The organism is Paraburkholderia sp. 22099 (genome assembly GCF_052045835.1).
In the GTDB taxonomy this organism is placed as follows: domain Bacteria; phylum Pseudomonadota; class Gammaproteobacteria; order Burkholderiales; family Burkholderiaceae; genus Paraburkholderia; species Paraburkholderia terricola.
Genome location: NZ_JBQEPU010000006.1, coordinates 1 through 57671 on the forward strand (window position 1 = coordinate 1; position 57671 = coordinate 57671).

A 57671-nucleotide genomic window follows, 5' to 3' on the forward strand; every position below is an offset into this window, starting at 1 on the left:
GCCTCTCGCAAACACCGGCGACGACTACGAGGCGCTATTGCCTTGGCGCCTCATCCCCTCCGCAGACTGACGCACAGCCGGTCGCTGAGAGCAAGCCACGTGGTTTATTGCGCGCTTACCATGATCGAGGTGCTGCGATTACGCCAACGAGGCCACACTGAAGATACTTATCGGTTCGCTAAGGACGGTCCATTGGTTTGTCCGCGTGCTCTATCGCGCAAGGAGACAGTAGCGGACAGGACAATCTCGCGGAGAATCAATAAGCCACGCCACAGGTTCCGATTTCTATGGCGGATCACATCACGGCTCGATCGCCAGTTGATCGGTTTTGATCCATCGAAGCAGATGTTTGCCCGAACTATTGACGTAGTCCACATAGGCCCAACCGGCCGGCGACTGCTTCAATATCGTCACTGCATCGTTCCGCACCAGATAGGCTTGGCTCGCGTGGGCGTCATCGGGCGCCGTGTAAAGCGACGCCTTTGGCACCGATACGATCGCACGATGCCCGCTTTCCACAGCCGTCGGCGCTGGCGTATCGGCGGTGCCTCCGTCCTCGTTTGCCAGCGCGGCCTCAATCAGGCCTGCATCGCTCTGCGCACCAGCCGCACGAAAACTGGCTGCTATCTTCCGATAGATCTCACGATTGGCTGACGACGGCGGATCGCAACGCAAGAGATTGTCGGCACCGGAATCGCCGTCGATGAGTGCGCGTGGCGGCTGTCCAGCGCTGATAAAATGCAACAACCGGCTTGCCGACGGACGGTCGCTCTTAAGCATCAACCTCGTCTGATCGTCAGTCCCCCATCGCGCGCGCTGCCCGACCTGCCAGCCCGCTCCACATATCTCACCGGTTTGATCGGCGGTGATGCATCCCGTGCGAATCTCAATGGCGGAACAGTACTCCCGGCTCGAGTCGGACTCCGCCTGCCCCGGCCCCGACGATACCGACCCTGACTCAATTCGCCCGATAACAACGTAGTCACCGGATGGCGAGATATTGCTGTCGCTCGGTGGTTCCATTTGTGTTCCGCCCGTTTGCCGCTCGCCAGCACGTGGCAGTAAGCTGAACGTCGCTCCGGTCGGGAAATGGAATACGGCCTGTTTCCATGCACGCTGGGGCAATGGCGCTTGAGGGTTCGCGGCGTTGCCATAAAGAATCGCCGCCCCCCCCGGCAAAGTGAACCGGAACGTGGAGGACGGCGCGGCGGCAAGTGCCGGGGCAACCGCACCGCCGGTCAGTAAAAATGCCGTCGCGATCACCGTGCAGATACCAACAGCTTGCGTGCGAGGCGAGCCGATCCTAACCGACGAAACACTTGCCTTTGTAAATTTAAAGGTCGCGTTTTTCAAGATGGCATTCCCAGAATTTGAGCCAGATGAGAGTATCGCTGCGGCGCGACCGACACGCCGTTCACTTGCGCCATATAGCGCGACGGGCCGTAGTCTTGCAGAATGCTGGTTTCGTACGCCGCTCGGTTTGCCCCCCACTCTGCGGGATTGCGAGGCACATGCGGATTGTGTTGAAAAAAATGATCTAGCGACGATTTCATACTGTTTGCCGTCGCACCGGGTGCATTGACGTCCTGATCCAGGACGGTCGCGCGGCCCAGTGGCGACTGCAAATAGTCCTTGATCTGGTAATCATAGCCACTTGGCCTCTTGCCAATAGCGTGATTGAGACGATCGACAAAATCCTTAACTTGGAGCTCCTGATATAACGGCGACGATACGGCGTGAGCCATCGATGCGACCGGCGGACATTTGACCGGCTTGCCAAAGGTGTCGATCGAACAGTCGCGCCGCAGCGCAGTGTAAAGCTCATCGCCGGTGATCCGAACGCCATTCGTAAACGTCGAATCCGCATACCCCAGCGACGCATCGCCGCCCGAACCGGTCACGGTCCAGCCGCAATTGGAAAAATACCGTTGGTAATCGGCCGGATGCGCGTCTCGAAAAGAGGCGATCTGAGTGGCCAACTCGCCCCGGCTCTCCGCGCCTCGGATGGTCTTCTGCATTGCTCCGGCGCTGATAATCGCCTTGTCGATCGCTTGGACCGTATCCACCTTGCCTTCATTCTGAGACATTGCGCGCAAAATCCTTTCCTCAATCTCGCTTAATGTCCCGTTGGCCCGCATTGTTGCCAAAGCCGGACAGGCACCCAACTGAATCGAACCCGAATGCTGCGGCCCGTACCAATACGTATTTGCATCCACCTTAAACCGTGTTCCGGTGACGTCCACGCAGCAGCCACAAGCACAAGCGTCGGGATCAAAAAAATTCCCTACGACACCGGCAGGATGCATATGGTAGACGTTCGCACTCGTTGGCCATCCCGCCACTCCGCTAATAGATGCCCAATATCGAAGCGCCCCTATCCGCGTCTTCTCCGCCTGCCATACAGGTAATCCCGCATGCATATGCGAATCCAGCGCGTCCCACTTACCCATCTCTCCTCCCCATTCGCTCTCGTATCGCACGATCAGGTGATCGATGCGATCCGCGAGCCACGGTTTGCCGAGCGCCATCTGCAATTCGTGCGCAGTGATTTTGCCGTCGCGCTGCTCCAGAGCGTCTATGGCATCTTCGAGTTTGCGAATGGTTTCATCGGAGCGCGCACTGTTGAACGAGTCTTCGAAAAGTGCGATCTCATCCGGCGTGCCGCTATCGGCAATGAAGAGTGCGCGTTCGAACATGTCGGAAACCGATGTTTGCAGGTTCGTAACCTCGAATCCCGGCCAATCCCAAGGACTCTTTAGCTCAACGAGAGGGTGACCGTGATCGCACACCCAGCCATCGATTTGCGCATTGTTCTCATCGGCGATGCTGACCGCGTACCACGTCTTGCCGTCTGCGTCGGCACAACATTGCGCCGATGCAGTGCTAACCACACGTGTCCAGGCGGCCGCTGCGCCGCCCGCCGATTGCAAGCTCAGCGGAAACTCCCTCCACGCCGGCCGAGCATCATTGCCATGCGGACTCTCGCGAGCGACCCAGAGCGCTTCGTTGCTAATCGGAGTGCCGCTTGCGTTAGCCTGCAAAACCTTCCGCCAGGCACCGCTATCCGGCGAACCGGGGGCGTCCTTGATGGATGTTCCATGTGGGATCGACGAATTGGGAGAAGATGGCTGCACCAGCTTTGCGCCCTTCGAAATCAGCAATAGGCTGCGGGATTTCGGATCGAGTTGCGACGCTCTCACGCGGCTGCGCGAGATGAACGCGTTGATATCGTCTCCCGTAAAGACCTCGACATGGAGCAGTGGACGTGCACCTAGCTTGGGCGGCAACCCATGATGTGCCCGCGCTTCCACGAGCCGCTGATATTCGCCTATATAGGCGACCGTTTCGCCCGCCGCAACCTTATGAGGCTTTGGCAAAACATAGACCTGATCCACAGCCGAAGGCTGGCTTTGCTTATCCAACTCTCCCAGGAAAACCCATCCCGTCGCTGCATGTGCAGGCAATGCAGCGCCTTCCTGATAAGACTGCACTGCACCTGACACAAAACTTGCGATCTTGCCCCACGAACCGTGTTTCTGGCCAACTTCAATCTGCGTACCACGCGAAAGCCAACCTAGCACGGCGCTGCCAGCCGCATGCGAAGCGCGTACCCTCAGGCCGGGCTGGCTGTGATCCTCTTGGCCGGCCGCATTCTTGCGAAAATCGTTTGCCTTGGTGCCTACTGTGTAAATGTCCGTCGCGCCATAGTAAGAGGGCAGCGCCTTCGACGCACCGTAACCATCGAGCGGCAACGTGTGCATATAGAGACTGAAGAACGTCAAGACGTCTTCGGCAGGCGTGCTTGTGTTCTGCGCCGGCGCGCCGTTCGCGGTATTCGCAGGCTGCGTGGATGGCGCGGCTGGCTTTGGCAAGACAAGCCGATGCCGTACGAGTGTGAACCCACTTGAGTAACCGGCCTTGATCCCCTCCGGATACGCAAGCTCCTGCAGCTTCGCATTGAGGCGATACGCCACAACCTCGCCGTCGGCAATACACCTGACGCCGTGGTCCTGCTCGAACTTGCCAGCCGTCGCCATCCCGAAATGGATTCCGCCGTGCCAGAGCCCGTTCGCACCGATCGGATAAAAACCGTCTTCCGACGTGCTGAGCGCGCTGAGATAGTCCTCCGGCGCAGGACGTGCACCGGGATTCTTCAAAGGAAACGGATACGCCCATCTCTCGACTTTCGACGGCTGTTCTTGTTGTTGTGCCACTGGCTATCCTTTGTTCAGTTCGTTTTTTGAGAGGACGTCATCGCCGTCACCCCGAAAAGTCCACCGACCGCTTCGGCTTGCTGTCAACCCATGAGGGAAACTTCTCGTCAAGGCGAACGGGGCCATTGAAGCTGTGCTGCGCGCCCTTCACATCGACGTTGCCCGGAGCGTGAATCTCGATGTTGCCGTCCTTGAGGCGGATATAGGCGCCTCCCGAGGTCAACAGAATTTCGCCCTTGGCGATAGCCTGAATCTGCTCGGTCGCTGAAACAAGCTTGACGCTTTTTTGTGCGGTGAGCTCGATGTTGTCGTTGTGCGCCTGGATCTCCACCTTTCCTTTGGCTGCGAACAGTTTCATTCCGGCGTTCTGGACGAAGAAGCTCAGTTTCTGTGCGACGCTCGCGATCAACGATTTGCCAGTTGCGATGTGCGTGCTCTGTCCGCTCACGAGGTTGGTCTGTGCATCGCTGGCGATGTTCACGGACTGCTGCGTGGACAGGGCGATACCGGAAGGGCTGCCGAGCAGCATGAGCGGTTCTCTGAACGCATTTGCGCTTCCTGTTCCACCGCCTGCGGTATTTCCACCTGACGATGAACCCGACACGTTGTTCTGTGTCGCGTCGGTGAATGCCTTCAGCGAGTCGCAACCATCCTTGAGACTTTCCGCCTGGTGCGTGGTGCTGGCGTCAGACATCGCATCAAGCACGCTTTCCGAATTTGCCAGTTGCGAAGTACTCTGACGGACATCCAGCGGTTGATTGCTCGCCGGGTGGGTGGTGACATACAGACCTTGACCCGCGCGCACAGCGCCGAAGGCGTCAGACTTCAGATCGAAGCCACTGCCCAAGTATGATCCCCGCGTGTTGCCGCTCTGGACGATGAGATAACCCAGGTGCAAATGCGCATTCGTGCTCGTGGAATACAAATGAACGCGGTTCTGGCCCGTCGAGTCATCCATCACCATCTGGTTGTAGCCGCTGCCCTGATATTCCTTGGACTTGTAGCCAGAGAGCAACCCGTTGGAATGCCAGTGCGGTTGTGTCGCGCCGTTATAGAAGCGGCCCGTTACGAGCGGCCTGTCACAATCGCCGTCAACCCAGTTAATCAGGACCTCTTCGCCGACTCTTGGGACATGCACACCGCCGTATCCGCCACCGGTATCGGACATGGCAACCCGCACCCAGCATGATGCTTTTTCGTCGCCGTCATTGAGTCGGTCCCAATGAAAGCGGATCTTGATGCGATTGAGTTGGTCGGTATAGACCTCTTCGTTAGCCGGTCCGACAACAATCGCTGACTGAGCGTGCATTACCGGCTTGTGATGTTCCAACGGGCTACGATACGGCACAACCTTGCGCTGCGCTTCTACTTCAACGAGGAAAAAGCCCTCACTTCCATCGACGTGTCTGACCTTCAACCCCTCTTCAGAGGCGTGACTCGATCTAACCGCCGCCAGTTCGCCTTTCAGGCTGTGCGGGAAATCAGCAGCCTGACTGGACACAGGCAGGTTGTTTTCAACGAACCATGCCGCCTCGATAACAGCGAATTGCCTGTTCTCCCCACTATCCGTGGCGTGATCAGGGTGGTCATCCAGTTCAAACCAGCGACCGGCGTCTATCCGCCGCACACCGCCGGAACCGTAAAAACGCTTCGCCCGCGATTCCCATTCTTCCATGCGGATTTTTGAGAGGGCATCACCCCGGTCCTGGCTGCCGTAGGTGTAAGCACCCGTATATTCATATACCTCGGCTTGCTGGGGCAAATTTCCCTGCGTGGGAAGCGTCGGGATATTTGTGCCTTTCGGACTTGCGGACGAAGCCGGTGCCTTGTAATCGAAGGTGCGGGTCGTGAGTGTTGTGCTTTGAAGTGTTCTCGTGCCCGACCACTGCACCAGAGCATCAGTTTCGCTATTCGTGCCCGCGCGATAGAACCCGACGGTCTGGGGCGAAAGCGGCTGGAATGTATCCAGATTATCTGTGACGACAAGGGTATGCGATTTGCCGTCGCTGGCTTGTTCGAAGTAGCCGAACAGCCCTTCGCTTTCCATCAGCCGGTGGACAAAATTCCAGTCGTCCTCGTATTGCATGCAGAATGAACGTGACGGGAGGGGCTTGCTCAACGCGAAGCGAAATGCTCCCCGGGCCTGCGGGTGCATGTTGAAGACGTCGGTCAAGATTTCGTCAACCGGTCTGTCTTGCCAGATTCGCGCATCCTTGCGAAAGCGCAGAAAGTGAATCCACGATGCAAAGCCGATCTGATAGCTCGTGAGGCCGGTATCTGATCCTAGACGTCGCGCCGTGTGTACGTAGCCATGGTAAGGCAGATAGGACCTGTCGGTCTGCAGCATCCACAGCGTGACAGGCTGTGCGATCAGGGTTTTGAGTTCTATCGTCGCAGATTTGGAAACGACATCAGCGGTGAAATCGTAATGGCGGCCAATCCGTGAATAACCGACAAGCCGCTGCGGAAGCAGAATATTATTACCCAGCGAACTATCCAGTTTCATCAGGCGGTCACTCTGGACGAGTCCGCCAGTTATTGCCCCGATTATGTCCTGCGCTCCCATACTGCCTCTTCTTGTTGGCTGATCGAGCGACCGCGCTCTGCGCGATTCTACAAAAGTTCAGATCAATCGGCCAGCTAGCCAATATCAACAAATGTAAAACGGCATTTATTTGCACAGTCCGATATGCGTTCGGCATATCGGTAAATTTTGTCAAGCGGGCATTCTGATAGTCGCCCAGCTTTCCCCATAGATTACGATTTCGGTATTAAACGATACCAATCAGAAAGCATAATTCATGTCACAAAATCGTAAGAGGCGGTCCGCAGGGGGGCGGTCGAGCAGAAAGCCGCTTGGCAAGACCATGCTCTTGCCACACACGGCCACTTTTGTGCGCGAACAGTCGCTGCACTGGCACCTCGCCCTGGCAGCATTTCGGGCCGGCAAGGGTAACGGCGATCTGCTGGCAGAACTGGTAAAGAGGCTCTATCTCGCCTGGTATCTTCAGGAGGCTGGGTTCGGTGCAGCGAAGCGTGAACTCTATCTTGATGCAGAACGCATCCTGGATGCTGCGGCCAGAAACGCAAGGAAAAACATCTGGCTCATCGAAGCAGCCGACTGCTTGCTGATTACCGGGATTCTCGATTTGCACGAACAGCAGTTGCAGCGTGCCCCGGTTTATGCAATTGGCGAAGCCCAGCAGCGTGTGCTGCATTTCGGAAAAAGCGACAAGCGGTCACCATGGTGACTTCGCAGCTCTTCTTGGGATGCGGGCCTCATCGGGCGCCGAGTGCCAAAGAGGCAGCCGGTACACTGGTTCGGTTCGAGACCGGCACCGCCCCTTCAACTATGGCGCGGTGCAGCGGTTCGGTCGGGCGCCAGTGCCGGGACAGCACGCGGGCATGCACGCGACTATCGGCACCGAGCGACGATCTGTGCATCTGCCAGTGCACTCCGCCGCCGAAACTGGTTGCCGCTCAGTGCTCGACTTCTATCGAAGTCTGATCTTGTAGGCCGGCAGATCGTCTTCCACCTTCACGCTCCACCGCGCGTGGCACAAACCCTCAGTCCCGACAGATGGTGGCGCATCACTTGCATAAAATGCCCCATTCCCCTAATCGGCCACCAACACAGGCTTGCGATGTTCCTGCTCCAGCTTTCTAGGTAATCGGATCATCACGAGATAGATGCGGACGAGCAGGCCAACAAACCAAAGCGACACTGGCATACCCAACACCGCCAAGGCGAACAACACACCGTTCGTCCCAAAGCTCGACGACAATAATCGACCCAATATCAGATAGAAGGGCGCAATACCGAAGGCAATGTAGGAATAGATTTTTGGAAACGGCGAACGCTCTTTATTGAGCCGCTCGAACAGCGCCATTCCGGCTTGCGTTCGATAGCGAAAGGCAGATGCATTTTCGTCGAAGGCCTCCTTGACGAAAGAGGTTGTCGTGATCGTATGCTTCACTGTTCGCCGCGACATGACGATCCAGTACAGCGTCAATGCAATCCCGCCCAATAGTCCTGGCCAACGCAGAACGGGGGACATTGGTGCAAACACAAAATAGTAAAAATAAGCGAATACACCAAAGAAAAAATAGACGGCAAATATTCCGGTCGACAGTACCAATCCGCACACCCACAACAGGTTCGTGCGGCGGTACATCATCGAGACAGCGAACGGTACGAAAAGGCAAAACAGCGTAACGAGCAGGCCGATTTTCCATGGCCATCCAGATACCGCAAGATCGTCTGCATATGCCGCGTACGAAATACCCGTGCCCAGCAAGGGAAGCAACAGGCTCATCGGCGCGGCTTTCTTCGTCATCTCCCAAACCGAGTCTTTCGGTTCCGCCCGGGGCTTCGTCATCGATTGTGCTCGTGGCATCTAGGTTCGCTTTCCGGTGGATGTCCTATCACGGCATGTACATCATTGGGGTACGTATCGTAATCTTTTGGCATGGACTTTTCCAAGTATTCGGCCGCGTGCTTCATCGACTCGCCGATAGAGCGAAACCACGAAGTGACATGCTCCGTCGCGTGCGTTTTCTTGTCGACCCAGTCGAGCCCGTAACCCACCGCGATCGCCACGACAATGGTTCCCACCACGATTGCGGCAACCGGCAGGGCCACAGTGCCCGCCAGTCCGGCCACGATGGCCCCAACCACGACGGAAGCAATGGCGGCACTTAAGCCCGCCTTGGCAAGATCGATGCCTATCTTGCCGAGCAGATCCGCAAAGTCCTTTTTTCGCTTTCCGTCCGGGCCGATCTCTTCGTAATCGTGAAGCCATTCAGCCGTATCGAGCGTGACGGTAAAAATCAACGCAATCAAACCGGCCTTCTTAAATGCGCCCTTGGATCCTTCCCAGGCTGCCGCCGCGCCCGACTCTGCCGTGCCAGCGCCGCCAGCAATCGTCAGCACCTTTTCGTTCTTCACGCCGTACCGCGCGGCCGTCACCAGCTTGCGCAATCTCGGGTTTCCGGTGAAAACGACATACAGTCTTTCTCCGACGTTTTTGTGAACAACCTTCGTCAATCTGAACTTCTCTCCCCAGAGCTCCTGAATCCACTGCTTGTTATCGTTTAGAAACGCCGTTGCACCGGCCAGTTGCCCAATTAGCCAGTTACGTGTCGCAATCTTGTTAGTGTCGATCGCCGTTTCGTCAGAGCCGCCCGCGGCCAGCGCATCTACAACTTCCTTGGGAACCGAGCTCTTGTCGACTTCGAAGACATGCGCTTCCTGCGTCGGCTCGACCGTGGTGCCAGGCGCCAACTTGATCGGCAACGGGCACGACCACTGCTGATCTGCGCGCAGCGGATCAAACGGCGGCGCAAGGCGCAGATACTCGGGGGTGGGCGCTTGCGGGTACGTGATCAGTGGCGATACGTTCGTCGACTTCGATGACGTTGGAGCGGTAGGCGGATGCGAGGCGTGATTCGTACCGATCGCGATGATGATCGGCTCAGGTTTGGCTTTCGGCGAAGCGGCGGTGTTCGTCAAGCCGAACATCTGCATAGAATAGTTCTGATACACCTTGCCATTCTGCTTGAGTATCAGATGTCCCTTGAAATCCCTGCTAATCCAGATGTGATAACGCTGGCCGTCCTGGAACTGCCCCTGCTTGACGCGCTTTTTCTTGACCACGTCGTAAATCCAGTCCTCGGTTGCTTCGACGGTATAGGTTGCTCCCTTCTTCACCTGAATATCGAATATCACGTCGCGGTGCTTGCGTAGCAGAACGGTGATATCAGTCTCGGCCCAGCATTCGACCGGTTCACCCGGTAAATCGATGCACACGGTATGTTGGATCAGGGGACGGTCGGCCATTGTTATTCTCCGCTTCGCTTGACTTGGTCTGCCACGAACTTGCCGAAATCAATGCCCTTAAGTTCGCCTTTGCCCTCACCATCGAGAACGACGTTATGCAGCGCGCCATCCTCCGACGCGAGCTTGATCGGTTCACCTTCGGGCACTTTGCCCTCCGCATCCATGTAGCGGATGCGCATGTCGGCTTTCTTGCCTTCTGCGTTGTAAGTTCGATCGAGACTCGTCGGGCCGCTGAAAGCGTGCTGGGCTCCTTTGATGTCAATCTTTCCCGGCGCATGAATCTCGATGTTGCCGCCGGAAATGCGCACGTACGCGCCACCCGACGTGAGAAGAATTTCCTGCTTGGCAGCCGCATCGATTTTCTCGGTCGCGGAGAGCAACTTCAGCGTCTTCTGGGCGGTGATTTCAAGGTTATCGCCTTGCGCCTGGATTTCGACTTTTCCCTTCGCCGCGAAAAGCTTCATACCCGCGTTCTGTGCGAACAGGCTGATCTTTTCGGCAACGCTCACGAGCAGCGACTTGCCGGTTGCGATGTGGGTACTCTGGCCGCTGACGAGGTTGACATGCTCGGTCGCGGCGACGTGTGCTGACCGTTGTGTCGACATCCCGATGCCCGATGGCGTCGCGAACAGCATGATCGGCTCCTTGAAGCCGTTGGCATTGCCAATGCCACCGCCTGCGGTATTGCCACCGCTACCTGTTGCGCCCGCTACGCTGCTCTGTGTCGCATCGGTAAAAGTTTTGAGCGAGTCGTGACCGTCTTTCAGGCTTTCTGCCTGATGGGTTTCGCTTGCCTGGCTTAGCGCTTCGATCACGCTTTCCGAATTGACCAACTGATTACTCGCGTCACGGACGTCGAGAGGCTGGCTTGATGTCCCGGTCGTTGGATGCGTCGACACATACAAGCCTTGCCCCGCCCGGACCGCACCATACGCATCGGACTTCAAATCGAAGCCGCTGCCGAGATAGGCGCCGCGCGAGTTGCCTGTTTGCGCGATCAGATATCCAAGATGCAGTTGGGAGTCTGCGCTCGTGCTGTAGAGCTGCACCCGGTTCTGGCCGGTGGCATCGTCCATCACCATCTGGTTGTAGCCGCTGCCCTGGTATTCCTTCGACTTATATCCCGACAGGATCCCATTCGAATGCCAGTCGGGAGTCTTCGCTCCGTTATAGACGCGGCCGGTGACGAGCGGCTTGTCGCAGTCGCCGTCGAGGAACGACACAATGACTTCTTCGCCGATGCGCGGTACATGTACGCCGCCATGCCCGCCACCAGCATGCGATTGCGCAACGCGCATCCAGCACGACGCGTTCTCATCGCCGGGGTTCAGGCGATCCCAGTGCATCTGCACCTTGATGCGGTTCAGCGAATCCGTGAAGACTTCCTCGTTCGCCGGACCCACCACGCTCGCCGTCTGCATGTGCATCTCGGGCTTCTGATGGTCAAGTGGACTCCGGAACGGGATGGCCTTGCGCTGCGCTTCGACTGTCGCCATGAAGAAGCCTTCACTGCCGTCGCTACCTTTAACGACAAGCGTCTGATCGGCTCCATGCTGAGCCCGCGCCGTGGTAATCGTCTGCTTGAGGCTATGCGGGAAATCTGTCGTGCCGCCCGAGACCGGCAGGTTGTTCTCGACGACCCATTCGACGTCGATCACAGCAAACTGCCGGTCCTGCTGACTGTCAGTGTCGTGCTCCGGGTGGTTTTGCAGCTCGAACCAGCGGCCTGCGTCAATGCGACGGACCGCGCCTACGCCGTGGAAACGCTTCGCCCGCGACTCCCACTCTTCCATCCTCACCTTCGAGAGATGGTCGCCGCGGTCCTGCTGTCCGTACGTATACGCGCCCGTGTACTCATACACTTCGGCCTGCTGCGGCAGGTCGCCCTGCGTGGTCATTGTCGGGATCGTCGTACCCTTGGGATTGGCAGACGACGCCGGCGACTTATAGTCGAATGTCCGCGTGGTGAGCGTGGTGCTTTGCAGCGTGCGCGTGCCGCTCCACTGCACGAAGGCATCGGTTTCGCTGTTCGTGCCAGAACGGTAGAAATCTACCACCTGCGGCGAAAGCGGTCGCAAGCTGCCGATATCGTCGGTGATAACCAGCGTGTGCGATTTACCATCGGCAGCCTGTTCGAAATAGCCGAAGAGCCCTTCCGTTTCCATCAGCCGGTGACAGAAATTCCAGTCGTCCTCGTACTGCACGCAGAACGAACGCTGAGGCAAAGGATTGCGCAATAAGAACCGGAATGCACCTTGCGCCTGCGGATGCATATTGAATACATCGGTGAGAATATCATCGACGGCTTTATCCTGCCAGATTCGTGCATCTTTTCTGAAACGCAGAAAATGCATCCAGGAAACAAAGCCAATCTGGTAGCTGGTAATGGCGCTGTCAGACCCCAAACGACGGGCCGTGTTGACATAACCGTGATGCGGGACGTACGACTGGTCGGTTTGCTGAACCCAAAGCGTGACGGGCTGGGCAATCAGGGTCTTCAACTCGATATTGTCGTTGGTTGAAACGCCATCCAGAGTAAATTCGTAATCACGACCTAGCCGCGAATGGCCCAACAGCCTTTGCGGCAAAAGGACGTTAGTACCCAGTGGCGTGTCGAGTTTCAGCAGCCGGTCCCTTTGCAGCAATCCGCCATTTATCGCCGCGATAATGTCCTGCGCACCCATACCGCCTCTCTTTTATGCAAATTGCGCCCCCGCGCTATCGCGCGATAATACAAAAGATCAGACGTTTACAGCAATCAATTCAGTGGAAACAAGTGTTAAATCGGAATTTGTTTCGCCTTTCATCGATGCATTTCGGGAATCGGTAAAAACAGCATTTCGGCACATAAGTGCTGCCGCAAGAAAACGCTTCGGTATTTCAGGGGGATCCATTAAACATCTCGGGCTTGAAGGAGTCATCCAGACTTCGACACCATTATGGAACAGAAAGTCGCGCAAACATCGAGGGCAAACCCGTGCGGCTCCTTCCAGCAATGCTTCCCCTTGTTCCCCCTGCTTCAACCGACAGGTCGACGATGTCAAATCTATTCCTGGTCCAAACCTCTTACGCAAATAGTCAGCTTCAAACCAGAAGACATTTTCATGCTTGTCAGATGCGAGGATGGTTTTAATTAATGCACTGCATGGAAGCAGGCCACCAGAATCATTTGCGTTAGCAATCTGCGGCGAAGTTCTCTTCAGACGTGCAAGGCCGTGTACTGGGCAGGAAGGAACGCCCTCCGACACATTGGCGTCTTCAGCAACGAGCGACGTGTCGAAAGCGCTTTCCCGCGAGGTGACCTGCACGGGTTGTTCCTCGGAGCGCACCAACAATTCGTCGAGACAGCGTGGGCAGACCGGAACCAAAGAACTTTCGATTGCGGCTATTGCCGGAACGTCTTTCAGATGAGCGGTCTCTCCTGCGTAAGCGATGAGGTGTGCATACTCGGTCAGTTCAGCCCGGTGCATCCGGACCTCCCTGCTGCGCTTCGGCCTGTCGAACGACACCTTGACTAGCTGACCTGCAGCAAACCGCCCCCTTGATCCGATGCAGGCATCGACATCCTTTGACGATTCGATGTTCCCCATGCAAACCATGGCGGGAGCAAAGTCTGGGGGAATTCATCTTTGACGTGATCCCGCATGTCGCACTGATTCATCCCGCTGCACTATGCTTCTACGGACATCATCTGCTGCGAGGACACGAGCCGCGGCGGCGGATGGCAGCCGCATATACATAGATCGTCACTTAACGCAGCGTGCCTTCCGTCCGGCGCGGTCATAACCTGGCGCGGTCCATCGCACTGGATTTTTCCCGTTGTATTGCAAGCGGGGCATGCGACCGGATCCCCTTCATGGGCGACGTCTTTATCGCTCAATTGAATAGAGGTGGAGACTGCCTGAACGACGCCGTTGGCTGTCGTCTTGTCGCCGTTCAAAATCAGATATCGTTTCATGATGCTTCCGAGGCTTAAAATTTCGCGCATTCAACCCTGTTTGGTGGGCCGTCATGTCGGCCGCCTACGCTTTTTCCTCTGTATACGCGACGCTTATCGTGACAATCATTGAGCGCAGGTCGGCGTGCACAGTAAGCGTTCCCCAATTGAAGACGAATGTGTCCGCGCCGATCGTGGAAGACACACAAGGCGATTGCGCTTCGGATGCGATCAACTTTGACAGCGTCTTCTTTTCCTTCACGAGATCATCCTCAGTCGCCGACCAGTCGATCTTTTTTGCAACTCCATCGACCCACACGAAGTCGATCATTGCGAGTTTTCTATTGCAAAAGCGAGCCGCTACGCCAAAAGTCTTGCCCCATACTTTCACGTTCTTGATGCCATAGTTTTCCCACTCGCCGTACTTCGCCAGTTCCGTTCCGCCGGACAAAGGCGATTCGTCAGGCGACGGTCTGCCGTGAAACAGGCTCGTTGACGCGTCGATAGTCAGCGTGCCAGTGGCAAAATCAAACGTAGCCATTCAGTTAACTCCCAAACTTCAAAATGTTGCCGCCAACGAGGCTGCCCTTGTCGGCGCTCGCTACGAAATACTGAGTGCCTCCGCCCTTGCCCAGATTGGGATTGGCGAGCGACTGCCCCTTCGCTACACAAATGTCCTTCGTGACGACGAATGCCCTCAGTTGGCTTCTCATCGGCCGGGCGTTGGGGGTATTGCTCGCGTGCGAAATCTGCGTCATGTCGTTGTACTCGCGCGCTGATCCACCGGTGCTGAGAATCGTGCGAGCGTCGGAGAAATAATTGCCGGGCAAAGCAGTCGCGATCTTGTCAGGCGGCGCATACGGATACAACGTGTACAACACTGTACCGCGCTTCAGGACCGTGTTCGTATAAGAGTCGACTCCCGGATAAGGGTCTTTGCCTTGCCAGCTTCTAGCCTGCGCAGCGGGATCTTTCCCGGCACAGGGATCTTTCTGGCAGCAATCCTTGTTCGGCGTTTGCGCTTTCTTCTTGAGCCCCAGCGGGTCGATCCAGCCAGTCGGATTCGGCGCGTATTGGTAAACGTTTCCGCCGCCCAGCAGCCCAATCGGGTCTTTGGCAGTAAACCGTCCCGTGCTCGGATCATAGTAGCGATGCCGGTTATACGCGAGCCCAGTCTCTTCGTCGAGTTGCTGCCCCTGGAAACGGATCGGGTTGCGCGGAGCGCTGAGCGTCACCTTCGACACCCGCGCTATCACGTCCCGAGTTTCACCCCACGCCTTGTATTTGGCTTCCCACACAACCTCACCGAGCTCATCGGTAAGCAACTGCGGGGTGCCAAGCTGATCGCAGTGGTAATAAAAAGCGTGCGCAGGGGAGAGGGAACTTACAGGCTTCAGTAGCGGATCATCTTCCGGCGCGTAGCGATCGGTCTGCTTCCAATCGGGTGTAGCAATACCTGTAACCGGGCCGGAGACGAACTGCACCAGCGGCACGAACGACCCCGCTTCATACACATAATGGGTGCTACCTTTGTCGACGCTTTCGTAAGCCAGCGTGTCGCCGTCCCAGCCAAACGTCGTACGCGCGCCGTCGACTTCTTTGCCGATGCGGCGTCCGAACGCATCGTAGAAGTAGCGCGCCTCGTGACGGCGTGCTGGCTCAGCGACACTTGCGGCTGTCATCCGGTTGAACTCGTCCCACTCGTAGCGCTGTTCGGCGCCGGGTGAGCGCTTCGCGATCAGGTTCCCGCGGGCATCGTACGTAAAGTGTGTGCCGGCATAGTCCGTCAACAGATTGCCCAAGACTTTTGGCGTACGCGCAGGCAGGCTACTTAGTTGTTGCCCTCCGCCAGTGCGCGCCTGTGCAGCGCTACCCGGATCGACGATGTTACTTGCGGGGTCGAATGCGAAACGCTCGGTCGCAAAAGGGCTGACAGCTTCGATCAGCCGGCCGACGGGATCGTACTGGTAGCGAGTCACCCCGTGCCGGCTGTCGTCAATCTCCTTTAGCTGTCCCACGGCATCGTACTGATACCGGCGTGCCACGATCGGAGCGGGTGCGCCGGCACGCCTAAGTGCCTGGGATTCCATTCGCCCGACCGGATCGTAGCGCGTGTTCTGTGCAATCCGGTTCGATAGCGTGCGCTGTGTTTCGCGATGCAGGTCGTCACGTTCGAACTGAATCAGTTCCTGGCCGTCGATCTGCATGCCATGCACATGGCCCGTGCCATAAACCAGCCAGTCGATCGCATGACCATCCGGGCGCACGGTTTTGATGCGCGTGCCGATCTCGTCGTACTCGTGTCGCCATACATAGCTGCGGCGCTCGCCGAATAACTCTTGCGCGTGATGTTCGCGCACCAGATTGCCGACTGGGTCGAAGAAATGCTGCACCCGGCTGATTGCGTTTTGTGCATCGATCAGGCGGCCATTTCCGTCGTACATGAAGCGCTCGTCGCTTGCACCGGCGATGCGCCGTGCAAGGCGTCCACCGCTGTCGTATTCGAGCTGGGTCGTTTGACCCGCTTCATCGACGGTTTGCAACTGGCCATTCGCCGCGTCATAGGCGTAGCGGGTCGTCATCCCGTCGAAGGCAATTTCCTCGAGGAGTCGGCCGACCGGATCGTAATGGAACTGGTAAGTCGCGTGATTTGAATCGGTGAGCGCGCTCAGGCGTCCGACCCGGTCATAGCGATAGGTCAGCAGTTCGCCCGATGCATCGCGTCGATTCGCGATCCGCCCGGCGGCGTCGTATCCATAGCGCGTGACGCGGTTCAGCGGATCCGTATGCACCAGGAGCCGGCCCTCGGCGTCGTATTCCAGCTTCTCGATTCCCGCAGCAGATTGGACTTTGGCCAGTTGTCCGTTGCCACCGTAACGATAGATGACACTCCGCCCACCCGCGTCCTTGCTCTCGAGCAGGCGGCCTTCTCCATCATAGGTCCACTGCGTTGTCTTTCCCGAGCAATCTGTATAGCTGACAAGGCGCCCCGCAGCATCATATGCGAGTGCCTTTGCCCCGCCCTTTGCGTCAACGATTTCGGTTGGTTGCCCTTGATCGTTGTAGCTGTATTGGGTTTTGTGACCCAGCGGATCAATCTGCGTCGTGACATTACCCGCGTCATCGTACTCGCGGGTCCAGCGATATGTTTGCGGATCGATGATCACAATCATCTGATCCTTTGCGTCGTACTCCATGCGTACCACGCTGCCATCCGGACGGGCCTGCTCAATCAGGTTGCCGCGCTCGTCGTAGGTGAAACGCTCGACGCTGCCGTCCGGATAAATATGCTGCGTCAGATTATGTTGGGCGTCGCGGTAGAACCATTCATTGAGGCCGTCCGCATGAATGATTCGATACGTGTAACCGTCGATATCGAAGTAATAGCGAGTGACGTTGCCGAGGGCGTCACTCACGTCGACGAGACGGATGTCTGGGTGCCACGCGAGGCGTGTGTCGTAGCTCCCGTCGTCCGCGTATTCGCGCACGCACTTCGCCTTGGGTCCAGAGCCATCCCATTCCAGATTCATGCCACGGCCGGTGCGATCCGTGTACCGGGTCACAAGGTGATGCGTGTAGGCGTACTCGCGACGATTGCCGTGGCGGTCGGTTGCCGCAATGAGGTCGCCATGCTGGTCGTACGCGTAACGCACCAGCGTGCCGATCCGTTCACCTTCCTGGTCGATCTCCACAGCTTCGACGAGGCGGCCGCCTGCATCGTGTGAAAACACGACGATACTTTGCGCGGTGATCAGCCGCGTGAGCCGATGTGCGTCGTCGTAGTCCAGTGTGACCTGACTGCCGTTGCGATCCTTCAGGAAAGCGAGACGGAAGGCGCCGCCGCGTTTTTCATACGCTTCGAGCAGTTCATGCCCGCGCGTGAGCGTGAGCCACTGGTCATCGAGTCGCGCGAGCGTGAGGTCCTCAGCGAGATCGTCGTGCGTCTCGCCCGCCTTGAGCAGTGGGTACTCAAGACTGCGTCCACTCGGATCGTGATACACAAGCTTCGCCGCGTGGATATCGAAGCGCGTGGTGTAGGGAGTGATCCAGCGCGCACCCAGATTGCTTTCGTCATATTCAGAGAGAAATGACCGGTAAGTACGTCGCCACACTACCGGCATCGCGCCGGGCAAGACAAAGTCTTGGTGATCGAAGCGCTCGTCGCCGAGTGCATAGCCGATCGAGCCGCCGCTGCGTCCCAGACCACAGCTCTTGCAGTCGCTCGCCCCTGGGTGCTTCGCCTTCCCCTGCGTGGCGATTGTCTCCAGTTCGCCTTCGGTTTTCTTCAACTCGGCTTCGACCTTGCCGGCTGCCTTGATGCCGACAGTCTGTTTGTGTTTCTGCTTTTCCTTCCACTTAGCCACGGCCTTCATCAGCGCGTCGAGCATCCAGATCAGGCCGCCGACGTCCGCACTATTCAAACCCTTGATCTTTTCCGTCACCATCGGAATCGCGTGGCGCGCTTCCGCAGCCATTTGCTTGAGCTGCTGGTTCGTCGATGGCGAGATTTCATTCGCTGCGCGGGAGGCGAGATTTGCCGCGTCCTTGACCAGTACCTTGGTGCCGTCCTTCAGATACGACCACAGGTTCTCGGCAACCTTGCTCGCATCATGGGCGGCAAAGCCGTCGCTGACTTGCTCCAGATGCTTGTCAGCCGCGCGATAGTTGCCCGATGTGTCGAAAAGCTTGCCCGACGCCGCACCTTCAAAAATCTGCGCAAGACCTTCGAGCAGCTTCTTCGCATGATCCGCGCAGTCATTGAGCATCTGCGCGAGCTTGGCCTGCACTTCCTGAATGAATTTTTCGATGTCGCCAGCAAACTTCGCGCTGATGTGCGCCACCAGCACCGAGATCACCGTATCGGCGATCATCTGTGCTCCGCCTTCCGCAACGGCCTTTGCGCTTCTCGCGAGTTCCTCCCGGGCCAGCTTCATCAGCGGCCGGGCACCCATGCGGAATTCACCCATCACCGGTGGCAGCGGAATGACACCGATCAGGTCGATGCCCAGGTTCAGATAGTCGAAGAAGTCTTTAGACTCCGCTTCGATCAGCCGCTTGATATCCATCACGACGTCGATCGCAGACAGAATGTTCGAAACGACGGGAATGTAGTTCGCCAGTTGCTCGACGCGATCGAGGGTGATATAGCCATCGCTGACGCTCTTGAGCCATGCATCGAATTGCTCGAGTGCGGAACCGACGTCCTCCTTCGCTATGGTGACGAGCGGCGCGATTGCGACTTCGGTTCGGACAACGGCGGTGGTCTGGGCAGCGGCTGCGCTCATGCTGGGTCAGGTCGGTTTAGTTGCTGTTGGTAAAGAGTTTGTCGTATCCGCATCCGAGCAGAATCCATCCCGGGCTTTCCTGCTGATCGACAAGCAATCTGATTTCCTTCTTGCCGACCGTCTTGCGATAGTCGACGCCCCGCCATTGAGCGTTTTCGCGCAGAGAAATGGTGCCGGCTCCTTCGCTCATGCCGCCGATACGCGCGACCCATTGCTTGGCAACATTGATTTCTTCGCCTTCAGGTGCGGGAATGGCGAGCAGCATCTGCCGTGGCGACACGATCGACACAAGGTTCGACGATGTGCCCCATGCCTGAATCGGTTTCTGCGTTTTCCATGCCAGGTCGACCGCTTTTTCTTGCGGCGGCTGACTCGTGAAACCTGGCACGGCCCCGCTGTCGATGCGGTCAATGAAAGTGTCGATCTGGCGCGCGTCGAGCTTGCACTCAACGAAGCGGCCGATCGTCTGCAGATCGGTTGCCGACTGGGCATGCGCGCTTACGATAAGCGCAACGCCGCACACCATACCTATCAAAGTCTGAGCAAATTTCATCGCGGACTTACTTGACCTTGCAGTCAGTCGCCGACGGGTAGGGGGTCGAGAACGCGCCCACACAATGGAGCGTCACCTTTTTCCCGACGCGCAACCGGATCTTGTCGACACTCGCTTTGTCGGCGAAGGTCACACGCACGGCGGTGTCCGATTCGTCGCCGAGCTTGCCAATGATGTTGTCGGTCAAGCCGGATTCGAGGGACAGCAGCGTGCCGGTTAGCGCGAGCGGCTTGTCGGTGTATTTCGATACCGCGTCGTCGTCGCTCGCGTATTGCGAGACCATCGCGGCTGCGGATAGCTTCAGTTCGGTCGCGCCGAATGCCGTCGAGGTGATGATTAACGCAACTGCGAGAAGGGCCGTTTTCTTCATGACTGGACTGTATTTACTTGAAGTCGAATGATCGGCATCTAGTCAGACGATGCCCTTGAGTGCCGGCAGCGCAGTGCGCGCCGATTGCGCGATCGTGCTGATTTCCTTGGCGGCGCTGGCGGCCTGGCTTGCCTGCGAAAGCGCGGCGCTTGCTTCCGACGGCAACGCTTTGGTGAGTGCGCTTTGAGCGAACCCTGTAGCCTGACCTTTTGCCATTGATGTAAGTCCGCTGGTTCCCTGCGAGTCCATACTCGCGAGACTTGAGAGTTGCGATGCGCCACCTGCGGCCGCGCCCATTGCGCCTTTTGCCGCGCTGGCAAGCGAGCTCGCCGTACTCGTTGCGCCAGCAGTTCCGAGCGTTCCGGCGGCGCTCGATGCGCCACCGGCGGCCGGCAGGAACGAAGCCATTTGCGAAGCAGCTGCGGCGTCGCCTGAAGCGCTCAGTGGCTCGACCGGCCACTTGATGCTCTTAAAGTAGTTGGCCGGCTGGGATGGGTCGCGAGGATCGTTGCCGAATTGCACTTGTGCGACGCCTGGGGGCAAACCGCTGACAGTCATGCGGCCGTTCGCATCGAGCGCTCCTTGTCGCAGGAGTCCGCCGTTGGCGTCCAGCACCGAGAACTGCCCCCCTTTGACCGGCTCGCCATTCGCGTATTGATGGAGCAACTCAAGCTGCCCCGGTTGATCGGGACGCGCCGCTGGCAGCGGATAGCCCTGACTCGCTGGGCCGTTGAAGCTATGCTGCGCACCTTTGACATCGACCATGCCCGGCGCGTGGATGTCGATGTTGCCGCCTGAAATGCGAATGTATGCGCCGCCGCTCGTCAACAGAATTTCCTGATCAGCGGCCGCTTCGATTTTCTCGGTTGCGGAAAGCAACCTGAATGTCTTCTGTGCGGTGAATTCGACGTTGTCCGACTGCGCTTTGATCTCAACTTTGCCTTTGGCAGCGAACAGTTTCATGCCCGCGTTCTGAACAAACAGACTGATTTTCTCGCCGACGCTTGCAAGTAGTGATTTGCCAGCTGCGATGTGCGTACTCTGGCCGCTGACCAGGTTTATGTGCTCGGTCGCTGCGACGTTGGCCGACTTCTGCGTCGACATCGCGATGCCTGCCGGCGTGGCGAACAGGATGATTGGTTCCTTGAAAGCGTTCGCACTGCCGGTACCGCCGCCCGCTGTGTTACCTCCGCTGCCTGTCGCGCCAGACACACTGTTCTGCGTCGCGTCTGTGAAGGACTTCAGCGAGTTGTAGCCGTCTTTCAGGCTTTCGGCCTGATGCGTTTCGCTCGCCTGGCTGAGCGACTCAATCACGCTTTCGGAATTGACTAGCTGATTGTTCGCCTCACGGACGACGAGGGGCTGGCTGGACGTCCCGGTCGCTGGATGCGTCGACACGTACATGCCTTGTGCCGCCCGGATCGCCCCGTATGCGTCCGACTTCAGATCGAAGCCACTGCCGAGGTACGCGCCGCGCGAGTTGCCCGTTTGCGCGATCAGATAGCCTAGATGCAGCTGCGAGTTCGCGCTGCTGCTGTACATCTGCACCCGGTTCTGGCCGGTCGCATCGTCCATCACCATCTGGTTGTAGCCGCTGCCCTGGTATTCCTTGGACTTGTAGCCGGACAGGATGCCGTTCGAATGCCAGTCGGGTGTCTTTGCGCCGTTATAGACGCGGCCGGTGACGAGCGGTTTGTCGCAGTCACCGTCAAGGAACGAAACGATGACCTCTTCACCGATGCGCGGCACGTGGACTGCACCGTAGCTGCCGCCCGTGTCTGACTGAACCACCCGCATCCAGCAGGACGCATTCTCATCGCCGGGGTTCAGGCGATCCCAGTGCATCTGCACCTTGATGCGGTTCAGCGAGTCCGTAAAGACTTCCTCGTTCGCAGGGCCAACCACGGTTGCGGTCTGCATGTGCATCCTGGGCTTCTGATGCTCAAGCGGACTGCGGAACGGGATGGCCTTGCGCTGTGCTTCGACCATCGCCATGAAGAAACCTTCGCTGCCGTCTGCCGCTTTGATGACCAGCGTTGGATCGTTCGCGTGCTGCGCACGGGTTGCGGCTATCGTTTGCTTCAGGCAATGCGGGAAGTCCGTCGTCCCGGCAGAGACCGGCAGGTTGTTCTCGATGACCCAGTCCACGGCGATCGCCGCGAACTTTCGGTCCTGCTGACTACCGGTGTCGTGCTCCGGGTGGTTTTGCAGTTCGAACCAGCGGCCTGCGTCGATGCGACGGACTGCGCCTACGCCGTGGAAACGCTTCGCTTGCGATTCCCATTCCTCCATCCTCACATTCGAGAGGTGATCACCGCGGTCCTGCTGTCCGTACGTATACGCGCCCGTGTACTCGTACACCTCGGCCTGCTGCGGCAGGTTGCCCTGGGTGCTCAGCGTCGGGACCGTAGTCCCCTTTGGATTGGCGGGTGCGGACGGAGCCTTGTAGTCGAATGTGCGGGTGGTGAGCGTCGTGCTCTGCAGCGTGCGCGTGCCGCTCCACTGTACGAAAGCGTCAGCTTCGCTGTTGGTGCCCGAGCGGTAGAAATCCACAGCCTGCGGCGAAAGCGGTTGCAGGCTGCCGATATCGTCGGTGATAACCAACGTGTGCGATTTGCCGTCAGTGGCCTGCTCGAAATAGCCGAACAGCCCGTCCGTTTCCATCAGGCGGTGACAGAAATTCCAGTCGTCCTCGTATTGCACGCAGAACGAACGCTGAGGCAAAGGATTACGCAATGAGAACCGGAATGCACCCTGCGCCTGCTGATGCATATTGAATACATCAGTGAGAATTTCATCGACGGCTTTATCCTGCCAGATTCGTGCATCTTTTCTGAAACGCAGAAAATGCATCCAGGAGACGAAGCCGATCTGATAACTGGTAATCGCGCTATCAGAGCCTAACCGACGGGCGGTATGAACATAACCGTGGTGAGGCGCGTACGGCTGGTCGGTTTGCTGGATCCAGAGCGTGACCGGCTGAGCGATCAGCGTTTTCAGCTCGATATTGTCATTGGTTGAAACGACGTCCAGTGTGAACTCGTAATCCCGGCCGAGGCGCGAATGGCCCAACAGCCTTTGTGGCAAAAGGACGTCGGTGCCCAGTGGCGTGTCCAGTTTAAGCAGTCGATCGCTTTGCGCGAGCCCGCCTTTTATTGCTGCGATAATGTCCTGCGCACCCATACCGCCTCTTTTTATGCAAATTGCGCCCCCGCGCCATCGCGCGATAATACAAAAAATAAGACGTTTACAGCAATCGTATATTCAAAAGCAATTGTTAAATCGGAATTTATTTCCAAGTCCGACTGGACGGCCTCATATCGGTATTAATGACGTGCGCCGCCTCGCATTTTCTCCGGATTCGTGAGTCGCCTGGAAAGCAGCGCACGACCGCGGCATCATCGGCGCCGACAATCGCGGGCGCCGCATTCAGCTGAATCTTCCCGTTTTCGGTGCGATGACCCGGACGCTGCGCGCTCTAACTCCAATGCGACAGCGCTAGGGGGCCTCCCACCTATTTCTGGATCAGGTGGGTTTTCTCCGCAATCGCTTTGGGATCGCATCAGGCCCGTGCTTACCGAGTGTTCTTCGCGTGCCGTTGTCGCCAAGTCTGCTAGATACGTAGATATGACAAGCCGCACCGACATCTCAGCGGAATGCGGGTTGAGAAATACGCTAAATGCATAACCTGGTTTTGTGACACCCGCACATTAACCGGCATCAGCCTCATTCAAGATTGATAGCCATATCTGCACGCGGTTGGCGCTGGGGGCACTCAGATCACTTGTTCAAGGAGCGACCGCGGATACTCTGCGGCAAAGGAGGATGTACTATCTTGTTTGACTGGCTGAATGCCGTTGAAGAGCGGGGACGTGGCATATGGCTAATCTCCAGAATGCAAGGAAGCACATACCTTCGAAGCCTTTTGTTGCTCGCTTGCCGGTACCGAATGAAGACTATTTTTCTGGACATAGATGGCGTATTGCATCCATCTACTGTCGGCGAGCTCGAATACGGCCCACACGGTCCCAAGGTGGTAGGGGTCGGCGTTTGTGCGCTTGAGGCAAAGCTGGCGGAAATCGTCACTGGAAAAACGATCAATATCGCGATCCATAGCACATGGATCTATATGTTCGACGCGCGAAAACTTCAAGACGAATACTAGCCCCGGCTAGGCGCAGTAGCGCACATCCAGCTGACAAACAGACGCATTGAAAGCCGCGCGCTCAGGGTTCTCGACTACATACGACGCAGACGTCTTTCACCCTCAGACTATCTGATCTTGGACGACGCGCCAAAAGAATTCTCGTCTGCCCCGGCGCTGCTGCCGCGGCTCATCGCTTGCGACCCAGCACGTGGCCTGGATGACCCGCTGGTGATCAGGAATATCGAGGATTTCCTACGCTAGAGCCTCGAGTTCCTCTGAGCCGAACCGCTCACATCTTGTGGATGATCGTCGTCAGGTCGGGGCCAGGGCTGTTAGTACAATCCGGAGCCGCTGCGTTGGTGAATGCGCGCCGTGCGTTGTCGGTCCATTTTTTCATGAGACGCCTGTCGTCGACGCCCAGTTGCCGGCTGACCACGCTGTTTCATTTTAGGCGAACGCGCGCCGGCTCATTTACGGCGTGTCTGGCGCGGGGTCGCTGTCCATCATCGCATGGCGGTTTGCGCGCGCATCCACCAGCGCATGGTGCCGGCCGCGATGCTCGCGGTAGTAATCCTCCTGGCGTCCCGGATCGAGTTGCTGGCCCACATGGTGCGCCTGCCATCCTGCAGGCGGCCCATCGAGCAGATCGCACAGCAGTTCCCAGTCACCGCCGTAATCGAAGCACAGTACGCGTTCGGGTTCGTCCGCGAACTGGTCAAGCCACGCGACGAGTGCCGCGCGTAGCGCCTCGCGCGTAAATACGCGGTCAGGATATTGGCCGAGCTGGGACAGTACCGCCGCACGCACGAATTCATTGCAACTCGCGCGATCGTAATCCGATCGCTCGCCATAGAACTCTCGGCCGTCGTCGGCCACCAGTGCGATGCTCACGAGGTCACAGTCGATGAAGTCGGTAAATTCCGTGTCCACGAAAAGCCGCATGCGTTACCCCGTTGAAGACAGGTTGGATCCGTCGCGGTGCGCTAGCCGGATTGAAGCGTAGGGCGCCAGAGTACGTGCGACTGAGGCCACAATTATGCGACAGGGCGACCGCCGCAGCGACGATGATCCGTTGTGGCGCGAGCCACGCAGAAAGCCATCCGTCGTCGTGCTTCAACAGAATCGCGATGAACCGGTCGAAGGTCCGGGATTGGCCTCATCCACCTGACTCATTCTCGCGCACCTGGACTATCGATACATCCCTCAGTTTGAAGCGCCGAATTCATGGATTTCATTGGCTGACATTGTCGGCAGACCACTGCCAGGTAATCAACGTTGACCGGCTTCAATATCAGACTGTTGACTGCGATCTCCTCGCTTTCAACGTAGGAACGATGGAATTCGGTCATATCAACTGGCCTCCCACATATCGTACAGGATTCAATTGGGCCGATTCCAGGACATCGAATTGGTACTCCTTCGTCGCGCATAACCACATCTCGCCGGGCGTCGACGCATGCAAGTGAGCAATAGCATTCAAGCCCATAACTATCCAGGATTTCGACTGACGGTATCCCCTCATCGAAGTGCGTCCGCTCCCACTCCCGCGTGATGTTGAACACGGGATTGCCGAACATGCGGTTGCAGGTAAAACACTGATATTCGTCGGCGCCCAATGACTCCATTGATTACCTCGCCAATGTTCGTTGCCGTGTCCAACGGAGTGGGTCAATCAGGTGCGCTGCTCTTCACTTGACGCTGGCGAACTCTATTGTCGGGGTGAAGTCGACCATCAAGAGACATTCATTCCGATGTCGAAAAGCATCTTTCAGCCGTGTGGAAATCGCCCCTGCAGCCAGTCGGACCAGTCCCACTCATAAGCGCATTCGCCCCTGCCGTCGATCACGGGACAGGCAGACCCACGCAGCGCCGCGCGAAACGCGTCCTGCCACGGCGCAGGAATATCACCCAGACACACGTAGTACGGGCGGCCCTTGTGCTCATGCACGGGGACGGCTTGCAGCAGCGCGAGGCGTTCAGCATCTGTCATGCAGTTCGACCCAGTTGGTTAAGCCGCACTTGAAAGGCAATCTTATGACCGCTGGCGGGCGCGATGTCGCCTTCGCGCCAGTCGGGCATGCCGACGTGTCCATGCGGAGCACCGGCCGCAAACATTCGCTCGGCCAGCTCGTACTGGTCGGCGCTCTTGATGGTCAGCCCGTCGTCGAACGTGCCGAGGAGCAGCCCGCGTGCGGAATCAAACTGGACGTGGACGGCTTTCACGGCTTGCCGGTATCGCACGCGAGCGCCCAACGGTCCGGCGGCACATTTGTATCCAGGCCAAGCTGTTTTGCCGTCTCAATCGGCAATCGTACTACTACGTCAGCTCCGCCTTGTTCCCGCGTGCGTAATTCCATGGTCACGCCTTCCAACTGAAGATAAACCACGCCTGGATCAAACACTTCTTCGTAGAGGTGCCAGGACGGCTTGTCTGCTTCGTCCGAGTGGTGATGCGCAAGGGTCGCTTTGGTGCTCATGTTGTGTAATCCCTACAGTCAGATTTCGTCGTTTGTCGGCCATGCAGCATCGGTCGGGCTGTCGTAACGCCAGACCGTGCCGTGTAGTTGCTCCAGCTGAGTGGCTGGCTTCCCCGGAACGCCGGACGCTGGGCCCCCTGCCGGGGGGGATCATCCGTCCGACTCTGCGACCGTTGGTCCAATGCACCGGAAAGTGCGCGCCAGTCGTCATATCCATATACCAACGCAATACTGATCGGCTAGCTGTCTATGAAATCGGTGAACTCAGTATCGACAAAAATTCGCATCGCCGTGATGTTTGTTGTGGGTAATGGACCCCAACTCATACCTCGACCAGCAGGCCAGGATTGAAGCCTGGGTTCAGATGCCGGGGCGAATACCCGCGCGGGTTGCAGATCACACGTGTACCACACCCATTGGAATCATCATCGGCCAGAGCGATGTAATCGAAGCTTGTATGCATGTGACCGTGAATCCACAAGCAGACTGCGGGTCCCATAAGACGCTCAAGATCGGACGCGTAAGCTGGTGTCAACGAATCTCCCTCATACTGCGCCTCGACAGACCCTAGAGATGGCGCGTGATGTGTGACGACCACGGTCTTACCGTCAAATGGCTCATTCAAGGTATTGGCAAGCCACGCGCGCGACAACTCATGTCGCCGGACCGTATCTGCCGGGTACAGCTTCCGATACGACGGCGTCGCGCGAATCAGCCGGAAGTCCTGCATTGCGCTTTGCGCATCTCGCATGCAGATCGCAGGGGTGATATCGCTGGCGTATAACCTGAAGTCCGTCCAGAGTGTGCATCCGAGAAAGCGAACGGCCCCCAGGACCAGGATGTCGTTCTCCAGGACATGAATGTTGGTGCCGTGCGCACGCTCGCGAAGCTTGCCCAGCGTGTAGTCAAAGTGCCCCCCGTAGAATTCGTGATTTCCGGCCACCAGGATGACTGGCTTCGCGGGATCGTTAACGAATGACTGTGCCCACTCGACGCTTCGATCCTTCGTATGGATATCGCCGGCAAGTACGACTGCATCCGCCTGCGCGATGACCTCAGCGTCGGCCGCAAGTGGCTCAAATTCATTGTGCAGATCGGATAGGACGAGCAGCTTCATGGCTTCACGATCCAAAGTCTGGTTGCTGAGTTGACTAGCCGGTGCCAATTCAGGGCGTTCTATTGCGGCAGGTCACGGGGTCATGACGACTATTCTGAACTTTGTGCTCCATCAGCGTCGCGCGGCAAACCCCGCTCCAATTGATTTAGCCGATGCTCCACTGCGCGCACAAGGTCGACGAACTCGGGTCGATTCTCGGTCCTGTCGAAGTGCGGGAGGCGCAAGTAACCCTGTCTCACGCCGCTGGCAAACAGCAGTTCCGCCAGGTCCTCCGGATCCCGCACCTCGACGGATTGACCGGTCGCCGGGATTGTGGCGCTCAGGCACCCCAGTTCGCCTTCGTAGAACAGATGCGCTACGAAAGGTGCGACAGGTCGATGGAAAGCGATTGCCGGTTGATCGTAGTCGGACGAGACATCCGTCGAACTCGTGCCAGCCTGAGCGCACGTGACGGCCCACAGATAGTTGGCCGCCGCGTCAACGCCGCTATCGCCGACCAGTTCGTAGATTCTCCCGGATCTGGTCACTCCTCGACGCGTCTTCGGGTCAAATTTCACGATAAAGGTAGTTACCCGCCCGCTCATGGTTCCATGTTGTGCCCAATGAAATAGCGGAAGCCCTCGTCCGTCTCCATGACTTGCCAGCGGGACAGGAAGACCATAGGTTGTAACTCAACAGGCGGAGATTTCCAGATTCCCATATACGCTCCTGATTGCAGGACAGGGTTGACACGATCCACGAAAACCAATCTTTCATGCTTCACTTCCTACACTGCGGGAAATTTCCACGCTGGCCCCCTGCGGATCCAGTATTGCCGTCCGCCGTCGACTGATGGTCCGGTGACGATCTCAATGCCATGCTGCCTGGCCCAACCTGGTGCTTCGCGAGCGGAGAGTCCCATCGACTTCGCCGCCGTGGCGAGCGGCAGAAAATGCTCAGTGAACTTCTGCAGGTCATCAATATTGACGACCCGCGCTGCTCGCCGCCGCAGCTTACCCATTCGGGTCCTGACCAGACCTATGTTGATCAGGTGGTACATCACTTCCTGCTTGACGCCGAGCCGACGGGCAGCCTCAACAATAGATATCTGGGAGCTCGATTCGACACGCGCCCGCATGGCGGAGACCACCTCGCCACGGTCGGCGAAAATCTCCCGTAACGCCGGTACCTTGTCCGGCCCGAAGTCGTGGCGTACGGCACCGTTCATGAGCCCGTTGAAGAATGTCGCTGACGCTTCAACAGGAACGTACAGACGCAATGCGTCGGCTAAGCTGACCGGGTCTTCAAACGCCGGCGCGGCCTCGACACAGGTCGCCACGATGCTGCCGAGCAGGCGGTCGACGGACCTCGTGTCGATCCGGGTCCCAGTCGCAGCAATCAGGCCTGCCTTCGCTAGCGCCTGGATACGTCTGGTGGACATCCCGGCATATCGAGCTGCTACCTTCAATGGGATCAGCGAACGCTGGGTTCTCCGGAGGCGCTGCAGGTCCGCGTGACTGATCACGAACTTCTGCCGTCCGGACCGGGTTCGCCTGACCGGTACAGTCGAACCCGTCTGCGCAAGCATGTTGGCAATGGCCGGGTTTCGTGTCTTCTGCCGACTATGCGCCTCCTCGTCTGCCCGCCCGGCAGCTCCTTTGCGCTCCCATAGCACCACAGATCCATGCCGCGATGAGATCGCAACGTATGCCTCCAGCAGGTTCACCATCCAACCACGTTCAGCATCATGTAACTGCCTGCGCAGCATGGTGAGCAAACGCGGGAAAACTTGCGACAGTAAGGGGACATTGTTCTCGCCTGCCTGAAGCGAACGAAGGCGATCGAGCAAGTCAAAACAGGCCGACTGATCAGCGATCAATGACGCGCCAGCAGTCACAAGCAACTGTTCGACGTTTTCCGTCTGACGTGTGGCCTTCTTTAATGGCTTGCCTTGAAGCCCAAACTGCGCCAGCGCTCCCAAAAATCGCGCGAGATTCCATCGCTCGCCAACAGATAGCGTTCCAGCGTTTGAGTCTGCTCGATCGGCAATTAACCGCTGGAGTTCGGTTGAAAAGATCGTTGCCGGTGCATCCTGTAATGGTGCGTCGCACGTGCAGTTTGCAAAGCGGACATGCTTCCAGCGCAAGATACGGTGACAGCCATTGCACGATGAGGTGAGCCAGCAGCGATGTTCAAAGCACGCCGCGGGCCCGGATTGCCAGTTTTCTCGCCAGTAGCAGTCAGATTCTGCCAGGCAATGAGGACACCAACGGGCAATGCCGTGTGTTTTCGGTAGGCTATGGTCCCTGTTTCGTTTCGGACTTGTCTGGAATACCTGACGGGAGGAGGATCGAACTCAGACATCGCATGCCCGCCAGACAGAGAATCAATCCACCTCCGCCCATGAGTTGTCCCCAAAGTTGCCCCACTGCCTTATGCTCAATGCCAGACGCGATGCCGGAAACTATGAAAGCAACTATCGGATCCTTACGAGACGCTGATACGTCCGCGAACGCCGCCTTTGTCGGGGTTTGGAGAATCGTGCCAAGATCAAGACACCAGCATCCTCAATCACGGCAACGACCGCCAACGATACGAGCAAGACGACGGAAAGCTGCGCCCGTTCAGCCAATTGGACTAAGGTGCCTCCCCCACTACCCGTCCGAACTCGGCAAGCGCCTTCGCCAGGTCGAGGCTCACATGTCGGAGCATAATTGCATTGAATTCTGGGTATTGGTCGCCATGAGCCGCCGCCGTAACAAGCTGGTGAGCGGCGTACACGGTCGCAACCACCCGTCGCCCCGCCTCTGCGATTGGATCGCCCGGACGTTGATTTGGTCGCGCCAAAAGAGAAAACAGGCCACCGAATCCGATATTCGAGGGGAAAGCCGCAGCATCGCTCAAGGCTTCACCTCATGTCTAAGTAGGCCAGTCGCATTAACTCCGTCCCACAGTCGCAAAACTGTGGCGCCAGTCGCAATTACTCTGGCGCCCTACGACAAGTGCGGGGAGACTGAATTCGTTAGACTGCGCCTCCTTATTAATCAACGAGTTGCTAACTAATTCGGTCGAGTCCCGCATAGGACCCGGCCCGAAATAGTTGGATTAGCCGGATTTGCGACGCGAATTCGTTAGACTGGGTTCAAGCCCTAGCAGAACGGCGCCAACGGCCCTTTTCCCGTTGCTGGCCTCGACGTCCTCGGATTAATGGGCGGGTTGGACGCGCGGCTACCAGAACTCCATACCTTTTCGGCGGCGCTCCAGATTGTTTCCCGGCGTATGGAGCTCGTCATGCATGTCGCCCGTCGCTGCATCGCCTGCGGCGTCCTCTTCAACCCTCGTTCACAAATCCCCCATCAGCGCTACTGCTCTGCCACCGCCTGTCAACGCGAGCGCCGGCGACGCTGGCAGCGCGAGCGGCTTCGCAGTGACCCGGACTACCGCGACAACCAGGCACGGGCGCAGCAGACTTGGCGCAGCCGCCATCCGGACTACTGGCGGCAGTACCGCGCTTCCCACCCTGCCTACCGCGAACGCAATTGCGCCATGCAGCGCAAACGAAACGCGCGGCAGAGGTCCGGCCCAGTTGCAAATATTGACGTGTCGCCGGCTTGTCGCCCGCTCGCGTCGGGTTTCTACGTCCTACGACGCGCAGCTGCGACCAATATTGCAAAGATGAACGCGTGCACCGTCCACATCGCCGTCCTATCCGCTCCCGACGGTCCTCCGATGCATGGTTGCAAAGAGATGACGTGATCGACTTCGCCATTGGCCCTGCTACCTTTGCCTTGTACCCGCTCTCATCAGACGCCGGCATGCGATGCAAAGCCCCGGCGTTCACAGGTAAGCACAGACGCCGTGCGGAAGCCGCCGCACGCGCTGGCCCGGTGAGCGAGGATCAATGTTGGGGTGGAGCAGAACCGTGTCATTCGATCACACAAACGCTGATACCGCTGCTGCGAATACCCCTTTGAAGCGGGCGGCAGAATATGTCCGCATGTCGACAGAACATCAGCAGTATTCCACGCAGAACCAGCGCGACAGGATCCGTGACTATGCTGCCCGCCGCGGCCTCGAGATCATCCGGACCTACGCTGATGAAGGTAAAAGCGGGCTACGAATTGACGGGCGCCAGGCGCTGCAGCAGCTCATCGGGGCTGTCGAAAGCGGGCGCGCGGATTTTCAGGTGATCCTCGTCTACGACGTGAGTCGCTGGGGGCGATTCCAGGACGCGGATGAAAGCGCCTATTACGAGTACGTCTGCAGGCGCAGGGGCATCCAAGTCGCCTACTGCGCCGAGCAGTTCGAGAATGATGGCTCGCCAGTCTCCACCATCGTAAAGGGAGTCAAGCGGGCGATGGCCGGCGAATATAGTCGCGAGCTCTCGGCGAAAGTGTTCGCCGGCCAGTGCAGGCTGATTGAACTGGGCTTCCGGCAAGGCGGGCCCGCCGGATACGGACTGCGCCGCGTACTGATCGACCAGCACGGCATAATGAAAAGCGAACTGCAGCGAGGCGAACACAAGAGCCTGCAAACCGACCGCGTGATTCTCATGCCTGGTCCTGACAGCGAAATCCGCATCGTGAACCTCATCTACAACTGGTTCATTGACGAGTCGCTCAATGAGAACGAAATCGCCGGTCGACTGAACGGCATGCGTGTTCGGACGGACCTCGATCGGGAATGGACCCGCGCGACCGTTCGGGAGGTGCTGACCAACGAGAAGTACATCGGCAACAACGTCTATAACCGCGTGTCCTTCAAGCTGAAGAAAATGCGCGTCGTGAACACGCCGGATATGCTAATCCGGAAGGAAGGTGCATTCCAGTCGATCATCCCCAGCGAAATGTTTTATACAGCGCAGGGCATTATGCGGGCACGCGCCCGGCGTTATTCGAATGAGGAGCTAATTGAACGCCTGCGCAACCTGTACCGCAATCGCGGATTTCTTTCGGGCGTCGTGATTGATGAGACCGAAGGCATGCCGTCGACCTCTGTCTACGTGTATCGCTTCGGGAGTCTGATCCGCGCATATCAGTCCGTCGGATTTACGCCGGGGCGCGACTATCGTTATCTCGAGACCAACCGATTCCTCCGGCAACTGCATCCGGAGATTGTCGCCCAGACCGAGAAGAAGATCGCCGATCTCGGCGGCGTCGTGCATCGGGATCCCGCGACCGACCTGCTCACGGTGAACGATGAATTCACGGCCTGTCTGGTGCTGGCTCGTTGCCAGACGCACAGCGATGGCCGCAATCACTGGAAGGTCCGGTTCGACGCGAGCCTCCTGCCGGATATCACTGTAGCTGTACGGCTTGATCACAGCAACGCTGCAGCATTCGACTACTACCTCCTGCCGCGGCTGGATTTCGGCAACCCACGTATCAACCTCGCCGACCGGAATCCGATCGAGTTCGAAAGCTATCGATTCGATACGCTGGAATATCTCTATGGCATGGCTGAACGGGCACGTTTCAGGAGAGTGGCATGACCGCGCTCCAGGCAACCGGCCAGGTCAAGATGGTTCCCGTCGACCAGATAGAGGTCATCAACCCGCGCGAACGGAACAGTCGTGTCTTCGGCGAGATCGTAGGGAACATCAAGGCCATCGGCTTGAAGAAGCCAATAAAGGTCACGCCGCGGGTGACCGCCGATGGTGTGGAGAAGTATCTCCTGGTCTGTGGCGAAGGTCGTCTGAAGGCGTTCAGGTCGCTCGGCGAAACAACGATCCCCGCACTCGTCGTGAACATCAGCGACGAGGACGCTTTCATCATGAGCTTGGCCGAGAACATCGCCCGGCGTCGATGTCGACCGCTTGAGCTCCTGTCTGGCATCCGGCAGCTGCAGGAACGCGGATTTGCACCCAGGGCGATCGCTGACAAAACCGGTCTGACACTGCAGTATGTGCAGGGCATCCTGACGCTGTTGCATCAGGGAGAGGAGCGGCTCGTCGTGGCGGTGGAGAAAGGTCAGATTCCACTGAACGCCGCCCTCACGATTGTCGGCGCTGGAGATGACGACGCCGCGATACAGGCCGCTCTCCAAGAGGCATACGAATCCGGCAAATTGCGCGGCAAGCCGCTCATGAATGCGCGCCGTATCATCGAACGACGAAAAGCGCTTGGACGCTCTGCCGGCCGCATCATGTCCAGCAAGGTGACTGATGTAACCACATCCAGCCTCATTCGAACCTATCAGAACGAGGTGGAGCGACAGAAAGCCATGGTCAGAAAGGCCGAGTTTGCCCAGCAACGACTTTTGTTCGTCGTCGGCGCGCTCAGACAGCTGCTCGCCGATGAAAATTTCATCAACCTGCTCCGCGCGGAGGGACTGGCATCTTTGCCGAAGTACCTCGCAGAGCGGGTCTGGCCAGGCGGGAGTTCTGTATGACAGGTGTGACGCTTGGTTTCATACCAGAGCCACTGTCGGTAGCGCTCATTCGTATCCTGCCTTCGCGCAGGATACCCGCGACAATCATTGACTCCCGAAAATTCAAACAGATCAGATCCTCGATCGAAGAAATCGGCCTGATCGAACCCCTTTCCGTAACAGCCGTAGATCAGGCTACCGGGAACTACGTCCTGCTCGACGGTCATCTTCGCCTGCTGGCGATGCGGGACCTGGGATTCGTTGAGACGGCCTGCCTCGTCGCCACGGACGACGAGAGTTACACCTACAACAACAGGCTGAATCGACTTTCGACGATCCAGGAGCATCTCATGATCCGCCGCGTCGTCGAGCGGGGTGTTTCGCCGGAGCGCCTGGCGAAAGCACTCGCCGTCGACGTGACATCGATTCTGAAAAGGCTTTCGCTGCTGGAAGGGATCTGTCCTGAAGCCGCAGAGCTACTTGGTGACCGGCAGTTCTCACCGGAGCTGTCGCGCGTGCTTAGAAAGATGAAGCCGACACGACAGGTCGAATGTGTCGAACTCATGGTGGCGGCGAATAACGTGACCGTGTCGTACGCGGAAGCGCTACTCGTTGCGACACCATCTGCCCGACTCATTGACGGGAAGAAACCAGCCAAGCTGGCCGGTGTTAGCCCTGAGCAGATGGCAAAGATGGAAAGGGAGATGAACAACCTGCAGGCACAGTACAAGCTTGTCGAGCAGACCTACGGGCAGGACGTACTGAATCTCGTGCTCGCAAAGGGATACCTTGCCAAGCTGCTGGAGAATGAGCCAGTGAGGCAGTATTTACGGCAGCGTCAGCCCGACTTGCTGGCCGAGTTCAACGCAACCGTTGAAACAGTGTCGCTCGATCAGCAGCAGTTCAGCGTTATTTCCTAGCTGATGTTGGTTCCAACTGCTGGATCATGTCAAGGTCACCCGGCACAGCGTACCCTACCAATCCAGCAACCACTTAGGTCTATTTACGTCAAAAATAAAGGCCGTCGCCGGCAATGGTTGCCGGCTTTGCCGTGTCTTGCTGAGTCATCGCCATTGGACCTCAATGCCGTGGTATTTCAGGTCCGCGACAAGATCCGGCGCGCTGTCAAATCGCTTCATGTCATACAGGTAATAGACGAATCCGCCGTCGTGCCTGAAAGCGACCGAGTTGTAGTGCAAATCCACTAGGTCGCGCGAGCCAAATCTTTCACATAGCGACTCCAGTTCATTGGGCGTTGGCAGTTCGACAATCACAGCGCGACTTATGTGAAGTTCTTCATCACTTACCCAGCCTCGGGCAAGCATTCCGCGTGCGAACGTCTCGAAGCGTTCACGATCTTGCAATACCTCGGCTAGTCTCGGTACCTCTGGAATCATACTTTTGTCTCAATAGATAGATCAGCAAACCGTGTCGTTGGGGAGTGCCACTTCTTGAGCTTGCAACTGGCCCGTCCTGGCAACGTTTCAAGGTCCGAAACCGACGTGAATGTGCGCCTCGCCTTGCTGCGCTTTCTGCAGTGCTAGTTACGATCCCAAGAGGGCAGATACCGCGGCATCGAAGTATGCGGGAGTCGGCGATTCGACTTTCCGGCATCGAACGTCCAAGTGCGAACATACACATTCTGTGTGCTTCCTCTCTTCTTCGGCAAAGCGTGCGATTTGCGGTAACGTCCATGAATCATCTCCGCGAGCCTGTAGTCGCGACGCAATCTGTTCGACACTCGCCTCAAGAAGCACCACGCCCACACACCCGAGGTCACGAAAGACCTCTGGCGCAAGTAACACCGGTTCGCCATCGCCACCGCGCAGCACGAAATGTCCATCAAGCAAGAGCGTCCTGCCTGTCGCTCGGATGCGCGAGACGGCAGCAATTAAAGCGCGCTGGTTCTCATCGATCCCCCCCACGCGTTTGTTGGCGTCCCATGAGACGGCGCCTCGCTCCTCCCGGAGGAGCTGACTCGCGGTCGCATGGAGAAGACCAAGCCGCTCACTTGCTGGCTTCGCAAGAAACGTCTTCCCAACGCCATGCATTCCGGCAACGAATATGGTCATCAGATATCTCTGGTCAGGAGCTGGCCGATTCAATCCTCTTCAATTCCACCTCTGTCAGGTAGCGGAACGACTGTGGTGGCGAGAAATTCTCTATAAGTGATCCGGGATCGATGGGTTTCCGCATCTTTTTAACCTTCCCGAGTATGACCGCGTATCCCTTCGGCTTACCCGAGAAATAGTCGAACAGCTCTCGCCTTGTAAGACCACCGCCATGACTTCGACAGTATTCCCAGAGCTTGCTCGGAGACGCGTGGATGACCTCCTCGACCGGCACCGTTGCCACTAGGCGTTGCTGTGGCGAACTGGCATAGATGACAACCAGCCCGACGTCTTCCCGTGCCCACGATCTGCGGAACTCGACGAGCTTTTCGCGCGACAGGATGAGATCGGAATATTTCGGTTTGATCGACAGCAACACGGCCCTACCGCCCTGCGGCTGCGAGCACTCTGGAAAAAGCGTCATCCTGAAGTTCACGAATGGATTGTATGGGGCCAACGATGCCTTCCTGCTGGAGGCGAGCATACGGCACGGGGTCCGGCAAGTGTTCAACGAGTCGAAATAAGATAACTTTAGTCCGCCGCGTTGCCATCTCTACAATCTGCTGCTGACTGTAGACCGTGCGGCGACTGACAAGGCTCGCGATTCTAGCGGCGTCGTCCAGCACATCAAACCGATCGACCACGCCAATCGACGTGGCAGCCTTCTCATCGCCCGTGCGGTAGAAGAGAACCACGTCTCCAGCGCTGATTGCGTTCGTCTGTGCATGGCAAAGATAAGCAAGCTTGATCGCATTGCCCACGCTGCTGGGTGGCGCAAACAGACGCTGCTGATGCGGATGGTAATCCGGGAACAACGTATCGTGGAATGGTGGCTGGATCGGGATGATGAATTTTCGGACAAATCGGTCCCGCCGGAAGTGAGGAAAGAAACGGCGGTTGTATTCGGACGCGGGTAGCGCGGGTAAGTTCGGTGCACTCTTAGGGTGCTCTTTCACAAGTACAGAATCACCCATGTACGTGCCTCGTTCTCCAAACCCATAGTCCTGAAGAAGCCGGATGAGATAGTCGTGCCTCTGCGCGTTCGCGTGAATAAACACGTGCTCGCACGCGTTCTCCGTCGCGTAACGGAACGATGCCTTCAGAAACAACTCACCAATCTTACGGCCGCGAACTGTCTCGCCAACCTTGAATGTGCAAAGTTTCAGCGCAGGCCCGACCAGCTTGGTTCCAGTCTCTGTGATCTGCTCGTCATGCTGGACGGCATAGATACATATCGCCGCCAACCTACCATTTTCGTCTTGGTAAACCCACGCTCTGCGATTTTCGCGAGCCTTGCGTCTGAACCATTCGTCAAACTTCGAGCCGCCGTATCCGTCACGCAAGCTATCGAAGAATGGCAGTGCCAGAACCGGGGTAAGGCTGTGAAGCGGCACATCTTCGATATTCGGTAACGCTATCTGCCGGGGCTCGTGCAGGCGACGCAGCCAGTCTTCGGCAGTCTGAATGGTATAGACCCGCTCTCCAATGCCTCGGACACGCGCCTTTACGTGAATCCCACGATCCTCGGTTACGAGAGCATGAACCGCATCGCATTCCAATGCGTAGAGGATTTCGTTGTCGCATGCATCGTTCGGTGAGGTCTCGGCTGTATTCCACGGACACGAAGCGGCACGATCCAGCATCGAGTACTGCGCCAACCGCTCCAGATTTCGGCGTTTCCTTGCCACGTCCGGATCGCGTTCAAAATCTGCAACCGTCGCGGCGTGATAAAGCAACTGGTGACCGCCGAGCCCGGCTAGTCGGACGAAGTTAGCCAGGTTGCTTTCCAAAACCTGGTACGTATCCTGAAGAGGAATCAGTACATTCGTGTCAAGCAGGAAACGAAGTCGCATCATGTTGCGCCTCCGGTCAGGGGGCTGCTAGGCGGCAGGCGCGACAGTAGCCGCTCGGTAATGTCAATACAACCGCAGGTACTGCCGGAAAACATCCTCGCTGCATGAAGCCCCCGTTCAACCATTGACTTTGCGCTCCGAACGACTCCGCGCTGTTTTCACTCGTATCCATAATATCTTAGCTCGCACGCGCAGCTTAGACTGTATAGCGGTTTGGGCGAAGCGCGTTGACGCGGGCCCCCGCAAAACGGAACAGACGGCGAGACCGCTAGCTCGCCGCATGAATCTAAACCTTGGTCGCAGAGGGTGAAGCTAATTTATCGAATGGCGGCGGTGATTTCACCGAAATGCGAACGAAATCCGTCTCTCTTTTCGAGTTCGTGGCAAACAAGGTGGCGTTAATCTAGCGCCTATTCAACAAAAACAGGGAAATTGATGGCCCTTCACGTTTCATTCGGGCTGATTCGTGGGATCGCCCGCTGCGTCGGCAAGGTCGCGGCCTGGTGTTGGGACAAACTGACTCGTTTGTTCATGCTGCCGACATATCGCCGATCTCATGCGGCTTGGCTAAGACGCAATAGTCTTGGCACGAGCTGGAAACCACTTTGGGACGGCGTCGAATACGACATCAGTTTCCCCCATCCGGCTTACCCTGAGCCGCGTGTATGCCGGGTCGCATTTCGTACGCACGGCCCCGAGGTACGATCGGCGGATATGATCCTCGAAGTTCGAGGGGCGGGCATTCGGTATCAAGAGCATATTCGTCTCCAAGATATAAACTCTAGACCCATCGTGTTATCTCTCAGGAGTGTCCCGGAGCTCGACATCGCGCTTAAGAACGATGAGTTTTCCTTCTCCGTCGAAGACTACGTGTTTCTGTCCGGCAAGTTCGTTTTGCGAGATGGCGACGAGCGAAGTCATGAGACGTCGTTACGACACTCCTTGATCCAGAATTGGCTCTTTAACGATGAATGGGTCAATCGCTGGGGGCGTTGGTGGAATTGCAATGAGATCAAGCATGCGAAACGTCTCCTTGAGGAATTTTGGGGATTCCGTTTTGGATATCGAACATTGAGGTCGGCCATATTGGGGAAGACTCTGGGCACATCCTGGGCGGTTAGCATTCAGTTTTGGCTCGCCGTATCATCTCAGTTGTTCGTTCTTTCTGACGATGGCGAGTTGCGACTCCGCTGGTACCAGACTCCAGTGAGGCAATCCGCCCGCAGCTAAACAGACGGATCTGACGCCTACGTTCTGCGTCGCACGGTGGAGAGCGAAACTGCAGATATCAACGCGTGCACATTGCTCGTGTGTCGGCTCTGAAAGCCCCAAACCTGGCGACCGCGTGGCCGTCTCGCGCTGTTGCCATTGGCTCTCGCGTGAGCGCGCCCACCTGAGTCACGTTTGGTCGAACTCCGGATCGGATCGCTCCTACGAAGCAAGCTCGACTACCTCGCTTGCGATGAATCTCCAGATAGAGCGGCCGTCAACGGTTGGCCCGCTCACCGGGCGCAGTTTCCCGGAATTCAGGAGGGTGTATGCGCCCTTGCGTGAAAGGTTTAATACTTCGCGCGCCTCTGTCAGCGTCAGCCAGTGCGTCTTCTCCGCACATAGCGCCTCCAACGTATCGCGCCTCACCGTTCCCGATGTCCGTCCTGTTGCGGTCGTATGCAACTGACCGCTAAGCATGCCCCGTTCAATGAATGAACAGACCATGCTGCGCTTGACTCCGAGAGTCTTGCCTGCAGTGGTAAGTGAAATCCACTTGTGCTCAATCCGCGTGCTCTTTGAAAAACGTCGATTTCTCTCCGCAAGCTGTCCAGACCATTCGTCGCGAATATACGACTCGAATTCGTCGCGCAGAAAATCAAACTGTCTATCGCCGAACCGCTTGTACAAGGCGGTGTAGAAATAGCCGAACCACTCCGCCAATCGATTTGAAGAGGCCTGACCGCCGTCCTTTGAAACCAGGCGCCGAAGCAACGCACGATATCCCGAGGGCCACGCTTCCAAGGCATCGCCTGCGGCCCGAGCAAACGAGACCGCTATCGATACATCGTGCAGATCCGCTATTTTGGTAGGCTTCCGAACGTCGTTCTGTGCATATCCCCCGAGAAAAATACTAACAGCGAGAAAGTCTGCCAAACGCAATCGATCCAGCGGCGCTTGGATAGCGGAAATACCGCCACGAGGCGTTGTTCCAAGCAAGGACGATATGTAGCCGCTGACGGCGACGCATCCCGGCTGCGCTGGCACCACTGATCGATCTCCAAGAGATGCCCCGCAATCGCAAACAGCGAGGCGAGCTCTTTTCCACGACAGCGGGCGGTTGCAGCTGCTACACGAATCGCACAGCTCGACGGCGTGAAAGGGGCAGGCAGTCACAAGCGTTATATCCCACAACGCACGCCAGTATGAATTGTCGGCAAGGCAAACCGGGCAGTATCGCGGTCGTCGACCATTCCAGTATTGCTGGCCCAAGCCGCCCGGGTCGGTCATTTTAAGATTGCGAAAGCGGGTAACAGCGCCACGAAGCTTGTCTAGCCTCGTCGTTCCAAGCAAGGCGCTCAGGTTTGCCATCTCTTCGAGTTTGAGCCCGTTCGAAACCAGCAGATCCAGATCGAGCAGAGAGTTGTAGCCATTTGCTTCCGCGAGTCGGAGTAAATATCCGGTCGCACTTTCGCTATCTATCGGCGCTGGACGTACCAACAGCGTAGTCATGGGTCAAGGCGGGAAACCGCTGAGGAAGCGCTCACCGACATAACACTTATCGAGCCATATATCGTCTCCCAATGAGCGGAAGAGCGGCATTGTTCGACACTGGATTGCGGCGATCACGTGCTGTAATAGCTTTCCACGACTTGGAGACAGCGAGCTAAGCGGAACCAGCGAGGATGAAATCCTTATCGCGCAGGCCGTGCGCTCAATCCACGCCCTCAGTCTATCGATCTCGCTCGATAGGATCAGCATACGTCCCTCTAGAGGCTGCAAGAAACCGCAGTGCATCAGTAGTCGACGCTGGTAGGGGGTCGCCCGGATCAGCCGCTCGACCGATCGAAAATCGTGAAGCACGACATTGGCTCGCCGGAGCTCCTCGGCCCGATTCGATAAGGTCAAGACGGCGCATGCATTTCGGGACGCAGTGGTCTTGCCGTGGCCGTCGTCCGACTTAACGGATCGTACTGTGGGGATACCATTGCCAGTGAAGACGAGGCAATCCGGGTTGACAGCCAATCCAAGGCCCTGCGAGTGGACCGTTAATGCGTTCACGTAGGCTCCAATCGTATCGCGCATAAACCTCGGTAGTTGCATTGGACCACCCAGACGAAACGCGTGTCCGACTGGAGGACGCGCTCTGAGATCTCTGACGGAAATCACAGGCGGCTCGAGGCCCAGGAGCTCGACCCGGCCCCAACACGTGCTGATTTCCTCAAACACACACTCCGGCCAGTGAAGGAAAATTCGTGCTGCTATACGCACCGCATCCTTCTCCACTCTCAGGTGGTCGTCGCAAAAAGGATGAAAACTCCGGGAACCGTGGGAAGTGGACGCGAGGTAACTAAACAACGCCAGCCATTCCAGCGCCGTCATCTTTGCAAGGTCCTCGCAGAAGGGCGACGACGCTAGCAAGTCGCCCTCCGGCTCGATAACAAGAGCAGCAACCAGAAGCTTGGTGATGAGCACTACATCCATCGGTGCTCGTTTCGCCTCCGCCCGCTCAAGTTCAAATCCACATATGCATAGCAGCGCTCCGCGTCTCTCCCAGCTTACTAGACGGGCGCAGTTAGGGCATCGATCGACCATCCAAAGACCATGTATCTCACAGGCTGCCACGGCACGGAAGTTCCATATTGATCTGAAGAAGCCGCGCTCCCGAATACATGCCGGACAGAAAACACTGTACTGGTTTCTGAAAAAATATCGGCGTGCGAACCGACCTGGCCGCTCAGCGACGTCTGGAATCCGCTGTGGCCGATCTAACATTTGCTTCAGTTCGCCCGGGGTCAGGCCGACGCTATATGCAGCTGCTTCCAAGCCATTCTGTGATTGCACTGCGCGGAGGAGCGATTTGGCGAAGCCACAGATCGCAGTCGGGTCTTTGTATCCGTTCGCCTCTCCGAGTCGCAGAAAAAAACTCATCGGATGCTCGTCGCTCCCAGGCCTTGGACGTACGAGAAAGCGACTTTTGGGCAAACTAGCTTTGGTATCCAAAGAACGGCTCCCCAGGATTCGTAAGTGGTCGACCAATGAATCGAGGATGGAATGGGTTCAGGCGTCCACGGCCCTCAGGCCATATCGCTTCGGCGAACGCCTTGCCCAGGACATCGCGATCTATTGCGGGAAGGCTCTCCTCAAGGACGATCTCGACAGACGTCGTGATCAATGTCATGACGTAGCCCATCAAACCATAGGTGGCAAAATGAATATGCTCGACGAGATCGCCACCATTGCTGAGCTCTGGGGAACACTTAACTGGCAACGTACCCCAGATGGAGCGCAATAGGCCATCGAAGACGCGTCGCGCCTTGCGATCGACTATTGCGAAGGGCTCAAGCGATATCTGCCGCGAAAAGCGCCGCCTTAGTTGCTCATTGCTTTGAAGTATTCGCTGACAGCGATGCAATCCCATCAAAACGAAAGGTACCCTGGTTGCGTTCACCAGATGCTTGAGCCAATCAGCAACTTTCGCTTCGATTTTCTCCCGTGAATGGTCGATAAAATGTTGAAACTCATCCAGGATAACCAGCTCGACACAGCAATTTTGGAATAACGTGACTATGCGAGCCGTCATTGCCTCGGCAGACCCTCGTGCGAATAGCGGATCACCCAAAGCGAGGAGAATGCGCTCCGCGACGTTCTTGATTGTAGGTTGCGCCGGCAACTCAAGATGCAGCACCGGTATGATCGTCCCTTCATCGGTCTCACGCCGTGGATAATGTCTCGCATATTCTTTTCGTAGCGTAGTTTTGCCGCTGCCGGAAACGCCCATGATCAAGAGACATCCAGGTTCCTCAAGGCCGAAGCGCCCCATACGGTGGCATCGCCGGATCGCGCTGATGCCTATGGCAAATGCCGGGTGTTCGATGAGCGTATTGCGTACTGTAGCAACGAGTTCTGAGGAAGTTTCGTCCGCGGCGCTGCCCCCCGGCGACTGCGATTGCAGAGTACCGGAAGTCGGTCGCCCAACGTCAGGCATAACGTTGCAGGTTTTAACGGTCATGATGAACGCTCCTCTCGAAGGGCCGCCCACTTGATCAACATCCGCTGAAATCGGTTCATACCGATCCCTGTTCAGGGATATCGCGCGAAATCGGCGCACGCCTTGTCGGAAACAACGGAACGTCCAGGTACTCGTCCTGATCGTCTGGCTGCGAAATCCGCGAATTATCTTCGTCTGGATCCGGCTCGAGAGGTAGTTCCGGACGCGTTTCCTCATGCTGAACCATCAGCTCCCTCTCCACCCTGTTCGCTTTCGGGCGCTTAACGTTCGCCTTTCCTTTCCGCCTCATCGTCGTTGAGTTTCCTTCATCTATAAGCTTGGCGGTGTCTTCGCGCAGCGCAACCTTTGCAGCCAACAGCGCATGGCGAAATGGGGAGGTCTTATAGTCTTTGCGTGCCTTTCGAAGCATCCAGGAATGTTGCTCCGCCGTGATTCCCTCGGCATATTCCGGTAGCGTGCATTTCGCTTCGACATATTGTCGAGCTTCTTCGTCGAGAACAAAAATCGTTCCGAGATTGTCCGGGTCGCCGCGCACCGTGACTTCGATATCCCCGCATCGCCGCCGCAGATTCTCGAGCGCTAGCGAAGCGTACTGAAGTGAATTAACTTCGATTCCATTCTTCGTAAGTACTCTGGTTTTCGACTCTCCAAGATATATGTTGATGAAATCAATGGAAGGAGGCAGCTTAGGAAAATTCGTTGCAATCCCCTCATCCCATTTCTGTTGCGGAGTGGTCAGAATTCCTCGGTGAAATGTCACTGAATATATATCAATGATCCAACGGTGCACGATCTCCTGCAACGCTTCGAGTGTTACGACTGCCTTCGCCTCCGAGTCATACGCATGTCGGGCTTCATATTTCGCGAATGTTGTCCCTGGCTGAAGATGGACAAGTCCATAGTTGAGTGTCTTCAAAAACCGCTCAATGCGCCCCTTCATCTGCGGTGACCGGGTAGGGCAATAGATGACGTGAATGCCAAGGTCCGCGCACGCCAATTCAACGTCTTTCGCATGGAACTCAAGACCGTTGTCGCAAACAAGTTGATGGACCAGTCCGTATGCCTTCCACTCACCATTCACCGATTTGAACCGATCCTTGACATAGCTTTTGGGCAGGACCGCGTGCTTCAGGCAGCGCAGGACTGTTAGAGCGTTTGGCTTTCGGAATGAGATATGCATGCCCACAACCATCCGCGAATATGCGTCGATCATGGCCATAATCCATGGTCGTCCCAGCAAGAGCCCAGTGGTGGAATCGATTACTAGAATGTCTAGCGGAGTGTTATCGACTTCGACGCGCTCCAGCGGCCGTGTACAGATCGGCCCCTTCTTATAGACTCGGCTCGCTTCCCGAGCGTATCGCTCCCCGAAACGCGCTTTTAGAATTGCATACCGATCGATCCGGGCAATCGCGCGTTTGAGCATACGCCGTGACACTGATGGCAGAGCTTCCTCCGGCACTCGACGTTGGTTCTCCTTTTCAATCTCAAACTGAATCCAGTCCAATGTTTCGCGTAGGGACTCCCGTTGTGGAGTGAGGAATATCTTTTCAATCCCCTCGTCAATCAGCTCGGCGAGCCGTTCGGGTATCGGTTTTGGCTTTTGCCCCCGACTCTCCCACCGATCAATGAGTGCGCGGACATCAAACTGGGCACACACCCACGAACGACGCCACAGATAGAAACTTGCAACGCACGGCGGACGCTCGCCTCGTATCGCCGGGTCCATTTTTTCCCAGACGCTTCGTAAAATATCCGGCAGAGCTGCCCGAGGAATCGTCAATCGACCATCTGGGCAGATCTCGTGCAGAAGTCGGTATCTTCGCAGTGTCAGGCGCTGGATCTTGTCAGGGAAGTCCGCGAGTCCTCGCCGCATCGTCCTGCTTTGTTCGAGGTCTCGCTGTTCAATGCTGACCTCTTTCTCATCCAGGAATTTCAACTGCCCATCTGCGAACCGGGCAAGCAGGTCGTCAACGTCGCGTGCGGTGATGGATGCGTCGTCGAATGATGTGAGTTGGACACGGCAGCCAATTACTTGAGAAATACGATAAACACTGCCATCAAGGCGAAGGCATTCGCCATTCTTAAATGAAAAGCGCGACATCATCGGCCTCCTCATAGGGGAGAACGATGGTCCGATCGTCGATGACGGAGTCCAGATCGCACACGAGTGATCTGTCGGCAAGTAACTGCCGGATCAGTTTCTCATCAACGCTGGCAGCGCGCATTTCTGCAATGGAGGCGCCGGTTCCGACGCAGGGAAGAAAAGAGCCAACCTCTTTTGAGCTTTTTGTAACGCGTTCGCGCAACAGGTCACATATCTGGCGGAGCCTGACGGGGCGCCGAATCTGCTGCTCGGTCAAGACGAGAAAACGCTCGCCTCGGGAGGCGAACCATTGTGTGAGCGTGTCGAACTTCTCAGCGTTGGAAGGCTCTTGGAGCTTTTCCGATGGCTTGATTTCCAGGAACCAACGCCGGCCGTCTCCCCAGTCGGCGCTGAAGTCCGGGGTGTATGTCCGTTTTCGCACGCCAAGCAGATACTCGACCGTGATGGGTTGCTCTTCGAAGCGGCGAATGCCGCGTGCGAATTCCATGAGAAACAATGCGTCGAATTCAAGCAGGCTCTCACAACGCACCAGCCGCCGGTTCTTCCGGGAGAAAAATTTCGCTCTGAACCCCCTTCCAGAAGGTGTTACCGGATTTCGCGTTTGATGATATGCGGGCCGCGGTATGGGAGCCCATCCACCTCGCTTGTGTCGTTCGTCCATTTTCGCTTCTCCGAATCGCGTCCAAGTATGCGTGCCCCAGGCTTATGAGGGGCGAACGCATTCCCGACACGCGCTCAATGTCGTAATCGCGGCATAACACCGATTTGCAGGCGTAATAACGCTCAACGCCCGGCGTTATCGACCTGGAGGAAGTGTGGTGCTGAGGGCAGCCGGCTTGACCTTGGAACGATGGCGAACGATACTGAAGGTGCGATCCGGAGTAGCGTTCGCTATTCCCAAGACGGGGCAGGCCGCAAGGTTTGTCCCGTTTTACATTTCAGTGCCCTCCTTTGATTTGCGCCGCACCCTTGAGACGCCATAGCGGGGCCGCGCGGTCATTTCCTCATCCATGCGGACGATGGCGCGCAGGGTGACAATCTGGGTAGGCAGCAGCCGCCCAATCTTCCTCTGTAACTCCGCGTACAGCCGGTATTCGTCGGTCGGCAGATCCGCCGGGATCACTAGTCGTCGCGGCGAGTCCTGTAATTCCCTTTGCATTTCCTGCCGATCGGCGTCGACCAGTGCCAAACGCTCCTTGAGCCTGGTCAGGAATTCGGCGCTCGGGGGCTTGGTGCCTAGTTCAAGCGCGGAAACATAGGCCTGCTCATACCCTAATTTTTGTGCGAGTTCAGCCTGTGACAACGCGGATCGCAGGCGCAAACCTCGAAGGAACACGGCGAAGGGAGTGCTCATTTACAAGCCGAATTGCGGATGTTGAAACAACAATAGTTGAGGATTAAGTCGCAGTCAAAGTGAAAAATTGCTCATTTTTCAACGCGGCTCGTGATAGTTGCGTATCGTTGCAATCCTATGCAATTATCACCAAGCGCGCTGCGATTAGCCATGTCCGCAGTCGAAGGCCCACATCGAGAACAGAGCCCGCAAGCTAGCTCGCCGATATCGACCATCGGCCATGGGGCACTCGGTTTGAAGTGACGTGTGCGTCCGGCAAGGCATATGTCGACACGACTCGGCCCGTTTCGACGCCTTCGATCGCGCTGTGTTGGACTGATCGGCCGAGAATGCTTGATTGCGTCACACGAATGCCGAGTGTCCGAGGGGGCTTGCGCCGAGGGCGCGACCAGATAATGTCAAGATCGGCTGTCAGGAAGCGCAAGCATGGTTGCCAAGGATCGTGATTTCTAGCGCAAAATACGAGAAACAGGGAGTCCCATATGCCAGCAGACGACCTCGACGCGTATTTGGACAAGATCATCAACGGCACGAAACAGGATCTGGACTCTTTCCTGACCTTTTTTCTTTCAGAGTGCCCCTCGAACATGATCCCATCGAAAGAAGAAGTGCGGCGATGGGCCGAAGCGCTGGACAGGCGCGGCCCTAAGTTTGCATCGGATGCCAAAGCATGCCGCGAATGGTGCGGCTGACGACGCACGGGGAGAAACAGATCGTATAGCGCAGGCGTGACAGCCAATTACGTCGCCAGTACAAGACTCAAGTGGGCTATGCCTGCAAACACTGCACAGCTCAGGGTGCGCAGATGGGCAACGGTTGTGGCACGCGCTCAACGAAAGCACGTCCTGACCACCGAAGACTTGTGCGGCTCGATTACGACCTCTCTGGAAATTGTGCACCGAAAGGCGGCCTAGGCGTTCGATCGCTCCCTCGTCCACACGTTGGCCGGTATCGATCTATCCGCGTGTCGCTGTGCGCTTCCGGAGAAAATCTAGTCGCTGAATCTCTTTAAACGAGGTCGGAGAACAACAAGGAGAATGCTCCGGGGATGCAGCCTTTCGTTCGGAGGTAATCGAGATCAAGGCTCTTCGGCGTTGCGTTATGATGAAGAGCGTTGGTGGCGAACTGAAAGCAACACCCGGCGAAACCAGCATTTATAAAATAATTTTCCAACTGTCAGGGGAAACGTGAGTACTCCGCGAGCATGGTCGTTTCTAACCATTGATGGGGCGCGTCAATACGGTGGAAATTCCGGATACATTGACGATCCGTTATCGGTTTACCGTTACGACAGCAACGTTCCAAATCACCGTCAGGTGTCGGAGGGTGACGTAATAATTTTACGCTCTAGGACGGTTATTCTAGGCATTGCGAGAATTGAGCGCATTGTGTCCGGCGATGGCGAGAAAGAACGGTTGCGATGTCCAACTTGCGGTACGAGCCAAATCAAGGAGCGAATAACAACGCTCCCGCGGTGGGCGTGCCGGGAACGGCATGCCTTCGACACTCCGACGCGGGAAGCGATTCGCGTCAAGACATTCGAGGCGCACTACGCTAAAACCGTTGGTCCTGCGCCGCGATTGCTGACGTTGCGGGACGTCAACGACGCCGTCTTACGCCCCAGCGACCAGATGTCCATAAAGGAGCTCGACCTTGCAAAGATCGAACACCTATTTCTGGATGACGCGCGTGGTCGACAGCTTATTGTTGATTATGCGAGTGCGATCACGCCGGAAGACGTCGCTGACGCCGATGACGAGATAGCAGAATCGATAATCGAAACGCGCCGACGAATCGTGCGCGAAGTGAACTTGCGACGCGGACAAGCTCAATTCCGAAATCGGCTAATTCGACAGTATGGAAATACATGTCAAATCAGCCGATGTGCGTTTCCCGGCCTCCTCGAGGCCGCACACATCATGCCTTATGCCAAATCGAACGATAATGGTGCGCACAACGGGCTGCTGCTACGTAGCGATCTTCACACCCTGTTCGACCTTTGGCTGTTAGCTGTCCACCCAACCACCCTGACCGTAGCGATTCATCCCGCCTTACACGAGATGGGCTACGGCCATTTTCATGGAGCACCACTCTTCACGAACGGAGTCAATGGGCCCGACCGCACTGCACTTGGCCTTCGGTGGGAGCTTTTCCAAAACCGTATGTCAAATGACGCCTCCGGGGACGTCAGGCATGATTTGAAATGATGCAGGCCGGCAATTTAATATTTTCGTGGATTGTCGCCCCTTCCACACCGGTCGGGACGACATGATTCGATGGGGGTTCTCACGATTCATGGGAAAAACTAACGACCCCCGGTCGGGCGACGTACCGAGAGTAGTTATGAATCAGCTCCGCGAGGATCCCGCTGCGTATCCGAAGCACTACATCACCTAGTATGCTCGCTTTCGCCGGAAGTCCGAGCAAGTACCGAAAGTTTGCGAATAGTACCAACGGTCTTCCATCTGCTAGTTCGATTTCTGGCATTCGGTAAATAGCGTTATGACGCCTGTCCGTTGTGGAGCCGTCCATCCCCTTAAATTTAGTGTTGTCTTCTCTGTCGTTTGGCACAAGTGCCGCCAAGACGTATCGGTATAGCCTCGACTTTCTCTGTGCGTGATCGCAATCTGCACTTATCTCGATAAACCCCCATTTAACTGATTTTCTGATTTCGCTCTTTTGGATACGAGTAAGGTCCGAGACATCGACGAATTCTTCCGATAGTTCCGCCACTGTTTTTCCGAAATGCGATTTGAAACAATCGTCGTCAAGATGGTCATCGGAAATTGCGACAAATGCACCGCGATCTGTCTTTTCGATTTGCGTCGTAATCTCCGACACGCAATAAAACGCATTTAGTCGTCTATCAGCACCGTTTTCGCTGAAGGCGATTGGACTATTTGATTTGACTTGTGGCATTGCCGCCACCCACATTTCGCGTATTCTGTCGGCCGTAGCTGAGCTGCGCTCGAGGTTATCCACGAGCATTGGCTGAAGCCCGAGATGGATAGCTTCATCGGGTCGGTCTGCCGCATTCTTTCTTCCAGTCGCTTCCTGGGCGATCCGTCCGAGGACCGCGCTCAGGTTATCCGCATGCTTAGCAATATCCCAAGGTATCGAAGGAGATAGAACTTCCGTTAACGCATGAAGCGTAGCTGACGCCGCCTTTCCGATTTCGCGTTCCCATGCCATCAGCGCCGTCAATTGAGGCGATGTCTGAACGACACTGTCGATGCCTTTTCGCAAACCTTCTAGCCAGGCTTTGCGGGCATCAGCAGACTCCGGCATCTTGAAATCGTTCTTGTCCAGAGCGCTGACTACGATCGGCATCGGAATTTCGGTATGGCGCTCTCCTAGAATCTGAAGAACTTCGTCTGCAAGATGCCTGTGTTTGGACCAGAATATAAGCGCGTATGGTCCGTTATCTACTGGAACAACTGCTGAGATAACTTCTGCGATGGTGGGTGCTATGTCTTTCGGCGACGGCGCAGATGAATCGGCAAGATTCATGTCCACGAAGAGTATCCGAATGCATAACGACTTGTGGTCAGGCACCCCGATCACGCCAGCGTCGACAGAATATCGTAACGGCAGGACTGGGATATGCGCCTCATGCATACCTATCACTAATTCCTGAAGTTCGGTTTCATCGTTATCAACGATTACTGTTCGAATGAGACCCAAAGAAGTAGTCATTTGTTTTTGAATTTTAGAATTACAGCTGCTCCATCGAGCGGCGTGGGAATTTGAATGTAATCACGCAATTCCTCAGCAGACATGACAGAAAAAGAGCCACCGATTGATTCCATCACAAGGTTCGTAAAATACAGGCCGAGTCCCATGCCGCCGGGTTTCGTAGTTTCAAAGGGCTGGGTGGCCATATCAACCGGGAGCTCGAATCCCGGTCCGTTGTCGACGACGGCTATTGCATGGCTTTCCGCCGAATCCGCGAATGCTGTTATGTATATAAAAGGTGGGCGCGAAACCGAAGGATCCTCTTCGGCACGAGCCCGAGCCCAATAGATAGCGTTGTCGATCAAATTTCTAAGCGCACCGATCACTAGATTAGGCGGGCACTCTGTTACGAAATCATCGACTTCCCCGGAAAGTAGCGGCGACGAAAAGTGTATTTTATGGTGCGCGAGCCGTGATTTAGAAAGAATAAACGCTCGGTCTACGAGTGAATATGCGGTTGCCCGCTTCTGGCTATTGCGCTTCAGAAGCGGCGCAAAACCATCCAAGAGACTCACCAAATGTCCGGTGCGCTTCTTGAGCGAGTCCAACGATTCGTTGTTTTCAATTCCTTTATTTATCGCGCCAATTTCCCGCTCGACCTCATGAAAAATTGTGGCCAAGTTGAGTCCAGCAAGACCTGAGCTCACCATTACACTGCGAACCTGTTTATATTCTCTTTCGATCGTGTCAATGTGCGGTTTAAGGTCTCCTTCAAGCCCTTTATCTTTAATCGCTTTTTTGACAATATCGACCGCATGTTCGAATGATTCGGGATGTGGCGTGGCCTCGCTTTTTCCTCTAAGTGCAGCGTCAAGCTGGCGACGATCATCCTGTCGCGTAATATCAAGTAACTCGACGACGCTTTGGATGATGTGTCTAAACCTCAGAAATGCAGGATTTTCATCAAATCCTTCCCGATTTGTTTTTTCTTTGAGTTGATCGCTGTCCGTTAGCTTGAGATTGATTGCTGCAATCACTGAGTTGGTTGCCATGCGCTCCGCGGGCCGATTGATCCGTCGAACGTTCAATCCAAGCCAGTCGTCGCCTGCCTCACCGTAGTTATATACGCGAATGCCATCGCGGTATACACGTACCCCGGTTTGCTCGTCCAAATATTCTTTCAGTTGCTGAGTATTCCCAATCTTTTTCATCAGATCGGCTCGGCGATAGTACACGAAAAAATGTCCAGTAATATCGCCTATGCCATTTAGATCGGAGCTAATGAGTGAAATACTCTCGTCGTCTCGATCGAGCCGCTTCCTGTCTTCTGCGGTTAGCTCGATCAGGCGAAGTGAGTCATCATCTTTTGATGTAACCCGCTTTTCCACGCCGGACATGCTGGGAGGGCTAAATTCATATTTCCAGCTTATTTTCGCGTTTACAATAGAAAAGCTAAATTTCCAGATTGCATTATCTAGAATGTCGTCAACATCAAAAATGTCATTGAGCCACGATTCTCTGCCCGGCACGTCGAGCTTCACCGAAAAACTATCCACAGACGCAAAGGGGCTAACGAGAGTGGATATTAGTTTTTTTAATGATCGAATATCTCTTCTTGTCCACTCGGCTCTCTCGAGTTGAGTTATTTTAAGGCACGTTCCAGTACGATTTTCCTTATATTTGAGAGGCTGTGAAAGCTCGCGGATATCCACTGAGGTTTCGTCGATTCTCTTGTCCCCGGACAGATTTTCACTCCAATCGACCTTAACGAAATATTCTCTTTTATTTTCGGCGCGGGATAACAAACGCTGCTGAGTTCCGAGTTTATGCGCCGCGAGGCGGCCGACTCCCTTTTCTCCAAGTGGATAGCGCAAGAAGCGCTTGCTGACTACTTTGTTTGCGCCGCGCTTGGACGGGGTTCCGATTTCGAGCCATTTAGTTACGATCGTGTCTCTATCCATACCCGTACCGTCGTCCTCAACAGATATATAAGGTTCGGGCGCGTTGAGATCTACGGTAACTTGGACGTTGGTCGCATCTGCGTCGTACGCGTTCTTGACCAGTTCGAAGACCGCTAGACGATCATCGCCGATTAGTTCGTCGCCCAGCAGCTTCAGGACATGCGCTCTCGCCTGAAAGGAGTGTTTCATATCTTTTTGGTAGGTTATCGCTCAGGAATTGCCCGGTAGCGTGGCTGGATGCGTTGCCAACCGCGGTCGCTCGATTTCGATAAGAGCAATGCGCTCGGCAAGGTTCAATCCAGGCGCAATGCCGTTGTCCTATGTTGCATGGGTGCCCGGTGGTGCCGGTACGCCTACGGCCCTCGAATATAGGTGGCAGTTGAAGACAATCGGAATCGTTCAGCGTAACGCGATCTTATACGACAATGGATGGGTACGGTCGACGTCGCCTAGCCCGAAGCATGACGGGAAGCTGGCATTTGGTGAATCCGACCCTTTATCCTACTCTATATTTGATAATGTCCTTTATCACATATAGAAGGAGACCAAATGGAAGCGCTTTATGAACAGACCGGGGCGGTCTACGCATGGCTCGACGAGCGGTCAGGGCGAATCATTGGCCTTCGAGGCCAGAATCTGGCTTTCCTGGATGGTGACAGCGTGTACGGATGGAATGGCCAGCACATTGGCTGGTGGGCGGATAGTCATATTCGCGATCACAGAGGCGCGGTTGTGGTGTTCACTGCCGGAGCCACCAACCTCGGGGTTATCAAGCCTGTGAGAGCCATCAAACCGATCAAACCCGTCAAACAGGTTGCCCCTGTGCGCCCCGTCAAAAGTGTCAAACCCGTGCGTGCGATCAGGAAGCTTGCGTGGGCTGACCACATTCCTTTCTAAGGGACGATAAAGATGAAGCGTGACATGGACCTGATCCGCGAGCTGCTGCTGAAGCTCGAAGAACTGCCGTTGGAGCGAGGTGCGGTTTGGCTCATCAATGCCGACATGGAGGCCCTGCAGGTGTCCGGCTACAGTGCCGACCAGATCGACTATCACCTGTCACTGATCGAGGAAGCTGGATTGACCGATTCGGCTGGTGCTGGAGGCATGGACGCGTATGGTTTCCGACGCTTAAGCTGGGCGGGGCACGATTTTCTGGATTCGGTCCGCGATCCTGAGGTCTGGCGCAAGACCAAGGCCGGAGCCCTCGCCGCTGGCGGCTTCACGGTCGAGCTGTTGGCCGATCTGGCCAAGGGTTTCATCAAGAAGCAGATCGAGGACCGCACCGGTGTCAGGCTCTAGCCTTGTCTATTCCGGCGCCGTGACAACACCCGCGCTGGTCGCATCAGCTGGCGAGCGTGCCGGCGTGCGCTTTCTGGAGTTCTTCGCGTCGGCGATCCGCAACCCGCACACGCGGCGCGCGTACGCACGGGCGGCCGGGGATTTTCTGAGCTGGTGCGCCGGCGCCGGCGTGATGTCGATCACGGACGTACAGCCGCTGCACGTCGCGACCTGGATCGAACTGCAGACGCAGGCCCTGTCGGCGCCGACCGTCAGGCAGCGCCTCGCGGCGATCCGCCATCTGTTTGACTGGCTCGTCACCAGCCAGATCGTGCCGCACAATCCGGCCGCGTCGGTGCGCGGGCCCAGCCACACCACGAAGAAGGGCAGGACGCCGGTGCTCGACACCTCCGAAGCACGGCAGCTGCTCGACAGCATCGATGTGACGACGCCGATCGGTCTGCGCGACCGCGCGCTGATTGCGCTGATGGTGTTTTCGTTCGCGCGCATTGGCGCGGCGCTGGCGATGCGGGTAGACGATGTCTATGTGCAGCAGCGGCGGCTATGGGTGCGTCTGCGTGAAAAGGGCGGCAAGCGACACGAGATGCCGTGTCATCACACGCTCGAGGGGTACCTGCACGCGTACCTCGACGGCACCGGCATCGCCGATGATCCGATGGGGCCGCTGTTCCGTACGGTCGCGCGCGGCACCGGCCAACTGAGCGAGACGCCGCTGCCGCAGGCGAATGCGTATGCGATGGTGCGGCGCCGGGCGCTGGCGGCCGGCATCGGCACGGCCATTGGCAACCATACGTTCCGGGCGACCGGGATCACCGCGTACCTGAAGAATGGCGGTACGCTCGAGAACGCCGCGGCGATGGCCAATCACGCGTCGACGCGGACCACGCAGCTGTACGATCGGCGTCGCGACGATGTCAGCCTGGATGAAGTGGAGCGGATCCGCGTCTAATGTTTAAAGAAGAAAAACCAGGAAGGGAAAACTAAGGCTTATAGGCGCTTGGTAGCCGCTCGGCTCGAATGTCGCTGATCGGATCCTGGGCGGTCTGTCAGATTTGTCCAAAGCGGACGTTCTGAACCGCTTGCGAGGCGGTTTAGATCAGAATCGGTACTGGGCGTCTATCTGAACTCTCCGTTGCCCGACGTGAACCGGCAGCAGGACGAGAAGCGCCCGGCGGCCGAAAGGTTGCCTCGGCTAGAATAGAGGACTGTTAGCGGCAGGCCGCAAGCAGTTGGCAGAGCAGAACCTCGAAACGTTCCTCGACTTGGTTCGAGCTAAGTCTTCCGTTCGATGAGGAGCTGTGGGGTGTACTCGCGCAAGGAAACCGTCCCCGAGTGCGGATTTGCGAAGTCAGCGCTCGACGCGAGCTCGTGCATCAATGCTTCCCACGACACACGAGCGGAAAGTTGGACCTCACACAGACGAGCTTATAAGTGGTTTTAATACGTGCCAACGGACACAACACATAGCGACCCGCCACCCGCATTGCATTCCGATCCAAAGCCAACGCACGTTCCTCCCCCATGCCATCATCCAAGTTCACCTACGATCTGCCGTCCGGAGCACCGAGCCCCGTTGTCAAAGAAGAGCACATCGAATACGGCTTTCTTGGCAAGCTTCAGAACTTGAAGTACGAATACCGCGACGACATTCGCGATCGCGCCGCACTGGAGAAGAACTTCCGGGAGAAGTTCGAGGCCCTCAACCGCGTCAAGCTGACCGAAGCCGAGTTCGCCAGGCTCCTGGATGAAATAGTTACCCCGGATGTCTACACCGCTGCCAAGACCCTGCGCGGCATCAATGCCTTCACCCGCGACGACGGCACGCCATTGAACTACACGCTGGTGAACATCAAGGACTGGTGCAAAAACCATTTCGAGGTCGTTCACCAGCTCCGCATCAACACCGACAACAGCCACCATCGCTACGACGTCATCCTGCTCATCAACGGTGTGCCCTGTGTGCAGATCGAGCTGAAAACCCTCGGCGTCAATCCGCGCCGGGCCATGGAGCAGATCGTCGAATACAAGCACGATCTCGGCAACGGCTACACCAAGACGCTGCTCTGTTTCATGCAGCTCTTCATCGTCAGCAACCGCGACCGCACCTACTACTTCGCCAACAACAATGCGCGCCACTTCGCTTTTAATGCCGAGGAGCGCTTTCTGCCCATCTATGAGTTTGCAGATGTAGACAACCGAAAGATCACTCAACTCGACGAGTTTGCCGAGCACTTCCTGAAAAAGTGTGACCTCGGCCGCACCATCAGCCGTTATATGGTGCTGCTCGCAGGTGAGCAGAAGCTAATGATTATGCGGCCCTATCAGGTCTATGCCGTGCAGCACATCATCAAGTGCATCGACGAAGACAATGGCAACGGCTACATCTGGCATACCACGGGCAGTGGCAAGACGCTCACCTCCTTCAAGGCATCAACGTTGCTGAAGGAAAACGAGCACATTCACAAGTGTGTGTTCGTCGTGGACCGGAAGGATCTCGACCGCCAGACGCGAGAGGAATTCAACAGGTTTCAGGAAGGTTGCGTCGAAGAAAACACCAACACCGGCACCCTGGTGCGCCGGCTACTTTCAGAGGACTACGCAGACAAGGTCATCGTCACCACGATTCAGAAGCTGGGCCTCGCCTTGGACGAAAACAGCAAGCGCAACAAGCAGCGCAGCAAGAACGGCCAGGCCACCTACAAGGAACAGCTCGAAGCACTGCAGGGCAAGCGCATCGTCTTCATCTTCGACGAATGCCACCGCTCGCAATTTGGCGAAAACCACAAGGCCATCAAAGCGTTCTTTCCCAAGGCGCAACTCTTCGGCTTCACCGGAACGCCGATATTTGGTGGACCCAAGGGCAACGCCAGTCGCATAAAAATCGACGGTGAGCTGGCCTCGTACCAGACCACCGAGGAGCTCTTCCACAAGCAGCTCCACGCCTACACCATCACTCACGCCATCGAGGACGGCAACGTCCTACGCTTCCACGTCGACTATTTCAAGCCCGAGGGCAAAAAGCCGCCCAAGCCCGGTGAGGCCATCGCCAAGAAGGCCGTCATCGAAGCCATCTTCGCCAAACACGATGCTGCCACGGGCGGACGCCGTTTCAACGCCATCCTCGCCACTGCGTCCATTAACGACGCTATCGAATACCACGCCCTATTCAAGACGATGCAGGCGGACAAACAGGCCGCCGACCCCGACTTCAAGCCGCTGAACATCGCCTGCGTCTTCTCCCCGCCTGCCGAGGGCAACCCGGATGTTAAGCAGATCCAGGAAGACCTGCCGCAGGAGCAGGCGGACAACGAAGAAGACCCCGAGGGCAAGAAAGCCGCGCTCAAGGCCATCCTTGACGACTACAACACCCGCTATGGCACTAACCACCGCTTGAGCGAGTTCGACCTCTATTACCAGGATGTGCAAAAGCGCATCAAGGACCAGCAGTGGTCCAATGCCGACTACCCTGCCGCGCAGAAGATCGACATCACCATCGTGGTGGACATGCTGCTCACCGGCTTTGATTCCAAGTTCCTGAACACGCTCTACGTAGACAAGAAGCTCAAGCACCACGGCTTGATCCAGGCCTTTTCCCGCACTAACCGCGTGCTGACCAGTATTCAGGCACCTGACAAGAAGCCCAACGGTACAAAGCCATTCGGCAACATCCTTGATTTCCGCCAACAGCAAGATTCCGTCGATGCCGCCATCGCCCTCTTCTCCGGCGAGAAAAGCGGCGAGCAAGCGCGGGAAATCTGGCTTGTGGACAAGGCCCCCGCCGTCATCCGAAGGCTGGAAACCGC

At 56.8% G+C, this 57671-nt stretch carries 44 protein-coding genes and 2 pseudogenes (1 of these 46 running past the window's edge); 13 read left to right on the forward strand and 33 right to left on the reverse strand.

Features of this window, described 5'->3' with window-relative positions:
• Positions 1-300: 300 nt before the first annotated feature.
• From ACTJLC_RS07630 to ACTJLC_RS07640, 3 genes are read right to left on the reverse strand one after another with little or no spacing between them, the layout of a single operon-like run.
• Positions 301-1353: a hypothetical protein gene (locus tag ACTJLC_RS07630; RefSeq protein WP_440843417.1), complete on the reverse strand. Its 1053-nt coding sequence runs from the start codon at positions 1351-1353 to the stop codon at positions 301-303.
• On the reverse strand, positions 1350-4214 hold the full coding sequence (locus tag ACTJLC_RS07635) for an SH3 domain-containing protein (RefSeq protein ID WP_440843419.1): 2865 nt from the start codon (positions 4212-4214) through the stop codon (positions 1350-1352). Before ACTJLC_RS07635 ends, ACTJLC_RS07630 begins: the two co-directional genes overlap by 4 nt.
• Positions 4215-4260: 46 nt before the next feature.
• A complete protein-coding gene (locus ACTJLC_RS07640; protein WP_440843421.1) occupies positions 4261-6780 on the reverse strand; it encodes a type VI secretion system Vgr family protein in 2520 nt (839 codons plus the stop codon).
• Positions 6781-7081: 301 nt separating this feature from the next.
• On the opposite strand from ACTJLC_RS07640, the gene ACTJLC_RS07645 reads away from it, so the two are divergent.
• Positions 7082-7465 (forward strand): hypothetical protein, encoded by a 384-nt coding sequence (locus tag ACTJLC_RS07645; RefSeq protein WP_310135943.1) that lies wholly within the window; start codon positions 7082-7084, stop codon positions 7463-7465.
• Between the two features lie 366 nt (positions 7466-7831).
• On the opposite strand, the gene ACTJLC_RS07650 is transcribed toward ACTJLC_RS07645, so the two are convergent.
• From ACTJLC_RS07650 to ACTJLC_RS07695, 10 genes are all read right to left on the reverse strand, one after another.
• The gene (locus ACTJLC_RS07650) at positions 7832-8593 is read right to left on the reverse strand and encodes a hypothetical protein (protein WP_440843423.1); all 762 of its coding nucleotides are present in this window, start codon (positions 8591-8593) and stop codon (positions 7832-7834) included.
• On the reverse strand, positions 8590-10053 hold the full coding sequence (locus ACTJLC_RS07655) for a hypothetical protein (protein ID WP_440843425.1): 1464 nt from the start codon (positions 10051-10053) through the stop codon (positions 8590-8592). The genes ACTJLC_RS07650 and ACTJLC_RS07655 overlap by 4 nt, the downstream gene beginning before the upstream one ends.
• Positions 10054-10055: 2 nt before the next feature.
• Positions 10056-12737: a type VI secretion system Vgr family protein gene (locus ACTJLC_RS07660; RefSeq protein WP_440843427.1), complete on the reverse strand. Its 2682-nt coding sequence runs from the start codon at positions 12735-12737 to the stop codon at positions 10056-10058.
• A 57-nt stretch (positions 12738-12794) separates the two neighbouring features.
• Complete coding sequence (locus tag ACTJLC_RS07665; protein WP_440843429.1) at positions 12795-13523, reverse strand: hypothetical protein; 729 nt, start codon at positions 13521-13523, stop codon at positions 12795-12797.
• Positions 13524-13723: 200 nt separating this feature from the next.
• Positions 13724-14011 (reverse strand): PAAR domain-containing protein, encoded by a 288-nt coding sequence (locus tag ACTJLC_RS07670; protein WP_106356139.1) that lies wholly within the window; start codon positions 14009-14011, stop codon positions 13724-13726.
• Between the two features lie 64 nt (positions 14012-14075).
• Positions 14076-14531: a hypothetical protein gene (locus tag ACTJLC_RS07675; protein WP_440843432.1), complete on the reverse strand. Its 456-nt coding sequence runs from the start codon at positions 14529-14531 to the stop codon at positions 14076-14078.
• 4 nt (positions 14532-14535) lie between these two features.
• Positions 14536-19275 (reverse strand): RHS repeat-associated core domain-containing protein, encoded by a 4740-nt coding sequence (locus ACTJLC_RS07680; RefSeq protein WP_440843434.1) that lies wholly within the window; start codon positions 19273-19275, stop codon positions 14536-14538.
• Between the two features lie 16 nt (positions 19276-19291).
• Positions 19292-19828, reverse strand: coding sequence for a hypothetical protein (locus ACTJLC_RS07685; protein ID WP_440843436.1), 537 nt, complete (start codon positions 19826-19828; stop codon positions 19292-19294).
• A gap of 7 nt (positions 19829-19835) precedes the next feature.
• The gene (locus ACTJLC_RS07690) at positions 19836-20198 is read right to left on the reverse strand and encodes a hypothetical protein (protein WP_440843438.1); all 363 of its coding nucleotides are present in this window, start codon (positions 20196-20198) and stop codon (positions 19836-19838) included.
• Between the two features lie 42 nt (positions 20199-20240).
• A complete protein-coding gene (locus tag ACTJLC_RS07695) occupies positions 20241-23381 on the reverse strand; it encodes a type VI secretion system Vgr family protein (RefSeq protein ID WP_440843440.1) in 3141 nt (1046 codons plus the stop codon).
• Between the two features lie 766 nt (positions 23382-24147).
• On the opposite strand from ACTJLC_RS07695, the pseudogene ACTJLC_RS07700 reads away from it, so the two are divergent.
• Positions 24148-24606 (forward strand): annotated as a pseudogene (locus tag ACTJLC_RS07700) (HAD domain-containing protein).
• A gap of 210 nt (positions 24607-24816) precedes the next feature.
• On the opposite strand, the gene ACTJLC_RS07705 reads toward ACTJLC_RS07700, so the two are convergent.
• The 7 genes from ACTJLC_RS07705 to ACTJLC_RS07735 form a co-directional block, all read right to left on the reverse strand.
• A complete protein-coding gene (locus ACTJLC_RS07705; protein ID WP_440843442.1) occupies positions 24817-25236 on the reverse strand; it encodes a hypothetical protein in 420 nt (139 codons plus the stop codon).
• Between the two features lie 877 nt (positions 25237-26113).
• A complete protein-coding gene (locus tag ACTJLC_RS07710; protein WP_440843444.1) occupies positions 26114-26335 on the reverse strand; it encodes a hypothetical protein in 222 nt (73 codons plus the stop codon).
• Complete coding sequence (locus tag ACTJLC_RS07715; protein ID WP_440843446.1) at positions 26332-26568, reverse strand: hypothetical protein; 237 nt, start codon at positions 26566-26568, stop codon at positions 26332-26334. The genes ACTJLC_RS07710 and ACTJLC_RS07715 overlap by 4 nt, the downstream gene beginning before the upstream one ends.
• Positions 26565-26822, reverse strand: a complete 258-nt coding sequence (locus ACTJLC_RS07720; protein ID WP_440843448.1) for a hypothetical protein — start codon at positions 26820-26822, stop codon at positions 26565-26567. Before ACTJLC_RS07720 ends, ACTJLC_RS07715 begins: the two co-directional genes overlap by 4 nt.
• A 322-nt stretch (positions 26823-27144) precedes the next feature.
• A complete protein-coding gene (locus ACTJLC_RS07725) occupies positions 27145-27939 on the reverse strand; it encodes a metallophosphoesterase (RefSeq protein ID WP_440843450.1) in 795 nt (264 codons plus the stop codon).
• 89 nt (positions 27940-28028) lie between these two features.
• On the reverse strand, positions 28029-28523 hold the full coding sequence (locus ACTJLC_RS07730) for a hypothetical protein (RefSeq protein ID WP_440843452.1): 495 nt from the start codon (positions 28521-28523) through the stop codon (positions 28029-28031).
• A 182-nt stretch (positions 28524-28705) separates the two neighbouring features.
• A complete protein-coding gene (locus ACTJLC_RS07735; RefSeq protein ID WP_440843454.1) occupies positions 28706-30064 on the reverse strand; it encodes a hypothetical protein in 1359 nt (452 codons plus the stop codon).
• 1145 nt (positions 30065-31209) lie between these two features.
• Between ACTJLC_RS07735 and ACTJLC_RS07740 the strand changes: the two genes are divergently transcribed.
• The 4 genes from ACTJLC_RS07740 (at position 31210) to ACTJLC_RS07755 (ending at position 35207) form a co-directional block, all read left to right on the forward strand.
• A complete protein-coding gene (locus tag ACTJLC_RS07740) occupies positions 31210-31674 on the forward strand; it encodes a hypothetical protein (RefSeq protein ID WP_440843456.1) in 465 nt (154 codons plus the stop codon).
• Between the two features lie 166 nt (positions 31675-31840).
• Positions 31841-33409 (forward strand): recombinase family protein, encoded by a 1569-nt coding sequence (locus ACTJLC_RS07745; protein WP_440843458.1) that lies wholly within the window; start codon positions 31841-31843, stop codon positions 33407-33409.
• Positions 33406-34308, forward strand: a complete 903-nt coding sequence (locus ACTJLC_RS07750; protein ID WP_440843460.1) for a plasmid partitioning protein RepB C-terminal domain-containing protein — start codon at positions 33406-33408, stop codon at positions 34306-34308. The genes ACTJLC_RS07745 and ACTJLC_RS07750 overlap by 4 nt, the downstream gene beginning before the upstream one ends.
• On the forward strand, positions 34305-35207 hold the full coding sequence (locus tag ACTJLC_RS07755) for a plasmid partitioning protein RepB C-terminal domain-containing protein (RefSeq protein WP_440843462.1): 903 nt from the start codon (positions 34305-34307) through the stop codon (positions 35205-35207). Before ACTJLC_RS07750 ends, ACTJLC_RS07755 begins: the two co-directional genes overlap by 4 nt.
• Before the next feature lie 144 nt (positions 35208-35351).
• On the opposite strand, the gene ACTJLC_RS07760 is transcribed toward ACTJLC_RS07755, so the two are convergent.
• The 4 genes from ACTJLC_RS07760 to ACTJLC_RS07775 form a co-directional block, all read right to left on the reverse strand.
• On the reverse strand, positions 35352-35684 hold the full coding sequence (locus ACTJLC_RS07760; protein ID WP_440843464.1) for a hypothetical protein: 333 nt from the start codon (positions 35682-35684) through the stop codon (positions 35352-35354).
• Between the two features lie 147 nt (positions 35685-35831).
• Positions 35832-36359 (reverse strand): ATP-binding protein, encoded by a 528-nt coding sequence (locus ACTJLC_RS07765; protein ID WP_440843466.1) that lies wholly within the window; start codon positions 36357-36359, stop codon positions 35832-35834.
• Between the two features lie 13 nt (positions 36360-36372).
• Positions 36373-36777 carry a hypothetical protein gene (locus ACTJLC_RS07770; protein WP_440843468.1) on the reverse strand — a complete coding sequence of 135 codons (405 nt, stop codon included), beginning with the start codon at positions 36775-36777 and terminating at the stop codon, positions 36373-36375.
• Positions 36778-36781: 4 nt separating this feature from the next.
• Entirely contained in the window at positions 36782-38254 is a 1473-nt protein-coding gene (locus tag ACTJLC_RS07775) for a GNAT family N-acetyltransferase (RefSeq protein WP_440843470.1), read from the reverse strand.
• A 432-nt stretch (positions 38255-38686) separates the two neighbouring features.
• Between ACTJLC_RS07775 and ACTJLC_RS07780 the strand changes: the two genes are divergently transcribed.
• Positions 38687-39481, forward strand: a complete 795-nt coding sequence (locus ACTJLC_RS07780) for a hypothetical protein (RefSeq protein WP_440843472.1) — start codon at positions 38687-38689, stop codon at positions 39479-39481.
• A gap of 201 nt (positions 39482-39682) precedes the next feature.
• Here the strand turns inward: ACTJLC_RS07780 and ACTJLC_RS07785 are convergent, their stop codons facing one another.
• The 7 genes and pseudogenes from ACTJLC_RS07785 to ACTJLC_RS07815 all read right to left on the reverse strand — a co-directional run bounded on the left by ACTJLC_RS07785 (position 39683) and on the right by ACTJLC_RS07815 (position 46933).
• Positions 39683-40972 (reverse strand): TniQ family protein, encoded by a 1290-nt coding sequence (locus tag ACTJLC_RS07785; protein ID WP_440843474.1) that lies wholly within the window; start codon positions 40970-40972, stop codon positions 39683-39685.
• Positions 40973-40975: 3 nt separating this feature from the next.
• Positions 40976-41944, reverse strand: a complete 969-nt coding sequence (locus ACTJLC_RS07790) for a hypothetical protein (RefSeq protein WP_440843643.1) — start codon at positions 41942-41944, stop codon at positions 40976-40978.
• Between the two features lie 126 nt (positions 41945-42070).
• Positions 42071-42499, reverse strand: a pseudogene (locus ACTJLC_RS07795) (TniQ family protein); the annotation flags it as partial.
• The gene (locus ACTJLC_RS07800) at positions 42447-43472 is read right to left on the reverse strand and encodes a TniB family NTP-binding protein (RefSeq protein WP_440843476.1); all 1026 of its coding nucleotides are present in this window, start codon (positions 43470-43472) and stop codon (positions 42447-42449) included. The gene ACTJLC_RS07800 and the pseudogene ACTJLC_RS07795, both read right to left, overlap by 53 nt.
• A 55-nt stretch (positions 43473-43527) precedes the next feature.
• The gene (locus tag ACTJLC_RS07805) at positions 43528-45576 is read right to left on the reverse strand and encodes a DDE-type integrase/transposase/recombinase (RefSeq protein WP_440843478.1); all 2049 of its coding nucleotides are present in this window, start codon (positions 45574-45576) and stop codon (positions 43528-43530) included.
• Positions 45557-46066 carry a Tn7 transposase TnsA N-terminal domain-containing protein gene (locus tag ACTJLC_RS07810; protein ID WP_440843480.1) on the reverse strand — a complete coding sequence of 170 codons (510 nt, stop codon included), beginning with the start codon at positions 46064-46066 and terminating at the stop codon, positions 45557-45559. Before ACTJLC_RS07810 ends, ACTJLC_RS07805 begins: the two co-directional genes overlap by 20 nt.
• 444 nt (positions 46067-46510) lie before the next feature.
• A complete protein-coding gene (locus tag ACTJLC_RS07815; protein WP_167285329.1) occupies positions 46511-46933 on the reverse strand; it encodes a helix-turn-helix domain-containing protein in 423 nt (140 codons plus the stop codon).
• 482 nt (positions 46934-47415) lie between these two features.
• Between ACTJLC_RS07815 and ACTJLC_RS07820 the strand changes: the two genes are divergently transcribed.
• Positions 47416-47625: a hypothetical protein gene (locus tag ACTJLC_RS07820; RefSeq protein ID WP_440843481.1), complete on the forward strand. Its 210-nt coding sequence runs from the start codon at positions 47416-47418 to the stop codon at positions 47623-47625.
• A gap of 696 nt (positions 47626-48321) precedes the next feature.
• A complete protein-coding gene (locus ACTJLC_RS07825; RefSeq protein WP_440843483.1) occupies positions 48322-49140 on the forward strand; it encodes an HNH endonuclease in 819 nt (272 codons plus the stop codon).
• Positions 49141-49219: 79 nt separating this feature from the next.
• Here the strand turns inward: ACTJLC_RS07825 and ACTJLC_RS07830 are convergent, their stop codons facing one another.
• Both ACTJLC_RS07830 and ACTJLC_RS07835 read right to left on the reverse strand, forming a co-directional pair.
• On the reverse strand, positions 49220-50629 hold the full coding sequence (locus ACTJLC_RS07830; protein WP_440843485.1) for a hypothetical protein: 1410 nt from the start codon (positions 50627-50629) through the stop codon (positions 49220-49222).
• The gene (locus tag ACTJLC_RS07835) at positions 50626-52758 is read right to left on the reverse strand and encodes an ATP-binding protein (RefSeq protein WP_440843487.1); all 2133 of its coding nucleotides are present in this window, start codon (positions 52756-52758) and stop codon (positions 50626-50628) included. Before ACTJLC_RS07835 ends, ACTJLC_RS07830 begins: the two co-directional genes overlap by 4 nt.
• A 360-nt stretch (positions 52759-53118) precedes the next feature.
• On the opposite strand from ACTJLC_RS07835, the gene ACTJLC_RS07840 reads away from it, so the two are divergent.
• The 4 genes from ACTJLC_RS07840 to ACTJLC_RS07855 form a co-directional block, all read left to right on the forward strand.
• Positions 53119-53466 carry a 4-fold beta flower protein gene (locus ACTJLC_RS07840; protein WP_440843489.1) on the forward strand — a complete coding sequence of 116 codons (348 nt, stop codon included), beginning with the start codon at positions 53119-53121 and terminating at the stop codon, positions 53464-53466.
• Positions 53467-53490: 24 nt separating this feature from the next.
• On the forward strand, positions 53491-53868 hold the full coding sequence (locus ACTJLC_RS07845; protein WP_440843491.1) for a DUF2513 domain-containing protein: 378 nt from the start codon (positions 53491-53493) through the stop codon (positions 53866-53868).
• Positions 53855-54817 (forward strand): tyrosine-type recombinase/integrase, encoded by a 963-nt coding sequence (locus ACTJLC_RS07850; RefSeq protein WP_440843493.1) that lies wholly within the window; start codon positions 53855-53857, stop codon positions 54815-54817. The genes ACTJLC_RS07845 and ACTJLC_RS07850 overlap by 14 nt, the downstream gene beginning before the upstream one ends.
• Positions 54818-55389: 572 nt before the next feature.
• Positions 55390-57671, forward strand: the 5' portion of a protein-coding gene (locus ACTJLC_RS07855; RefSeq protein WP_440843495.1) for a type I restriction endonuclease subunit R. Its footprint extends 820 nt past the window's final position; the window shows 2282 of its 3102 coding nt (coding positions 1-2282); it begins with the start codon at positions 55390-55392; the stop codon falls past the right edge of the window.

Excerpts from the sequence above, each read along its gene's own strand:
- ACTJLC_RS07640 (WP_440843421.1), bottom strand. The coding sequence starts at position 6,780 with ATGGGAGCGCAGGACATAATCGGGGCAATAACTGGCGGACTCGTCCAG.
- ACTJLC_RS07645 (WP_310135943.1), top strand. The coding sequence starts at position 7,082 with ATGCTCTTGCCACACACGGCCACTTTTGTGCGCGAACAGTCGCTGCAC.
- ACTJLC_RS07650 (WP_440843423.1), bottom strand. The coding sequence starts at position 8,593 with ATGACGAAGCCCCGGGCGGAACCGAAAGACTCGGTTTGGGAGATGACG.
- ACTJLC_RS07655 (WP_440843425.1), bottom strand. The coding sequence starts at position 10,053 with ATGGCCGACCGTCCCCTGATCCAACATACCGTGTGCATCGATTTACCG.
- ACTJLC_RS07660 (WP_440843427.1), bottom strand. The coding sequence starts at position 12,737 with ATGGGTGCGCAGGACATTATCGCGGCGATAAATGGCGGATTGCTGCAA.
- ACTJLC_RS07665 (WP_440843429.1), bottom strand. The coding sequence starts at position 13,523 with ATGCACCGGGCTGAACTGACCGAGTATGCACACCTCATCGCTTACGCA.
- ACTJLC_RS07670 (WP_106356139.1), bottom strand. The coding sequence starts at position 14,011 with ATGAAACGATATCTGATTTTGAACGGCGACAAGACGACAGCCAACGGC.
- ACTJLC_RS07675 (WP_440843432.1), bottom strand. The coding sequence starts at position 14,531 with ATGGCTACGTTTGATTTTGCCACTGGCACGCTGACTATCGACGCGTCA.
- ACTJLC_RS07680 (WP_440843434.1), bottom strand. The coding sequence starts at position 19,275 with ATGAGCGCAGCCGCTGCCCAGACCACCGCCGTTGTCCGAACCGAAGTC.
- ACTJLC_RS07685 (WP_440843436.1), bottom strand. The coding sequence starts at position 19,828 with ATGAAATTTGCTCAGACTTTGATAGGTATGGTGTGCGGCGTTGCGCTT.
- ACTJLC_RS07690 (WP_440843438.1), bottom strand. The coding sequence starts at position 20,198 with ATGAAGAAAACGGCCCTTCTCGCAGTTGCGTTAATCATCACCTCGACG.
- ACTJLC_RS07695 (WP_440843440.1), bottom strand. The coding sequence starts at position 23,381 with ATGGGTGCGCAGGACATTATCGCAGCAATAAAAGGCGGGCTCGCGCAA.
- ACTJLC_RS07710 (WP_440843444.1), bottom strand. The coding sequence starts at position 26,335 with ATGACAGATGCTGAACGCCTCGCGCTGCTGCAAGCCGTCCCCGTGCAT.
- ACTJLC_RS07720 (WP_440843448.1), bottom strand. The coding sequence starts at position 26,822 with ATGAGCACCAAAGCGACCCTTGCGCATCACCACTCGGACGAAGCAGAC.
- ACTJLC_RS07725 (WP_440843450.1), bottom strand. The coding sequence starts at position 27,939 with ATGAAGCTGCTCGTCCTATCCGATCTGCACAATGAATTTGAGCCACTT.
- ACTJLC_RS07730 (WP_440843452.1), bottom strand. The coding sequence starts at position 28,523 with ATGAGCGGGCGGGTAACTACCTTTATCGTGAAATTTGACCCGAAGACG.
- ACTJLC_RS07740 (WP_440843456.1), top strand. The coding sequence starts at position 31,210 with ATGCATGTCGCCCGTCGCTGCATCGCCTGCGGCGTCCTCTTCAACCCT.
- ACTJLC_RS07750 (WP_440843460.1), top strand. The coding sequence starts at position 33,406 with ATGACCGCGCTCCAGGCAACCGGCCAGGTCAAGATGGTTCCCGTCGAC.
- ACTJLC_RS07755 (WP_440843462.1), top strand. The coding sequence starts at position 34,305 with ATGACAGGTGTGACGCTTGGTTTCATACCAGAGCCACTGTCGGTAGCG.
- ACTJLC_RS07760 (WP_440843464.1), bottom strand. The coding sequence starts at position 35,684 with ATGATTCCAGAGGTACCGAGACTAGCCGAGGTATTGCAAGATCGTGAA.
- ACTJLC_RS07765 (WP_440843466.1), bottom strand. The coding sequence starts at position 36,359 with ATGACCATATTCGTTGCCGGAATGCATGGCGTTGGGAAGACGTTTCTT.
- ACTJLC_RS07775 (WP_440843470.1), bottom strand. The coding sequence starts at position 38,254 with ATGATGCGACTTCGTTTCCTGCTTGACACGAATGTACTGATTCCTCTT.
- ACTJLC_RS07780 (WP_440843472.1), top strand. The coding sequence starts at position 38,687 with ATGGCCCTTCACGTTTCATTCGGGCTGATTCGTGGGATCGCCCGCTGC.
- ACTJLC_RS07785 (WP_440843474.1), bottom strand. The coding sequence starts at position 40,972 with ATGACTACGCTGTTGGTACGTCCAGCGCCGATAGATAGCGAAAGTGCG.
- ACTJLC_RS07790 (WP_440843643.1), bottom strand. The coding sequence starts at position 41,944 with ATGGATGTAGTGCTCATCACCAAGCTTCTGGTTGCTGCTCTTGTTATC.
- ACTJLC_RS07800 (WP_440843476.1), bottom strand. The coding sequence starts at position 43,472 with ATGACCGTTAAAACCTGCAACGTTATGCCTGACGTTGGGCGACCGACT.
- ACTJLC_RS07805 (WP_440843478.1), bottom strand. The coding sequence starts at position 45,576 with ATGTCGCGCTTTTCATTTAAGAATGGCGAATGCCTTCGCCTTGATGGC.
- ACTJLC_RS07810 (WP_440843480.1), bottom strand. The coding sequence starts at position 46,066 with ATGGAATTCGCACGCGGCATTCGCCGCTTCGAAGAGCAACCCATCACG.
- ACTJLC_RS07815 (WP_167285329.1), bottom strand. The coding sequence starts at position 46,933 with ATGAGCACTCCCTTCGCCGTGTTCCTTCGAGGTTTGCGCCTGCGATCC.
- ACTJLC_RS07820 (WP_440843481.1), top strand. The coding sequence starts at position 47,416 with ATGCCAGCAGACGACCTCGACGCGTATTTGGACAAGATCATCAACGGC.
- ACTJLC_RS07830 (WP_440843485.1), bottom strand. The coding sequence starts at position 50,629 with ATGACTACTTCTTTGGGTCTCATTCGAACAGTAATCGTTGATAACGAT.
- ACTJLC_RS07835 (WP_440843487.1), bottom strand. The coding sequence starts at position 52,758 with ATGAAACACTCCTTTCAGGCGAGAGCGCATGTCCTGAAGCTGCTGGGC.
- ACTJLC_RS07840 (WP_440843489.1), top strand. The coding sequence starts at position 53,119 with ATGGAAGCGCTTTATGAACAGACCGGGGCGGTCTACGCATGGCTCGAC.
- ACTJLC_RS07845 (WP_440843491.1), top strand. The coding sequence starts at position 53,491 with ATGGACCTGATCCGCGAGCTGCTGCTGAAGCTCGAAGAACTGCCGTTG.